This window comes from Embleya sp. NPDC020886, from assembly GCF_044333915.1.
In the GTDB taxonomy this organism is placed as follows: Bacteria; Actinomycetota; Actinomycetes; order Streptomycetales; family Streptomycetaceae; genus Embleya.
The window spans coordinates 1,016,118-1,062,805 of record NZ_JBIRRX010000001.1; the positions used below are offsets into that span (position 1 = coordinate 1,016,118).

Consider the following 46,688-nt stretch of genomic DNA (forward strand, 5'->3'; position numbering starts at 1 on the left):
TGCCGGGGTCGGAGCGCAGGATCAGGGCCAGCCCCCGACGTACGAGCGGTTGATCATCCGCGAGCAGCACGGTGATCGGGGATGCGTCCACGCTCATCTGGGTTCCGGTCCTCTCCTGGTTCCATCGGCGGCAGCGGCACGAGCGCGACCACGCGGTACCCGCCGCCGGGTCGCCTGCCCGCCTCCAGCGTGCCGCCATGTACGGCGACGCGCTCGCGCATACCCAGGAGACCGTACCCGCCGCCGGGCATCGTCGGCCCACCGCCGTCGCCGTCGTCGCAGATCTCCACCACGACCCGGTCCGATCCGTACTCCAGCCGCACGAAGGCGCGCGCGTCGCCCGCGTGTTTGCGCGCGTTGGTCAGCGCCTCCTGCACGATCCGGTACAACGTGAGCGCGGTGGCCGGCGACAGCGCCCGCGGCTCGCCGAGTTCCTCGTACTCGACGGGCAGACCGGCCGCGCGCGACTCGGTGATCAACCGGTCGATCTGTTCGATGCCGGGCTGCGGCTCCGCGGGCGCCTCCTCGGCGACGTCCGTGCCGCGCAGCACGCACAACAACTGGCGCATCTCGTGCAGCGCCGTGCGGCCGGACGACTCCAGCGTGACCAGCGCACCCCGGGCGGTCTGCGGATCGTGGGCCAGGGTGGCCCGCGCGCCGCCGGACAGCAGATACATCGTGGTGATGTGGTGCGCCACGATGTCGTGCAGTTCGCGGGCGATCCGCCGGCGCTCCTCGGTCACCGCCCGGTCCGCCAACAGTTGTCGGTTCTGCTCCAGCTGGTCCCGCCACCGGCGCACGCCGATGCCGGCCGCGCTCGCGACACAGATCGCGAGCAGGTAGGTGAGCATCGCCGTCGGCAGCGACCAGCCGATCCGAACGCTGCCCGCCACCTGACTCGCCCACGTCGCCGCACCGGCGACGGCGACCACCCGCGGGGGTCGGTAGCGGGCCACCGAGTACAGCCCGACCGTGATGGACAGGCCGAAGTTGTACGTGGTCGGCGGGACCGTGACGACCAGCGCCAGGTACGACGCGGCCACCGCGAGCAGCACCTGCACCGGATACCGGCGGCGCCCGATCGTCGCCGCGCCGCCCGCCACGAGCAGCAGCAGCGCGAGCACGATCGCCCGCGGCCCGCGGTCGTGATCGGCCGCCAGGAACGAGGCGACGTCGGCCGCGGCGCAGCCGAGCGCGATCAGCAGGTCGTCGCGCCGCCGCGGGAAGACCCGGCGCCCGTCCGCCGCACCGCGATGGTCGACGCCCATCCGCAGACCTCCTTCGTGGTTCCGCATGGTTCGTATCGACCCATTCCATCCTCTGCGCCCCCTTTCCTGAACCTCATCGAAGACGATCCCCGGCCCCGGACCCCAGTCCTGGTTGCGCGGTACTCCCGGACCGAGGTCCCGGTCCACAGCCGTTCCCGCGGTCGATGTCCGCAGGGGGGTGCGCGTGATGACCTTGAGTCAATCCGGAGTTCCCGTATCGAGCTCCCGCGTTTCGACCCGTCGGCGGAGAAGGAAAATGATCCGTAGAACAACCGCGTTCGCCACTCGTCATCGATGGATGACCATTATCGTCTGGGCGGTATTCGGTCTCGCCCTGACCGCCGTCGGGCAACCATTGATGAACAGCGTCACCGATTCTTCGACCGGCGACTTCCTGCCGAAGAAATACGACTCGGCAGCGGCTCTCCAGATCGCCGAGAAGAAGTTCGACGAAAAGCCGGACCCGAATATGGTGACCGTGCTGGTGGCCCGTGCGGACGGCGCCAAGATCGGCCCGGCGGACCAGAAGAAGGTCGCCGACACCGCGGCGGCGCTGGCCGGGAAGAAGATCGAGGCGGAGCCGGAGCAGTTCGCCAAGGACTTCTCGCAGACCCCGCGCTACACCCCCGGGGTGGTGGCTCCGGACGGGACGTTCCAGCTCGTCTCGATGTCCTTGAGCGGCAATATGAACGACGTCGGTCTCCAGGACGTCTATCGGGATGCCCGTGATCTGGCGAAGACCGATTACGAGGCCGCCGGATTCCGGATCGGATTCACCGGTGGTCTCGCGACCACGATCGACAACATGGACGAGACGGAGGACACCGAGGCCCTCGTCGGCATGTTGACGATGGGTCTGATCATCCTGCTGAACGTGGTGGTCTTCCGCAGTGTCCTGGCCGCTCTGTTGCCGCTGCTCGCGGTGACGATGATCGGCGGTGTGGCCACCGGCGCGGTGGCCGGCAGCGCGAAGCTGTTGGACATCAAGCTGGACCCGTCCGTGCCGTCGCTGATCACCGTGGTGCTCCTGGGTATCGGCATCGACTACTTCCTGTTCCTGATGTTCCGCTTCCGCGAGCAACTGCGCGCCAACCCCGATCAGGACAAGCGCGAGGCCGCCAGGATCACCGCCGGCAAGGTGGGCAACGCGATCACCTGCGCGGCGCTGACCATCGTGGCGGCGTTCGCCACCCTGGGCATCGCCAGCTTCGGTCAGTTCAAGGTGCTCGGCCCGGCCATCGCGGTCTCGGTGCTGGTGGCCCTGCTCGGCAGCCTGACCCTGATGCCCGCGCTGCTCGCGGTCACCGGTCGTGGGATGTTCTGGCCGGCCCGGGCCTGGAAGAAGGAGCGCCCGGCGGGCTTCGCCGCCCGACTGGGTGAGCAGGTCAGCGCCCGTCCGGTGCGCTGCCTGGTCGGCAGCCTGGTCCTGCTGGGCGCGCTCGGCGCCGGTGTGGTCGGCGTCAAGATGAGCTACGACCAGGAGGGGCAGCCCACCACCAACGCGACCAGGACCGCCGACGAGATCTCCCGCTCGCTCCCGGCGGGCGTGTCCGACCCGCACACCGTCTACGTGCAGACCAAGGCCGGCGGCAAGCTCGACGCCCGCTCGCTGACCGGGCTGACCGGTGCGCTGGGCAAGGTCGAGGGTGTCGGCCAGGTCGCCAAGCCGATCCTCAACCCGGACGGTTCGGCCGCTCGGATCGATGTGTTCCTGGCCGCGAAGGCCGACTCGCAGAAGGCGCGTGACCTGATCACCGGCCCGGTCCGGGGCACCATCGCGAAGAACACCCCGGCCGGCGCCGAGGCGCACATCACCGGAACGGCGGCGATCTTCGCCGACGTGTCGGCCTCGGTGAACAAGGACCTCAAGCTGGTCTTCCCGGTGGCTGCGATCCTGATCGCGCTGATCCTGTTCCTGTTGCTGCGCTCGCTGCTGGCGCCGCTCGTGCTGATGCTCGCGGTCGGATTGGGCTTCGTGGCCACCCTGGGCGCCGGCACGCTGGTCTTCCAGCACATGATCGGCCGGCCCGGTGTCTCCTTCACCCTGCCGCTGGTGTTGTTCCTGTTCGTGGTCGCGCTGGGCACCGACTACAACATCCTGATGAGCGACCGGCTCCGTGAGGAGATGGACAAGCCCATCCCGGCCCGCAAGGCGGTGGCCAAGGCGGTCGAGCACACCGCGCCCGCGATCGCCACGGCCGGACTCGTCCTGGCCGGCTCGTTCGCCAGCCTGGCGGCCAGCCCCGCGACCGCCGAGATCGGCTTCGCCACCGCGGTGGGCATCCTGCTCTCCTCGATGTTGCTCTCCGTCGTCCTGGTGCCCTCGATCGCCGCGATCCTGGGCCGGGGCCTGTGGTGGCCGCGCCGAGGCGGCAAGAACAAAGGGCACGGCGGCGGGACGGGCACGCCCGAGGCGTACGACCACCAGGACCGCACGCTGGTGACCGAGCCGCAGATGGCCGGCGGCTACGGGCCCACGCCGTACCAGGGACAGCAGAACTACCAGGCGCAGCAGCCCTACCCCGGGCAGCAGCCGTACCCGGGACAGCAGCCCTACCCCGGGCAGCCGTACCCGCAGCACTACCGCCCGGACCAGCCGCACGGCTGACCGAGCCGCGGGCTCGCCCCCGCAACGCGACACCCGACCCGAAGGGGGCGGCGCCGGTGACCCGGCACCGCCCCCTTCGGGCGTACACGTCCCGCGATGCGGGGCGAAGGAACGATCGAGCCGATCAGCTCGCCGCCGTCCAGCCCGCCCAGTCCATCGACCAACCGCTCCAGCCGTTGTCGGCGGCGATCACCTTGTCGGGCGAGTTGACCACCTCGACCACGTCGCCGATCAGGGATTCCTTGTAGAACCACGCGGCGGCCATGTTCGGGTCGCCGCCGCCCTTGACGTCCTGCAGGCTCACGCAGCCGTGGCTGGTGTTCTCCTTGCCGAACGGTGGCGGGTCACGCCAGTAGTTGCCGTGCACGTAGGTGCCGCTGACGCTCAGCCGCATGCCGTGCGGCACGTCCTTGATGTCGTACACGCCCTTGCCCAGGCCCACCGTCTGGGAGTCCATGTGCACGGTGGCTTCCTTGGACATGATGGTCATCTTGCCGTTGTACGTGGTGTTCTCCGGGTCGCCCAGGCTGGCCGGCAGCTTCTTGAGCAGCGCGCCGTCCCGGGTGACGGTCAGCGTGTGCGCGCTGTTGTCGGCGACGCTGGTCTGCGCCCGGCCGACGGTGAAGGAGACCTCCTTCTTCTGCTTGCCGTAGACGCCCGGCGAGGTCTGCTTGCCGTCCAGGTCCAGGTGCAGGGTCACCTTCGTGCCGGGCTTCCAGTACTGCTCCGGGCGGAAGTCCAGCCGCTGGTTGCCGAACCAGTGCCCCTTGACCTCGACCGCGGGCTCCGCTGTGACGGTGACGGACCGGTTCACCACCGCCTTGTCCTTGACCGGCTTGGTGAACTCCAGCGAGACGATCATTCCGACGCCGTACGTCTCGTTCGCGTCGATGTTGAACACGCCGTAGTTGGTGTTCTCCGGGGTCAACGTGGTGAACGAGGACTGCAGCGCGGAGACCAGCCCGGCGGCGTCGGTCGCGGTCGCGGACACCGCGTACTTGGTGCCGGTCTGCAGCGCCGCCGAAGGCGCCCAACTGCTCCCGTCCGGCGAGATGACGCCCTCGACCGGCTTGCCGCCCTCGGAGCCGGTCACGGTGACGGCGGTCAGCTTGCCGGCGCCGACACTCACCTTCAGCACGCCGTCGGTGGCCACCGCGGTCGCGCCGTCCTTGGGGACGATGGTCACCACGGCCTGAGAGGTCTTCGGCGCGCCGTCACCGGTGGGCGCCTTGGTCTGGGCGACCGACTCGACTTTGTCGTCCTTCTTGTCCTTCTTCGCGTCCCCGCCGCCGCACGCCCCCGCGCCCAGAAGCGCGACACACACCGCGAGCGCCGGCAGGGCCCTGCGTATCCGTCGTCGCGAGCGAGGTCTCCGTGCACCCGAACCGGATGTCGCCCCTGCTGCCGTGCTGGGCATCGATCTCCCTAAGTCGCCGCTTTACCAGAGGAGATGACGATATTTCCCACCCCCGCCGTTACGAGCCGGCGGTATGAGCTGGATCACCCTCCCCGGTGCGAAACCGTACCCGCGAATCGACCGTCCACGAGTCGACCGTCCGCGAGCCGGATCCCGACGAGCGGACTCGGCGCGCGGATGCCCCGGCCCCCGCCTCACCGCGCCCACGGCCCTGTGACGCGCCTCGGGCCCCGTCGTCCCGAAGGACGGCGGGGCCCGAGGGCGTGGTCACCGCGTCAGCGCAGCGGCATGCCCTCCGGGAAGCCCTCGCTCTCCGGCGGTGCCGCGATCAGGCCGAGTTCGGCCGGGCTCGCGAGCAGCGCGTGGGTCGGCATCACCCGGACGGTGTAGCCGAACGGGCCGGTGCGATCCAGGGCCAGGGAGCCCTCGTAGAACCAGCGGCCGTGCTCGTCCCGTCGACCCGCCTTCAGCGGCGCGACCGTCGCCTCCACGATCCGGTCCGAGTCGTCGACCCGACCGTGCACGACCTGGACCTCGACGTCGACGGGCGCGAGTTCGCCCAGCGAGACGAAGACCCGCAGGTTCAGCGTGTTGCCGACCTCGGGGGCGTCCCCTATCCCGCCCGACTCCACGTGATCGACCCGTACGCCGGCCCAGGACCGCCGCACGTGTGCCTTCCACTCGGCCAACTCCCGCGCGGCCGACCCGATGATCGCCCGACCGGCGGACGCCGCCGGCGCGTACAGCACGTCGACGTAGTCCTTGACCATCCTGTCCGCGAGCACCTTCGGGCCGAGCGTGGACAGCGTGTGCCGGACCATTTCCAGCCATCGGGTCGGCAGGCCCTCGGGCCCCCGATCGTAGAACCGGGCCGCGACCGAGTTCTCGATCAGGTCGTACAGCGCCGCCGCCTCCAGGTCGTCCCGACGGTCGACGTCGGTGATCCCGTCGGCGGTCGGGATCGCCCACCCGTTCGAGCCGTCGTACCACTCGTCCCACCACCCGTCCAGGATGGACAGGTTCAGGCAGCCGTTCAGAGCGGCCTTCATCCCGGAGGTGCCGCACGCCTCCAGCGGGCGCAGCGGGTTGTTCAGCCACACGTCGCACCCGGGGTACAGGTGCTGGGCCATCGCGATGTCGTAGTCCGGCAGGAACACGATCCGGTGCCGCACGTCCTCGCGGTCGGCGAACCGCACCAGCTCCTGGATCAGCCGTTTGCCACCCTCGTCGGCCGGGTGCGCCTTGCCCGCGATCACGATCTGCACCGGCCGCTCGGGGTGCAGCAACATCCCGCGCAGTCTGGCCGGATCCCGCAACATCAGGGTGAGTCGTTTGTACGACGGCACCCGCCGGGCGAACCCGATGGTCAGCACGTCCGGATCGAGCACCTGCTCGATCCAGCCCAATTCCGCGTCGCCCGCGCCACGTTGCTTCCAGGACGCGTGCAGCCGCAGGCGGGCCTCGGTGACCAGCTTCGCGCGCAGCGCCCGGCGCAGCTCCCAGAGCGAGCCCGGCGACAACCGGTCGATCGCCGCCCAGGCCGAGGGATCCTCGGTGAGTTCGACGCCGGTTTCGCGGGCCGCCAGGTCGAGCACGTCGGCATCCACCCACGTGGGCGCGTGTACGCCGTTCGTGATCGAGGTAATCGGTACCTCGGTGGTGTCGAAGCCCGGCCACAGGCCGTCGAACATGCCCCGGCTGACCCGTCCGTGCAACTTGCTCACGCCATTGGCCCGTTGGGCGAGCCGCAGCCCCATCACGGCCATGTTGAACACGCCCGGGTCGCCGTCCGGGTAGGTCTCCGCGCCCAGCGCGAGGACCCGGTCCACCGGAACCCCCGGACAAGCGAGGTCGCCGCCGAAATGTCGCTGGATCTGGTCGCGTCCGAACCGGTCGATGCCGGCCGGAACGGGCGTGTGCGTGGTGAACACCGTGCCCGCCCGGACGGCTTCCAGGGCCGCGTCGAAATCCGACCCCTCGGCCTGGGTGAACTCGCGGATCCGCTCGATGCCCAGGAAGCCGGCGTGGCCCTCGTTGGTGTGGAAGACCTCGGGTGCCGGATGACCGGTGATCTCGCAAAAAGCCCGCAAAGCCCGCACCCCGCCGATGCCCAGCAGCATCTCCTGATGCAAGCGATGTTCGCTCGTGCCGCCGTACAGCCGGTCGGTCACCTCGCGTTCGGCGGGCTCGTTCTCCTCGATGTCCGAGTCCAACAGGAGCAGTGGCACCCGACCGACCTGGGCCTTCCAGATCCGCGCGTGCAACTCACCCGTCGGGAGTCCGATAACCACCCGTGCGGGTGCACCGTCGGCACCCCGAAGGAGGGTCAGTGGCAACTCGTTGGGGTCCAGCAGGGGATAGCGCTCCTGCTGCCAACCGTCCCGGGAGAGGGACTGCCGGAAGTACCCGTGGCGGTACATCAGGCCGACACCCACGATCGGCACACCCAGGTCGCTGGCGGCCTTGAGGTGGTCTCCCGCGAGGATGCCCAAACCGCCGCTGTACTGCGGAAGTGCCGCGGTGATGCCGTACTCCGGCGAGAAGTACGCGATCGCCGCCGGCGGCGCATCCGCACTTGTACCGGGCTCCGACAGGGTTTGGTACCAACGAGGTCCGGTCAGGTATTCGTGCAGGTCTTCGGCCGCCACCCGCAGTCGGGCGAGGAAGCGGCGGTCGTCGGCGAGGGCGCCGAGTTTGTCGTTCGGCACGGTGCCGAGCAGGCGGACGGGGTCTCGGCCGACCGAGGCCCAGGTGTCCGGATCGATCGACTCGAACAGGTCGCGGGTCTCCGCATGCCAGGACCAGCGGAGGTTCATCGCCAGTTCACCCAGTGGCTCCAGCGGAGCGGGCAGAACCGTACGCACGGTGAATCTGCGGATTGCTCTCACGCTGCGACCCTAGCCGGAAGGCGGCAGAACTTGCGACAGTGGATGCAGTGCGCTTGCAAAGCCGGCAAGATCTTGCGGATGGGTCTGGGGGCGTTTTTACACCATATGGACCGTGCCCCGAGCGACTCGATGATCGTTGAACAGCCGGGTCCTTCCGTCCCGCCGTACCGCGGACACACCAGACATCCACCGTCCACGGTCGCGGGCCGGGCCCCACCCGGTCCCCGCCTGGTGGTCGCGTCACGAGCAATGGCCGCCGCGCAGCGGTGAGAGGTGGACCCGAGCGATCCCACCGGTCGCCGCCGGGTCGGTTTTCCGCCACTCCCGGGTCCGGCAATCGGGGAATCGAGTGGGTTTCCGTACGGGTGTATCGCGCGCGATGCGCACGGGATGCCCGTCCGTGGGTACAGGAGTTCGGCATGACCAGTTCGGCTGAGAAGGACCCCGGGGGCGCCCGCGCACCCCGGGCGGGACAGGTCGCGGCCGGCAAGGCCGCGGCACGGAAGACGACCGCCGGGAAGCCGCGGGCCGCCGGGCCCGCGACCACGCCGGCCGCCACATCGGCCGCCCGAACACCGGCGGCCGGCCCGGCCACGACCGAGGCGGGCCCGGTGCGGCCGGAGCAGGCGAACCGCACCACCGCGACCACGGCCGGCACCAAGTCGGCGACGCGGGCCGGGAGATCGGCCAAACCGGTGACGCCGCGCATCGGGCGCATCCCGATCCTCGACGTCGAACCGGCCGTCGACGGCGGCACCCGACCGGCCCGGGCGGTCCCGGGCGAGACGTTCCACGTGGGCGCCACGGTCTTTCGCGAGGGGCACGACGCGGTGGCCGCGAACGTCGTCCTGCGCGACCCGCGCGGGCGGCCGGGCCCGCTCACCCCGATGCTCCCGGGCGCGCCCGGGACCGACCGGGTGCACGCGAGCGTCACGCCGACCACCGAGGGCCTGTGGTCCTACGCGGTCGAGGCGTGGGGCGACCCGATCGCCACGTGGCGGCATGCGGCCGGCATCAAGGTCCCGGCCGGCCTGGAGGTCGAGCTGATGCTGGAGGAGGGCGCGCAGTTGCTGGAGCGGGCCGCCGCCGGCGTGCCCAAGAAGGACGGCCTGCGGGCGATCGTGCTGGCCGCGGTGGACGCGGTCCGAGACGACACGCGCAGCCCCGCCGCGCGGTTGGCCGCGGCCCGTTCCGCCGCGCTGGACGAGGTGTTGGGCAGTCATCCGCTGCGCGAGTTGCTCACCACGTCGGCCCGCTATCCGCTGCGTGTCGAGCGCGAGCGCGCGCTGTACGGCGCGTGGTACGAGTTCTTCCCGCGCTCCGAGGGCGCGGTGGTGGACCCGACCGGCAAGCACCCGCCGCGCAGCGGCACCTTCCGGACCGCGATGGAACGCCTGCCGCAGATCGCCGCAATGGGCTTCGACGTGGTCTACCTGCCACCGATTCACCCGATCGGGGACGCGTTCCGCAAGGGGCCCAACAACACGCTCGACGCCGGTGAGCACGATCCCGGCTCGCCGTGGGCGATCGGCTCGCCCGCGGGCGGTCACGACGCGATCCACCCCGAACTGGGCACGATCGAGGACTTCGACGCGTTCGTGGCCCGGGCCGGCGAACTGCGGATGGAGGTCGCGCTGGACTTCGCGCTCCAGGTCTCCCCCGACCACCCGTGGGTCGCCAAGCACCCGGAGTGGTTCCGGCACCGCGCCGACGGCACCATCGCCTACGCGGAGAACCCGCCCAAGAAGTACCAGGACATCTACCCGATCGACTTCGACACCGACTTCGAGGGTCTGGTCGCCGAGACGTTGCGGGTGTTGCGGCACTGGATGGCGCACGGCGTGCGGATCTTCCGGGTGGACAACCCGCACACCAAGCCGGTGGCGTTCTGGGAACAGGTGATCGCCACGATCAACGCGAGCGATCCGGACGTGCTCTTCCTGGCCGAGGCGTTCACCCGACCGGCGATGATGCGCACCCTGGCCAAGGTCGGCTTCCAGCAGTCCTACACGTACTTCACCTGGCGCAACGGCAAGGACGAACTTCAGGAGTACCTCACCGAGTTGACCACCGGCGAGGCGTCCGCCTACATGCGGCCGAACTTCTTCGTGAACACGCCCGACATCCTGCACGCCTACCTTCAGTACGGCGGGCCGGCCGCGTTTCGGATCCGGGCCCTGCTGGCCGCCACGCTGTCCCCTTCGTGGGGGGTCTATTCGGGCTTCGAGTTGTACGAGGACCTGGCGGTCAAGGCCGGCAGCGAGGAGTACCACGACTCGGAGAAGTACCAGTTGCGCCCGCGCGACTGGGCCGGCGCCGAACGCGAGGGCCGCTCGCTGGCGCCGTACCTGACCACGCTGAACCGGATGCGCCGACGCCACCCGAGTCTGCAACATCTGCGAAACCTAACCTTCCATCATGTGGACGACGATGCGGTCATGGCCTACTCCAAGCGCACCCGTGTGGGTGACGTCGACGACCTGGTCCTGGTCGTGGTGAACCTGGATCCGCACCACACGCACGAGGCGACCGTCGCGCTGGACCTGCCCGCCCTGGGGCTGGACTGGCAGGACACCTTCGCGGTGCAGGACGAGTTCACCGGAGCCGGTTATCGCTGGGGTCGGCACAACTACGTGCGGCTGGATCCCGCGCACGAGCCCGCGCATCTCTTCTCGGTCCGGAGGAACAGCCCGTGATCGTCAACGAACCCGTCCGCGACACCTTCGACGACACCCCGTCGCGGGATCGCGATCCCCTGTGGTTCAAGCGAGCCGTCTTCTACGAGGTTCTCGTGCGGTCCTTCCAGGACAGCAACGGGGACGGGGTGGGCGACCTGAAGGGCCTGACCCAGAAGCTGGACTACCTCCAGTGGCTGGGCGTCGACTGCCTGTGGTTGCCGCCGTTCTTCGCCTCGCCGCTGCGCGACGGCGGCTACGACGTGGCGGACTACACCGCGGTGCTGCCCGAGTTCGGCGACCTCGCGGACTTCGTCGAGTTCGTCGACTCGGCGCACAAGCGCGGCATGCGGGTGGTGATCGACTTCGTGATGAACCATACGAGCGATCAACACATGTGGTTCCAGGAGTCGCGGAACAACCCGGACGGGCCGTACGGCGACTACTACATGTGGGCCGACGACGACAAGGCGTACGGCGACGCCCGGATCATCTTCGTCGACACCGAGTCGTCCAACTGGACCTACGACCCGGTGCGCAAGCAGTACTTCTTCCACCGCTTCTTCGGCCACCAGCCCGATCTCAACTACGAGAACCCGCGGGTACAGGAGGAGATGCTCGCCGGGCTGCGGTTCTGGCTGGACCTGGGCATCGACGGGTTCCGGCTGGACGCGGTGCCGTACCTGTTCGCGCAGGAGGGCACCAACTGCGAGAACCTGCCCGCCACCCACGAGTTCCTCAAGCGGGTGCGCAAGGAGATCGACGACAAGTATCCGGACACCGTGCTCCTGGCCGAGGCCAACCAGTGGCCCGAGGACGTGGTGGACTACTTCGGCGACGGCGACGAATGCCACATGGCGTTCCACTTCCCGGTGATGCCGCGCATCTTCATGGCGGTGCGCCGCGAATCTCGCTACCCGGTCTCGGAGATCCTGGCCGGCACGCCGTCCATCCCGAACAACTGCCAATGGGGCATCTTCCTCCGCAACCACGACGAGCTCACCCTCGAAATGGTCACGGACGAGGAACGCGACTACATGTACAAGGAGTACGCGAAGGACCCGCGCATGCGGGCCAACGTGGGCATCCGCCGTCGGCTCGCGCCGTTGCTGGACAACGACCGCAACCAGATCGAGCTGTTCACGGCGCTGCTGCTGTCGCTGCCGGGCTCGCCCGTCCTGTACTACGGCGACGAGATCGGCATGGGGGACAACATCTGGCTCGGCGACCGCGACGGTGTGCGCACGCCGATGCAGTGGACCCCGGATCGCAACGCGGGCTTCTCCACGTGCGACCCGGGTCGGCTGTACCTGCCGAACATCATGGACCCGGTCTACGGCTACCAGGTCACCAACGTCGAGGCACAGATGTCCAACGCCTCGTCGCTGCTGCACTGGACCCGCCGGATGATCGAGGTCCGCAAGCAGAACCCGGCCTTCGGGCTCGGTGTGTACAACGAGCTGACCTCGTCCAATCCCAGCGTGCTGGCGTTCCTTCGCGAATACGAGGACGACATCGTGCTGTGTGTTCACAACTTCTCGCGCTTCGCCCAGCCCACCGAGTTGGACCTGCGGCAGTTCGAGACGTACGAACCGGTCGAGCTGCTCGGGGGGGTGACGTTCCCGGCGATCGGTGAGCTGCCGTATCTGCTCACCCTCGCGGGGCACGGTTTCTATTGGTTCCGCCTCACCCGTGGAGAAATGACGCTGTGACGGATTCCACCCGACCCCACGATCCGACTGCCTCCGCCGTGATCGCTCTGCTGCGCGACTGGCTGCCGCAGCAGAGATGGTTCGCCGGCAAGGGCCGGCCTCTTCGTGGGGCCGGCGTGGTCCACAGCCTCGAAGTGGTCTCCGGCGATCCCGCGCTGCACCACATGTTGCTGCGGGTCGACCACGGCGGCACGCCCGAGCACTACCAACTCCTGCTGGGGGTCCGCGAGACCCTGCCGGGCCGACTCACGCACGCGGTGATCGGCCGGCTGCCCAACGGCAACAGCCTCTACGACGCGGTGCACGACGCGGAACTGACCCGGTGGTTGCCGGAACGGTTCGTCGCGGCGGACACCGCAGGCCCACTGGGCTTCCACCGCCCCGGCGCGCAGGCCCCCGACCCCGAGCACGTCGGGCTGGTGATCGGCGCCGAGCAGTCGAACACGTCGATCATCTTCGGCGACGACGTGATCCTCAAGCTGTTCCGCCGCGTGGTGCCCGGGGTCAACCCGGACCTGGAGGTCTCGCTCGCGCTGGCGGGCGCGGGTTCGCGGCGGATCCCCGCGCCGATCGCGTGGTTCGACATGCCGTTCCCGGACGCGGACGCCGAGCCGACCACGCTCGGCCTGCTCCAGGAATACCTGCGCACCGGCACCGACGGATGGGAGCTGGCCAAGACCTCGGTACGCGACCTGTACGCCGGCCAGGAGGTGCGCGGCGCCGGTCCGCACGCACACGAGACCGGTGGCGACTTCGCCGGCGAGTCCTTCCGGCTCGGCGCGGCCACCGCCGAGGTGCACGCCGACCTGGCCCGCTCGCTGCCCACGGCGGTGGCGGGCGAGGCGGAGCTGGCCGCGATCGCCCGGGACATGGAGCGCCGGTTGCACGCGGCGGCCGAGGCGGTGCCGGAGCTGGCGCCGTTCACCGACCGGCTGCGCGAGGCGTACCGGGATCTGGAGACGCTGGGCCGGGACGGGCATCCGGTCCCGTTGCAGCGCATCCACGGCGACTTCCACCTCGGCCAGGTGATGCGCACCGCCACCCGGTGGGTGTTGCTCGACTTCGAGGGCGAACCGGCCCGGCCGTTGAGCGAACGGCGCTCGCTGCACTCGCCGCTGCGCGACATCGCGGCGATGTTGCGCTCGTTCGACTACGCGGCCCGGCATCTGCTGGCCGGTGGCAACGGGTTCTGGGGGCGCGGGGCGCCCGCGCCGCACCTGGTGCACCGTGCGGAGGAATGGGCCACCCGCAACCGGGAAGCCTTCTGTGCGGGGTACGCCGACGCGGGCTCGCTCGACCCCCATTCCGAGCCCGTGCTGTTGCGGGCCTTCGAGACCGACAAGGCCGTGTACGAGGTCATGTACGAGTCGGGCAACCGACCCTCGTGGCTACCGGTTCCGATGTCGGCGATCCGGCGCCTGGCCGAGCGTGCGCCGCAGCCGCACTGACGAACCGTCGATTCCCGTTCAGCACCAACGTCTCAGGAGGTCCCATCCGTGACGGCCCGTCAGGACTTCAGCGCGTCACCCGAGGGCGGCGGGGTCACCGGCCGCCCCACCCGGAGTCGGGACAAGCGCCCCCGATCCCGCCCGACCGGCACCCCCGTCGTACCGCCGACCGCCGGCGAGGAGTTGCGCCGCCTGGTGGACGGCGCTCACCACGATCCGCACGCACTGCTCGGCCCGCACCCGAACGTGCCCGGCGTCGACGGCGTGGTGGTGCGGGTGCTGCGGCCGTGGGCCCGCGAGGTGTTCGTGGTCACCGGCGAGCGCCGGGTCGAGCTGACCCACGAGGCGGAGGGCCTGTTCAGCGGCGTCGTGCCGGGTGATCAGGTGCCCGACTATCGGCTGGAGATCCGTTACGAGGGCACCGAACTGCACACGGACGATCCGTACCGGTTCCTGCCCACCCTGGGCGAGTTCGACATACACCTCATCTCCGAGGGCCGGCACGAGCGGCTGTGGGAGGTGCTCGGCGCGCACGTGCGCTCGTACGAGACCCCGAACGGGCCCGTCGCCGGCACCTCGTTCGCGGTCTGGGCCCCGAACGCGCAGGGCGTGCGGGTGGTGGGCGACTTCAACTACTGGGACGGCATCGGGCACCCGATGCGTTCGCTCGGCTCGTCCGGGGTGTGGGAGTTGTTCGTCCCCGACGTCGGCGACGGCACCAAGTACAAGTACGAGATCCTCGGTCGGGACGGGGTGTCCCGGCAAAAGGCCGACCCGCTGGCCTTCGCGACCGAACTGCCGCCCTCGACCGCGTCGGTCGTGCACACCTCGGCCTACTCGTGGTCGGACAAGGAGTGGTTGGAAAAGCGGGCCGGGGTCACCCACCACACCTCGGCGATGAGTGTGTACGAGATCCATCTCGGCTCGTGGCGGCCGGGCCTGAGTTACCTGCAACTCGCCGAGCAGTTGCCCGCCTACGTCACCGAGATGGGCTTCACGCACGTCGAACTGCTGCCGGTGGCCGAACACCCGTACGGGCCGTCCTGGGGCTACCAGGTGTCCTCGTACTACGCGCCCACGTCGCGGTTCGGCAGTCCCGACGAGTTCCGTCACCTGATCGACGCGCTGCACCGCGCGGGCATCGGCGTGCTGGTGGACTGGGTGCCGGCGCACTTCCCCAAGGACGACTGGGCGCTGGCCCGGTTCGACGGGACGCCGCTGTACGAGCACCCTGATCCGCGTCGGGGCGAACATCCCGACTGGGGCACGCTGGTCTTCGACTACGGCCGCAACGAGGTGCGCAACTTCCTGGTCGCCAACGCGGTCTACTGGTGCGAGGAGTTCCACATCGACGGGCTGCGGGTGGACGCGGTCGCCTCGATGCTCTACCTGGACTACTCGCGCGAACACGGCCAGTGGGCGCCCAACCAACACGGCGGCCGGGAGAACCTGGACGCGGTGGCCTTCCTCCAGGAGATGAACGCGACGCTGTACCGGCGGGTGCCGGGCGTGCTCACCATCGCCGAGGAGTCCACCGCGTGGGACGGGGTGACCCGCTCCACCGACGGCGGCGGGCTCGGCTTCGGCTTCAAGTGGAACATGGGCTGGATGCACGACTCGCTGGAGTACATCCAGAAGGAGCCGATCCACCGGCAACATCACCACAACGAGATCACCTTCTCGCTGATGTACGCGTGGAGCGAGAACTACATCCTGCCGATCAGCCACGACGAGGTGGTGCACGGCAAACGCTCGCTGGTGGACAAGATGCCGGGCGACCGCTGGCAGCAGATGGCGAACGTGCGCGCCTACCTGGCCTTCATGTGGGCCCATCCGGGCAAGCAGTTGTTGTTCATGGGCTCGGAATTCGGCCACGGCGCCGAGTGGTCGGAGGCACGCGGCCTGGACTGGTGGTTGCTGGACCACGAGGAGCACCGGGGCATCCAGCGGCTGGTCCGCGACCTCAACACCACGTATCGGGGCAGGTCCGCGCTGTGGACGCAGGACACCCGCCCGGAGGGCTTCTCCTGGATCGACGGCGGGGACGCGGCGTCCAATGTGTTGTCCTTCATCCGACTCGGTGCGGCCGGTGAGCAGTTGCTCTGTGTGTGCAATTTCTCCCCGGTGGTCCGGGAGGACTTCCGGGTGGGTCTGCCGCACGCGGGTCGCTGGCGTGAGGTGCTCAACACCGATGCCGACGGCTACGGCGGCGCGAACGTGGGCAATCAAGGCGAGATCCTGGCCGTCGACGGGGAATGGCAGGGTCGACCGGCCTCCGCGACGATGACGCTGCCCCCACTGGCCACCGTCTGGTTTGTCCCCGAATAACATGTGAAGTACCTTCCGGGGGCCGACGTTCGATCCGGAACGTCGACCCCCGGAAACGTGACACTCCGGCGAATCGTGAATTAGTGTCTTGCCTTCATGCCCCCGGAAGACGTCCTGTCCGGAACCTGCCGGGGACCGTGCGACAGCCAGAGAGACACGGAACACGGGGGTGTTCTCACATGACGGCGGACGCGGGTACGGGATACAAGGCCCTTCCCTCGGACTTCAAGACGGCGGGCAAGGCTTTCACGGACGCGGGAAGGCGCGTCGGTGAGATACGGGCGACGCTCAAGACGTCCATCGAGGGTCTCGGCGAATGCTGGGGCGACGACGATCTCGGCAACGGGTTCGCGAAGGAGTACAAGCCGGCCCGGGACAAGGTGCTCGAAGCGCTCGAAGCACTCGCCAAGGGTCTCGGCGAGATCGGCAAGGGCTTGGACACGTCCGCCGGCAACTACCAGAAGACCGAGGACCACAACCGCGAGAGCTTCGGTGGCAAGGCCTGATGGCGGTCGAAGCGGGGGAAATCGTCGAGAAGGTCCTCGAACTGCTGGTCGGTGTCGACTGGCCGGAGGGCGACGAGGACAAGTGTGAGGCGCTGGGCAACGCGTGGGAACACGCCGCCGGCGAACTCGCCAAGGTCGCGGGGGACCTGGCCGCGGCGGTCAACAAGCTCAACGCCGCCAACGAGGGCAAGGGCATGGAAGCCTTCCTTCGGATGTGGGACAAGCTGAGCAAGGGCGAGAAGGCGTTCTTCCCGGCCCTGGAAGGGGCTTCCAAGGCACTCGGCGGCGCGGCGGACGACACGAGTGACACGATCTACGCCACCAAGATCGAGTTCGTCACGATGGCGACCATCCAGGGCGCGGCCATCCTGGCCCAGATCGCGGCGGCTCCGATCACCCTGGGCATCACCGCCGGAACCGCCGCGGCCTCGACCGCCGCGCTGCGCTTCTCGTTCATGCAGGTGCTGCGCCGGATGCTGGGGCGGATCGAGGCGTCCATGGTGCGCCGACTGCTCAAGAACGTCGCCCTCGAGGCACTCTCCGAGGTGCGCGACGACATCATCTCCCAGTTCATCCACATGACCTGGGGCTCGCAGGACGGCTACTCGATCAAGCAGACCGCGCTGGCCGCGGGCGGCGGCGCGGCCGGCGGCCTGGCCGCGATCGGCGTGAACGGCCTCGGCAAGAAGGTCTTCGGCGAGGGCGCCGACGTGGGCATCAAGGGCGTCACCACCTCGCTGACCTCCAATGTGAGCGCCGAGGTCGCCGGCACGCTGGCCACCGGCGGTCCGGTGAACTGGGAGACCTTCGCCAGTGGTGGCCTGGGCGGTGCGACCGACCACGGCGCGTCCAAGCTCGGCGACCGGGTCAGCGGCGCGTTCAACACCCCCGGCCTCGACCCTTCGGGCCTCGGCGGGCCGAACCTGGGCGGCAACAACGGGCCGGTGACCGGCGGCAACAGAATCGATTCGACGCTCAACCCGGACGGCGGGGGCGGCGGGAACTCCGGGAACGGCGGCGGGGGCGGCGGGTCGAACGGCTCGGGCGGGTCCAACGGAGGCGGCGGCGGGAACGGCGGCGGGTCCAACGGCTCGTCGGGCGGATCGAACGGGGGCGGGGGCGGCAACGGCGGGTCGACCGGGAACGGTGGCCAGAACGGCGGGTCGCACCATTCGTCCGGGAACTCGGGAGACTCCGGGAACTCGGGTGGGAATTCCGGGGGGAACTCCGGGGGGAACTCCGGGAATTCCGGGGGGAACTCGGGCGGGAACTCGGGGAACTCCGGTCAGCACGGGAACTCGGGTGGCAACTCCGGTAGCTCCGGCGGGAATTCCGGCAACTCCGGTGGCGGTGGCGGCAACACGGGCGGGGACTACCGGCCCTCGCACACCCCCGTCGCGACCCAGAACGCCTCGGCCGCGGCGCCGCCGGTGACGGACGCGCCGGCGGGAGTGACCGGCCACAGCGGCGACGCGCCGCGCGGCGTACCGGGCCACGACGGCGGCTCCTCGCAGAACAACTCGTATGTACAGGCGCCGCCGAGCGGCGGTCAGCAGCCGGGTGGCATGCCCGCCGGCGGTACGCCGGGCGGTGGCAACGCGTCGCCGATGGGCGGCTCGGCGACCGTGACCGGCTCCGCCGCCCCGAGTGGTGGTTCGCCGTCCATGGGCGGCGGGCCGACGGGCGGCAGCCCGACCGGCGGCGGGCCTTCCGGCGGCGGCGTGCAGACCACGACGGCGTCCACGAGCACCGCGTCCACCTCGAGCGGTTCGTCCTCGATCGGCTCGCCGTCCTCGTCCACGACGCCGTCGACGTCCGGTCCGAGCACGACGACCAACGTGTCGACGACGAGCACGACGGCTGCGACGACCGCAGCGGCGAGCACAGGTGCGACCACGGCCACAAGTGCGGGCACCGGGACGGGTACCAACCCGGGTACCGGTGCCGGTACGACGTCCAACTCCGGTGCCAACAACGGCACTTCGGCCACCACGAACTCCACCGGTACGCCGACCGCGACCCGACCGACGGGCGCCGCGACGCCGACCACCGGCGGCCCGACCGGCCCGACGCCCGGCTCGACCACTCCGAACTCGGCTTCCTCGAACGGTACTTCGCCGACCACCGGGACGACACCGAGCAACACCTCGCCGGACACGAGCCGCATTCCCGGCCAACGCCAGGACGGCTCGGCCGGCAACACCCCCAACCACGCGACCGACCCGAACGGGAGCACGCCGGACCGGACGCCGGGATCGACGACGGACCCGAACACGGACCCGACGCCGGACCACGACGCGAACCCGACGCCGGAAGGCCACACGGATCCGAACCGGGACGCCCGACCGGACCCGACCGCCGACCCGAAGTCCGACCCGACGCCGGAGAACCGGTCGGACCCGACGCCCGACGCGACCCCGGAGACCCGGCCGGAATCGCGGCCCGAGTCGACGCCCGACCCGACGTCGGACCCGACGACCGACCGGACCTCCGACCCGACGCCCGAGCCCACCTCGGACGCCCGACAGGACCCGACCGGCGACACCACGCCGGAACACCGACAGGATGCCGAGCCGGACCCGGCCGCGGACCCGACGCCGGACACCCGCCAGGATCCGAACCACGACCCGAATCAGGATCCGAACCAGGATCCGAACCGGGACACCAACCTCACCGCCGAGCCGACGATCGCCGGCCCCACCACCGACCCCGCGCGGGACTCCGCGCCGCGTTCGGAGCAGGACGGCACACCGACCCGGGACGGCGGCGGTGTCGGCATCCTGAACCTGACACCGGCCGGCAACCCGACGGGCCCCCGCCCCGGCACACCGGGCAACCCGGATCCGAGCGGTCGGGTCGACAACGCGGTGGGCGGACTCGGCGACCGGATCCGCAACCTCTTCGGCCGAGGCCCGAACACCTCGCCGACCGTCGATCCGAGCACCCGACCGGAGCCGAACACCACCTACGACTCGACTCCGTACGCGAACTCGCCGGCCACGACCGACGCGAACCCGCGGCCCGACCGGCCGGACGCACCACGGAATCCGACCAGTCCGATCGCCGATCGTCCGCAGCTCAACGACGGCCGCCCGCTGTACGAGCCCGGCGGCCTGATGCCGCCGAGCGTGAGCGACCAGTCCGTGCTGAACGTCGCCGTGCCACGCAACGCCGACGGTACGCCGCAGGTGCACCCGGACCCGCGCGACGGCCACTGGTTCGGGCTCCAGAACGACGGCGGCACCCAGGTGCCCGGCCGCGACAACAACTGCGTCGACGCCGTACTGGCCTTCGGCAACACCTGGTTCGGCCGACCGGAGGTGGCCGCGCCGCGCATCCCCGGTGAAACGACCGGCGAGGTCGGCGCCCCGGAGCGGGCCCAGCGCGAGCTCGGCACGAACTGGACCCCGCTCGCCCGGCGCCCGGACGGCAGCACCGACACCGCCGGCGCGTACGGCGACATCGAGGCACGGCTGCGTGACGCGGGGCCGGGCGCGATGACGTACATCGTCACGTCCAGGCCGACCGAGCCGAGGGTGAATCCGGACGGCACCATCGAGACCGGCCAGGTCTCGCACGCGTGGGCCGCGATCAACGTGGACGGCGAAGTCCTGTGGGTCGACCCGCAGTCGGGCGAGGTCATGCCCGAGCCGTATCCGGACCAGAATCGGGTCTGGGCGATCGCGGTGGACGCGAACGCGCAGCCGATCGACATGTCGCTGCCGCCGACCACGCAGTCCGCCGACCCGACCGCGCAACCTGCCCCGCAGTCGAACTCGCAGCAGCCGGAGACCGATTCGGCGCCGCAAACGACGCCCGACCGGGACGCCGGCACGCCCGACACGACCGCCGACCCGACGACCGACCCGGCAGCCGAGCCGACCACCGACCGGGCGACCGAGCCGACCGCCGACTCGCACCGGGACCCGGCCGGCGACACCACGTCGGACGCCACTCCCGACCCGACGTCGGACCCGACGTCGGACCCGGCGCCGGAGACGACACCGCGCACCGACCCGAATGCCGCCGCGGACCCGACGCCGGATCCGACCTCGGATTCCGACCTCGACCCCGCCCGGGACCCGGCTCCGGACCAGGACGCGAGCCCGACGCCGGATGGGCGCACCGATGCCACGCCGGACCCGACGCACCCGGACACCACCCCCGACCAAACGGTCGACCGGACGCCGGAGCAGACCGCCGACCCGACGCCGGACGGACACACCGATCCGACCTCGGACCAGGACACCTCCCCGAACCCCGACCCGGCCTCGGACCAGGACACCTCCCCCAACCCCGCCCCCGCCGGGCAGCCGGACCTGGCCTCGCATCCGACCCCGGACGCGACACCCACCCCGGCTCGGGACGGCAACGGCGACACCACCGTCGACCCGACCCCGCAGCCGGGCGGACCGGTCACCACGACGACGCCCGGCGCGGCGGTGCGGCCGAATCAGGCCGGCCCGTTCCGCAACACGATCCAGCGTCTCGGCGACCGGATGCGCGGCCTGGTCGGTCGCGGCCCGAACGTCCCGACCGGCCCGAACCACACCGGTCCGACGGCTCCCCCGCCGCACCAGCCCGGCCCGTACAACCAGAACCACAACGGGCCGTCCCCCTACAACGGGACGCCGTACGGCAACGCGCCGGTCGCGAACAACCCGTACGCGCAGCCGATGCCGCACCACGCCCCACCGGCCGCCCCGGCCAGTCCGATCGCGAACCGCCCACCGCTGTCCGCGGGGCGACCGTTCAACCAGCCCGGCGGCCTGCTTCCGCCCAACTGGAGCGACGCCGCAGCGCTGAACAACGCGGTGCCGCGCAACCCGGACGGCACCCCGGTCGTGCACCCGGACCCGCGCAACGGTCGGTGGTTCCGGCTGCAGAACGACGGCGGGATCCAGGTGCCCGGCCGCAACATCAACTGCCTGGACGGTGTCCTGGCGTTCGGCCGCACCTGGTTCGGGCGACCGGAGGTGTCCGCGGCCCGCATGCCGGGCGAGAACACCGGTGAAACCGACGGCATGGCGCGCGCTGGGCAGGAGACGAACGCGCCGTGGAGCCGACTGGGCGTCAACCCGGACGGCTCGAACAACCCGGCCGCCGGTTTCGCCGAGTTGGAGGCGGCGTTGCGGGCCTCGGGCCCCGGCTCGATCTCCTACATCGTCACCGAGTGGCCGGACCGCAACGAGGTCCAGCCGGACGGCTCGGTCAAGGTCGTGCGGAGTTCGCATGCCTGGGCCGCGGTCAACATCGGCGGCCACGTCCTCTACGTCGACCCGCAGACGGGCCAGACCAGCGACTTCCCGCAGCCGAACGCGACCAGCGTCTACGCCATCACGCTGGACCCGAACGCCCAGCCGATCTCGATGACGGCCCCGCCGGTCACTCAGCCCGTCGCTCCGCCACCTCCGCCGGCACCGCCGCTGCCGCACCACCAGCAGCAGCAACCCCCGGTCAACCCGTACAACCAGCACCCGGTGCAGCCCAACCCGTACCAGCAGCAGCCCCCGGTCCAGCCGAGCCCGTACACCCAGCAGCAGCCGGGCCCGTACGCACAACCGCACCACCAGCAGCCGGTCCAAACGAACCCCTACAACCAGCAGCCGGTGCAGCCGACCCCGTACACCCAGCACCAGCAGCAACAACCGGGGCCGTACAACCAGCAACCGCCGCACCAGCCCGCTCCCCACCAGCAGACACCGGTACAGCCAAACCCGTACAACCAGCAGCAACAGCCGGGCCCGTATGCACAACCGCACCACCAGCAGCCGGTCCAAACGAACCCGTACAACCAGCAACCGGTGCAGCCGACTCCGTACAACCAGCCGCACCAGCCCGCTCCCCACCACCAGGCCCCGGTACAGCCGAACCCGTACAACCAGCCGCCCCAGCAACCGGGGCCCTACAACCAACCCGGCCCGCACCAGCAGCAGCCGGTCCAGAACAACCCGTACAACCAGCAACCGGTCCACCCGGCCCCGCACAACCCACCACCGGTGCAGCCCGCGCCGCACCAGCAACAACCGTTCCAGACCGGCCCGGTCCACCCGGCCCCGCACAACCCACCGCCGGTCCAGCCCGCGCCGCACCAGCAACAGCCCTTCCAGACCGGCCCGGTCCACCCCGCGCCCGGCGATCTGCCGACGAACGTCACGGGGCCGATGCCGGGTTCGCTGCCGAACCCGACCGGGCCCGGCAACAACCCGAATCCGGCGACGAACCCGGCCGCGACGCCGGCCACCCCGCCGCCGCCGAGGCACGCCCAGAACAACCCGCCGGCTCCGATCGACACCACGCCACCGCTGGTGTCGCCGATGCGCCCCAACCCGAGGCCGCTCGGCGAGCCCGCGACCACGGCGAGCCCGACCGGCGACCGGCCGACCACGCACGACGGTCGGCGCGACGACATCGAGCGCGAGGTCGCGGCCTTCATGGCGACCCGGCCGGCGGCGGAGAGCTTCGACCCCAACGCCGCGGCGAACCCCAACCCCACACCGGCTCCGAGCAACGGCACGCCCCCGAGCAATCCGAACCCGCCGAAGCCCGACGACGTCCGCGGCGGCCAGTCGCCGTACGACCTCGCCGCCCCGCGCGATCCGTCCTTCATGGCGGACCGCGCGGACCTGACCTGGGACACCCATCGTGGTGACGCCGAGTTCGAGATGCCGCAGAGCGTGCGCTCGGACAACCCGCACCCGGACACCGGCGCACCGCCGCGGACCAACCTCAACCGGGCCAAGCTCCTGCGCATGTTCGACGGCAACGGCATCGACGCGTTGGTCAACCACCCGACGCCCGAGGACCTCACCAGTGCCGAGCGGCAGGCCCGGGACGAGTTCGACCGACTGTTGCGCGGGGACAACGGGGAGCTGCTGACCGGAGCCGACCTGGACGCGCGCCGTGCCGAGTTGGCGACGCGTGGCCGGGTCATGACCGGCGCACCTCGCTACCCGATCAACTCGGGGTACGCGGGCCAGATCGTGCACTTCGCAAGCCCGACGCTGGCCAACCACTTCCCCGACGGCGTCTATATCAATCTCCAGGGTTATCCGGACTTCACCCCCTACGCGGTGCGCACGATCAATCTTCCGCACACCGTCGTCACTCCGCCCGAGCGCAGCAGTTTCCCGCCCGGCCCGGACGGCACCAAGAAATTCAAGGAAGCCCGCGCGGAAGCGAACGACGAACAGCGCAAGCTGGATATTCGCCAGGGCAATGCGGAGTTCCGGAACGATCCGATGTGGAACGGCGTGCGATCCGGCCGCACCGCGCCGGGTTACGTCTGGCACCACGTCGAGGGCACACGAACCATGATGCTCATACCGTTCGCAGTACACTACGCGGTGAAACATCACGGCGGGATCGCCAGTGCCATGGCCCCCACCCCCTCGACCAATACCTCGACCGGCAACCCTGGAGCACAACCGTGACCGTCGAATTGACGCCGCGAGGAACACTCTCGGAAGAAGCCCTGCGCGAACTCGAAGCAAAACTCGGGTTCGCCCTGCCGGCCGAGTATCGGGCCTGGCTGGCCGCGACCAACGGCGCCGATTTCCCGGTCGCCGCCCAGCTCATGCCGCGCGGCCTGGACCCCGAGGACGATCTCTACGGCTATCGGACCGGCGGTGACCCGCACACCGAGTTGCTCTATGCGCACGGCTATTGCCGGGACGTACTCACCCTGGATTATCTGCCGGTCACCCGACTCACCACCGGAATGGTGGCGATCAAGGTCACCGAGCCGGAATCCGGCTCCCTCTGGTATTGGAGCGAATCGACGCTCGACACCGACGAGGAATACACCCCGGAATACATCTCGGCCAACAATCTGCGCAAGGTGGCCGATACGTTCGCCCAATTCCTGGAGCTGTGGGAGATCGATCCGACCTCCCCGTTCCTGGATCCCGAATTCTGAGGTGGGAGCGATGACACCCGACCCCGCCTCGACGGAATACCGGACGGACACGAAGGAGAGGACCGCGGCATGACCGACACCGGCACCGAGCACGGCGGCTCTCCGGCCGCCGAATTCGCGGGTTCGATCGTCGATTTCGGCCGCACGTCGCGCAGCCGGGTATACCCGGACGGTATCTTCGTCGACCTGTACGGATTCCCGGACTTCCTGCCGTACGCGCGAGCGGTGATCGAGACCGGCCCGGTACCGCCGGGCCTGGGCATCGACGAGGCCCGGGTCACCGACGTGATCGCCGCCAATCTCGCGACGGCCGGCGCCGGCGACCCGCTGTACGCCGACCTGGTCGAGACCGCGACCCCGCGCGGGTGGACCTGGCACCACGCGCCGCACACACGCCGGCTCCACCTGGTCCCGGTCGACGTCGCGAACGCGATCCTGCACCACGGCGGCGTGGCCACGATGACCGTGGACCGGGAACGCACCGGCCTGTGGAGCCCGGTCGAGCAGGCCCAGGTGCCGGCCCGCCTCCGGGTGGGTCGGCCGCTCACCGACGGCGACCTGAGCCACCTGGAGCACAAGTACCTCAAGTACCGACTCCCCGATGCCTACCGGGCGTTGCTGATCGACAACGGCGGCGGCCCGCCGGCGCGGCCGGCCGTGCACCTGCGCCACGGGTTCGTGCTGGACCAGCAGTTCCTCAACCTCTACGGCGAATACGACCCCTACGACCTGCTCGACGTCGCGGCCCGATTCACCGATCGGCTGACCGCCGATTTCCTGGCCGTCGCGTGGGTCCAGGGCGGTGCCCTGGTGCTCAAGACGCAAGGGGAGGACGCCGGTTCGGTCTGGTACTGGGACAACGACGACCGGTACGCCCGGCAGGGCGACACCCCGGAGGCGACCGTCGCCCTGATGTCCCGACTGGCCGGCGACCTCACCACGCTGCTGGCCGACGAACTGGTGCAAGTGCCCGACGAACTCGACGAGATCGCCCGCACGGCGGTCGCGGGCGGGCACTACCGACCGGTCGTCGACAACCGAGCGGGCACGGGTCTGCCCGCCGACCTGCGTCCCTGACGCGGCATCACGAAGGGAACGGACGAAGACCGATGTTCGACAATCTGCTGCCTCCCGGCGTCGGTGCGGCGTTGCAACGCCCCGGCCTGGAACCGATGACGGCGGTGAGCGCACACACCACGATCGTGGACCTGCACCCGGCCGTGGCCGCGCTGCTCGACCGCACCGAACCCGCGATGCGCTCGGTGTTCCACGGGCGTTGCCCCGACGCCCTGTTGTTGTCCCAGGTCGCGGTCGAGGCGGAAGCCTCGTTGGCCGCCGAGGGCAGCCACGATCCCGATCACGAGGTCGTGCTCGACCGGATGCGCCGGCTGCTCGACGGCGCGGCGCTGGCCGCGATCCTGCTGCGCGAGCCGAACGACCCCGCGCACGAACGGCCGATCCCGCCCTGCTCGTCCTGCGCACCGGCGCTGGCGGACCTGGGGGTCACCATCCTGGAGGTGCCCGCGTCATGAGCGATCGTTTTCCCGAGGCCGTGGTCCAGGCCCTCACGGCCACCGGTTGGCAACCCGGCATCCACATCCCGGAAGAGGAACTGCTGCGCTGGTACCGCGCGTTGGGCACGGCCGGGATCGACGTCCCGCCGAGCGCGATCAAGGCGCTGTGGGAGTTCGGCGGGATGACGGTGCATCAGTACGGCCCCGGCGTGGACATGTCCCGGATGCCGTTCCGGATCGACCCGCTGGTCGGGCTGTACGCGGGCGACCTGCTCGCCGCGTACGGCGCGGCGCTGGGCCGCCCGCTCACCCCGGTCGGCGAATACGACCTGGGTCGCGGTCGGTTGGCGATGGATCCGCGCGGCGCGGTGTACCTGTGGTGGGGCGATCTGTGGCACGTCGCCGACACCTTCGACGGCGCGCTGATCGCGTTGATCGAGGGCCGCCGGCCGACCCGGCTGAACCTGACACCGGCCGACGCACCGCTGCCGCCGCGGCCGATCGACGAGCGCGAGGCCCGGGACAAGGCCCGCCGGCACGTGGTCGGCGGCGGTCCGAACGCGCCGAGTGACTTCGTGATGACCGAGTTCGAGTACGGCTGGCTGGTCCAGGCGATCTACCCGAACCCGGACCCGATGGCCAACGTCGGCGCCGGCCAGTGGATCGTGGACCGCCGCAACGGCCGCGTGACCCTGTGGCCGAGCCTGCCGACCGCCAACGTGCTGGCCATGTTCCGCGAACGCTACGTGGACGCGTAGCGCCGCCCGAACGGGCCACCGAACGTGAACGCGCCCCGGAACCGCGTGGGTTCCGGGGCGCATCGGCCCGACGGGTCGGCTACTTCACGTTGGTCTTGTTGATCCCGTAGCCGGGGATGTGCAACTTGCCGCCCAATTGGGCGTACATCGCGCTCTCGACGTTCGTGAAGAACACGATCGGAACGTTGATCGGCGGCGGACTCTCGGGCGTGAACGTGATCGGGATGATCCCGAAGATGTTGCCCTTGAGGTACTTCACGTACATCGTCGTCGGAATGTCCGCGTCCATCCAGGACTTGCTGCCCTCGTCGGACGAGATGACGACGTCCTTGCCGCCCGCCTCCTTCACCGTCATCGACATGTTCCAGATGTCGATGCCCTTGGACACGGTGAACTTGAGCGCGTTCTCCTCACCGCCCGCGAGGGTCTCGACCTTCACCACGCCCTCGTAGTTCAGGCCGGCCATCGCCAACAGGCTGGACTTCAGCACCAACGGGTCGACCGCGACCGGCGGGAGTCCCCCGCCGCTCTTGGCGTTCACGGGTCCCTGCACCGGGCACGGAAAGGGTGTCCTGCCGTCCTTCGGCACCGCCGAGGACGACGTGGCCGACGGTTTGGCCGACGTCGTCGAGGGCTTCGCCGACGGTTTGCCGGATGTCGTCGCGGGAGGCGTCGACGCCGGCGCCGAGGAGGTGCGACCGGCCGCGGCCGCCGGCGGTGCCGCCGATGCCGGGGCCGCCGGCGGTGCCGACGCCGGAACGGGCGGCGCCGTCGAGGGCCGGTCGGCCCCCGGCAGTCCGAGCCCGGGCAGGCCGGGCAACTTCAGTTCCGGCAGCTTGAGTTCCGGCAGCTTCAGCTCGGGCAGCCGAAACTCGGGCGCCTTGCTCGTCGGCGCCGTAGTCTGCGCCGCCGTGCCCTGTGGTGCCTTCGGCGCCACCACCCGACCGTCGGCCGCCGCAGTCGGGTCCGTCGAGGGTCGGCTGCCCGCCTTGCCGGCGGCGGTCGAACCCGCCGACTTGGTGGCCGTCGTGCTCGGCGCCGCGCTCGACGTGCTCGGCGCGGCCGAGGCGCTCGACGAGGTCGTGGGACTCGCCGAGACGCAGGGGCCGTCCGAGTACGGGTTGTCGGGCAACGGATCGCTGGGCGACGCGTGCGCGATCCCGACGACGCCCACCACCCCGACCATCGCCGCCGCGATCACCGTGAGCGCCGTCCGCGGCGAGACACTCCCTCGGGCACTGTCACCGGGTCGGTTCGTCACCGACCCGGTCGGTGCTTCCCCCGAGGCATCGGCGTCCTTCCCGTTCATTGCCTGGACCAGGAAACCGTCCTCCACGAGCGTGTCGTCCGGCGCACCCCGATCCCCGTCGCCGCCCTCGTCGTCGTCGACGTGCTCGTCGTCCGGCGCGTCCGGTGGCAGATAGACCCAGGAGACCGCGAGCGTGCCGCCGATCAGGCCGAACAACATGCCGACGCCGAATCCGCCGAACGTGGCGACGATGAACGACACGAGCGACACCAGGATCACGAAGACCCCGAGGTAGACCCGGGCTTGCGGGTTGAACCAGATCGCGATGCCGCACATGATCAGGATGGCGCCGATGAACAGCGCCGAGACCCCGCCGAACTGCTGGAGTTGCACGGTCACGTCACCGGCGTTGAGTGCCGCGTAGGGCGCGTACAGAATCGGCCCGGCGGCCAGGATGCTGAATACTCCGGCCCAGAACGGACGGGCTCGCCGCCAGGTCCGAAACGCCTGCCACCCGCGCCCGATCGCGTTCGGGTGCGGCTGTTCTTCGGTCACGAATTACTCCCTGGAGTGGTGCTCCGCGTTGGCCGAACGGCCGCGGGCGGGAAGCCCGCCTGCGGCCGACGACAGGTCAGAAGCACTCCTTGCTGCCGCCCCCGACCGTGAGATGCAGGTCCTTCAGGTAGAACTGACCGGCCTGGACCAGCCACGCGGTCTGCTTGACCTTGGTGAACTTCGCGTGGTCGGCCTGCTGGCCGAACATCGTCGGTGCGCCGTTGCCGCCCACCTTGGGGCCCTTGGCCCAGTCGGACGAACCCTGGGCCATCGTCGAGGCGTCGACACCGATGTCGATGTTGGTGAACTCGGCGTCACCGTCGAGTCCGTCCATCGACAGCCGCATGTCCTTCGCCGTGGCGGGCGTACCGTTGCCGCCGGCCTCGATGCGCAGCACGACGCCGAACGCGTTCACCGACTGACACAGCTTGGTGATCTTGGCGTCGCCGATCGCCGCGGTGGCCACCGGCACGATCCTGCCGTTCTTGGTCTCGTAGTGCCCGCCGTACTGGGAGAACTGGTTGGCGTCCAGTTCGTCGGCGGAGACCTTGAAGCTGCCGCCGGAGACGGTGATGTTGACCGGGACGGCACCGCTGGCGACGCCCGCGAACATGCCGACGGTGAGCGCCGCGACCGGGATGAGGGTGATACCGAACCGCTTCCAGCGGGTCTTGCCGCTACCCGCCTGAACCTTCTTGTCCATGGTCCTCCTCGGGACAGAGTCCCCGCCTCATGCGGACCAGGGCCGCACGTGGCGGGGCATGGAGGGAGGGCCTGCCTGTCCTGGGACGGACCGGCACGGCCTGGATGGGGAGGTCCGCGTCCGAACCACCGACCGGCTGCCGGAGCTGAGGGGACACGGATCGAGCGGCCCGATCATCTTTCACGACCGGGTCGGCACACAAGAGGTTCGTTACCGGCGAGTAACGCCGCCCTTCGGACGGCACCCGCCACCGCATCACAGCGCGACGTCGACACCCTCGCCAAGTGCTCCGTTTTTCCCGGATATGTCCGTTAAAGAATCACTCGGAGGTCACCAAATGCCACGCAGGGCCAGGGAAATGGCCCTTGGTCAAAGATGCGTAAAGACGAAGCCCCGGCCGCTCTCGGAAACGAGAACGACCGGGGCTTCGTCGACAGGATCAGCGCCTGACGCAGGATCAGAAGAGCACGCCCGCAAGCGCCATCCGCGCCTTGGGCACCCTCGGGTCGTCCGCGCCGACGATCTCGAACAGGTCCAGCAGGTGCAGTCGCGCGGTGTTCCGGTCCTCGCCCGAGGTGCGCCGCACGGTCTCCACGAGTCGAGCGAACGCCTCGTCCGCCCGGCCGTCCAGGATGTCCAGGTCGGCCGCGAGCGTCTGCGCCGCGACGTCGTCCGCCCGCTCGGCGGCATCCGCGCGCGCCTTGTCCGCGTCCACGCCCTGCGTGCGCAGCAGGAGTTCGGTGTTGATCAGGCCCAGCTTGGCCTCGGCGTGTGCCGGGTGGTCGGAGAGCACGTTGCGGAACGCCTGGGCCGCACCGTCCAGATCGCCGGTCTCCAGCGCCTCGTCGGCGGCCGCGAGCAGCGGGTCGCCGGCGGGCTCCTCGTCCTCGTCCTCGATCGGGGCGGCCGGTTCGCCGTCGACCACGACGCCGGTCAGACCGAAGCGCTCCTCGCCGAGCTGGACGAGCTGGTCCAGCACCTGCCGAGCCTGCTGCTCGGGCACCACGCCCTGGAACAGCGGCGCGAGTTGACCGCCCAGGACGGCCATCACGGCGGGGATGCCCTGGATGCCGAACTCCTGGGCGAGACGCGGGTTGGCGTCGACATCGATCTTGGCGAGCACGAACCGGCCGGCGTATTCCTCGGCCAGGCGCTCCAGCAGCGGGCTGAGCTGTTTGCACGGCTGGCACCACTCGGCCCAGAAGTCGATCACGACGGGGGCCTGTTGGGAGAGCGCGAGTACTTCGGTCTCGAAGGTGGCCTCGGTGACGTCGATGACGACCCGTTGGCCACCGGACGCGGCGGCGGGCTTCCCGGCCGGCGCGGCCGCACGTTTGGCGGCGTTGTCGGCGGCGGCCTTGACCGCACCGAGGTCGACTACTCCGCGCATGGACATGTTCCGTGGCTGCATGTAGACATCTTCCCCCGAGAGCAAGCCGAACGATGCACGGGGCGAACCACCGGCGCACGTTCTCGAAGCCTCGTCGCGTCCCGGTCCCCGCAGGATGCGGGCCCCGGGACGGACGACGACCCTTGACGGGCCGTCAGTCGCGATCGTGTGCTCGAATCCCCATCCAGGCACCGCGATTCGCTACGGCTCGTAGCGTAAGGGGCCCGCCCGGGGGAATGCGACCGTAGGATCCGCAATGACGGATGTGAGTTGCACCACCGCCGGGCACCATACCTGCCGGTAACATGACCGCCCGTGTACGACGAATCGGCGGAAGACGGTGCGGACGGCCCACCCATACAGCGCAAGGGACGCCCGCGCAGCGCCAGCGCGGACGACGCGATCCTGGACGCGGCCCGCTCGTTGCTGGCCGACGGCGGATGGGCCGGGCTGACCATGGGCGACGTCGCCGCGCGGGCGGGCGTGGCCAAGACCACGCTCTACCGCCGGTGGCACTCCAAGCACGACCTGGCCATCGCCGCGGTCGCCGAGATGCTCGGCACGCTCCGACTGTCCGATCGGGGCCCGGATCTACGCGCGGACATCGAAGACGTGGTCCGCCGCTTCGCCGCACTCCTGGGCCGCCCGGAGATGCGCACGGCCCTGATGGGCCTGGTCGCCGACTCCACCAGCGACCCGGCCCTACGCCGACGCATCCGCGAAGAGGTCGTCGACCCGCAAAAACGCCTCGTCGTCGAAGGCCGCGCCCGAGCCCACGCCCGCGGCGAAATCACCACCCCGGCCGCCCTCGACGTCGACCTGATCTTCGACATCATCGCCGGCACGGTCGTCCACCACATCCTGCTGACCGCCGAACCCGCCACGGACACCTGGGTCCAACACTTCACCACCTTCGTCGTAACCGGCCTACTCCCCCACCCACCCACCCCCACAGGCACCTGAGACAAATCAGCCCCACCGGCGCATGAGGCAAATCAGCCCCGCCGGCGCATGAGGCGAATCAGCCCCGCCGGCGCTTGAGGCGAACCCAGCCCGGCCGGCGCATGAGGCCAAATCAGCCCCGCCGGCGCATGAGGCGAATCAGCCTCGCCGGCGCTTGAGGCGAACCCAGCGCAGGACCTCAGAACCGCGCCGGCTCCGTGTACGTACCCCACTCTTCCCGAAGGACATCGCAGATCTCCCCGAGCGTCGCCTCCACCCGAGCCGCCGCCAACATCGGCGGCACCAGATTCACCGCCCCCCGCGCAGCAACCCGCATCTCCGCCAACGCCGCGGCAACGGCCGCCCCGTCCCGCCCCTCCCGCCGCCCCGCAAGCACCTTCACCTGGTCCCGCTCGACCTCGTGGCTGACCCGCATGATCTCCAGATCACCCGTCACCGAGCCCTCGTGGCAGTTGACCCCCACCACCCGCTTGTCGCCCTTCTCCACCGCCCGCTGATAGCGGAACGCCGACTCGGCGATCTCCCCGGTGAACCACCCGTCCTCGATGCCGCGCAGGATGCCCGACGTCATCGGCCCGATCGGGTGTGGCGACGTCTCGCCCAGCTCGCGGATCCGCGCGAACGTGGCCTCCGCCTCGGCCTCCAGCCGATCCGTGAGCGCCTCGACGTACCAGGACCCGCCCAGCGGGTCGGCCACCGCCGCGACCCCGGTCTCCTCCATCAGCACCTGCTGGGTGCGCAGCGCGATCTCCGCGGCCTGCGCACTGGGCAGCGCCAACGTCTCGTCCAGCGCGTTCGTGTGCAGCGAGTTGGTCCCGCCGAGCACCGCCGCGAGCGCCTCGACCGCCGTGCGCACCACGTTGTTGTACGGCTGCTGCGCGGTCAGCGAGACGCCGGCCGTCTGGGTGTGGAAGCGCAACCACTGCGCCTTCGCGGTCTTGGCGCCGTACACGTCGCGCATCCACCGGGCCCAGATCCGCCGCGCCGCGCGGAACTTGGCGATCTCCTCGAAGAAGTCCACGTGCGCGTCGAAGAAGAACGACAACCCCGGCGCGAACACGTCCACGTCCATGCCGCGCGACAGCCCCAGCTCGACGTACCCGAAGCCGTTGGCCAGCGTGTAGGCCAGCTCCTGCGCGGCCGTCGACCCGGCCTCGCGGATGTGGTAGCCGGAGACCGAGAGCGGCTTGTACGCCGGGATTTCCGCGGCGCAGTACTCCATCAGGTCGCCGATCAGCCGCAGATGCGGCTCGGGAGCGAACAGCCACTCCTTCTGGGCGATGTACTCCTTGAAGATGTCGGTCTGCAGCGTGCCGTTGAGCGTGCCGATGTCCACGCCCTGCCGCTCGGCCGCGACCAGGTACATGCAGAACGCCGGCACCGCCGGGCCCGAGATGGTCATCGACGTGGTCACGTCGCCGAGCGGGATGTCGCGGAAGAGCACGTCCATGTCGGCCGCCGAGTCCACCGCGACGCCGCAGTGCCCGACCTCGCCGAGCGAGCGTTCGTCGTCGCTGTCGCGGCCCATCAGCGTCGGCATGTCGAACGCGACCGACAGGCCGCCGCCGCCGTTGGCCAGGATCATCCGGTAGCGCTCGTTGGTCTGCTCGGCGTTGCCGAACCCGGCGAACTGCCGGATGGTCCAGGCCCGGCCGCGATAGCCGGTCGGGTACAGCCCGCGGGTGTAGGGAAATTCGCCCGGCCAGCCGATCCGCTCGAAGCCCTCGTAGGGCTGATCGGCGGGCGGCCCGTAGACCGGCTCCACCTCGAGTTCGGACAGGGTGGTGCGTCGCATGCCCTCGTTGCGGACCTTGTCGTACCGGTCCTGCCAGCGTTGCCGACCCGCTTCGATGTCCTCGGTGTTCACGTGGCTCCTGTCCGCTGCCGTCGTCGTAGGACCCATTCCCGCGCGGCACAAGAAAATTACTAGGACGTCCTAGTAAATGTCCACGATCGCTCCCCCGACACCGACCGGGAACAGGTCCGGAAAACGCCGAAGCCCCCGACCACACGTCGGAGGCTTCGCAAACACGAACGACCGGGACACCGGGCCCGGCGGCGCAAACCGCTCAGGCGGCGGCCGGCGCGGCGGTCGGCTCGACCAGCTTGTGCTTCATCTTGTAGTCGAAGACGAACGGGCCGAACGGCGGAATCGCCGCGACGAAGGCGAGCAGCGTGGTCTTGTTGTCCCACGACAGCTTGGTGCGCACGTCCAGCATGGCCAGCAGGTACAGGATGAACATGACCGCGTGCAGCAGGCCCAGCGGCATGACCAGGTTGATGTCCGAGATCCGGCTCAGCAGCGAGCCGAAGACGAGCAGCAGCAGGAACGAACAGCCCTCGGCGATCGAGATCACCTTGAAGCGGCCGACAGCGGTGGAAAGCATGGGGGATCCTCGGGGGAAGCGGAGAGGGAACGGGCGGACTGCGAGCCGATGACTCAGGCGGTGGCGGCGGCCGTTTCCGGACCGCGCTCGCGGACCGCCTCGACGGCCTTGCGCTCGGCGAAGAACGACGCGAGCGGGATCGTGCCGGCGACCATCATCAGCAGCATGCGCTCGAACTTCCACTTCATCTTGCTGCTGAGGTCGAAGGTGACGACCAGGTAGATCATGAAGAACAGGCCGTGTGCCTGGCTGACGTAGAGCGTCGCCTTCTCGCCGGTGTCGAACCCGTACTTGAGGACCATGCACAGGGACAGGACCAGGAGCATGCACCCGGTGATCCAGGCCATCACCCGGTAGCGGGTCAATACGACAGGCTTCACGGCGGCACCTTCGGTAACGGCGGCTTCTTCGACGACCTCGTCGACCGCTTTTCACAATGGCGCATGCAGCTTACGTCGCCACCACCGGGGTCCCCGAATCCACCCCCTCGTCACCGTTATGTGCCGGCGCCGGCACCGCCGCCTCCTCCTCGATCCGGAAGTCGCCCGCGTCCACCCGCAGCACCCGCAGCAGGTCGAACAGTTGCGCGCACTGCTCCGGGGTGTACGCGCCGAGCCCGAACTCGCGCGCGGTCAGATCCCGGGTGGCCCGCTCGGTGACGTCGCGGCCCTTGTCGGTGATCACCGCGAGCACCCCCCGCCCGTCGCGCGGGTTCGGCCGGCGGGCGACCAGCTCGGCCTGCTCCAGCCGGTCGATCGTGTTGGTCACACTCGTCGGGTGGACCATCAGCCGCTCGCCGATCCGGGACAGCGGCAACGAGCCGGTCCGGCTGAAGGTGAGCAGTACCAGTGCCTCGTAGCGGGCGAAGGTCAGCCCGTACGGCTTGAGCACCGCGTCGGCGCCCGCGAGCAGGATCTGCTGGGCGCGCATGATCGAGGTGATGGCGACCATCGGCGGGCACTCCCCCCAGTGCTCTCGCCAGTGCTCGTCGGCACGCGTGATCGGATCGAAGGGGAGATTCAGTGGCTTCGGCACGGGCCGAGCGTAGTGGAGGTTACCGAGCGGTCACGTGGCCGTCTCACTCCTCGCGCATACCCCCGCACGTATGCCGGACGGCCGCCGCGACGGAGGGCGCCGGGCGCGCCGGCGGCCCGACATGACCAATAGGTCATTCAAGCTTCAACTATTTTCGGTATTCTGTGGTACATGACGGAAGCCGAGCCCAGGTGGCTGAGCGATGAAGACCAGTGCGTCTGGCGCCAGATCATCGCCGTGATCAACATGCTGCCGCCCCGACTGGAGCGCGAACTCCAGCGCGCGCACGGGTTGTCCCTGCACGACTACCAGATCCTGGTCCAGCTCTCCGAGCATCCGGATCGGGAGGTACGGCTGAGCGATCTGGCCGAGGCGACCCAGCAGTCCAAGAGCCGACTCTCGCACCAGATGACCCGGATGGAGAACGCCGGTCTGGTGGCCCGCCGCAACTGTCCCACCGATCGGCGCGGTGCCTACGCGGTGCTTACCGAGGAGGGTTGGCGAGTGCTGGAGGCCGCGGCGCCCACGCATGTGGAAAGCGTGCGCGAGCACCTGATGGACGTGATGACGCCGGCCCAGAAGCAGGTCGTCGGCGCGGCCTTCGGCGCGGTGGCCGACAAACTCCGCCCGGCCGCCCGCAGCACGGTCTGCCCCTCCCTGAAGCAGCCCGTCGACCCGTCCGGCGTCTGACGACGAACCGAAGTCGGCCCACCCACGACCGGGCAGGCCGACTCGGGCCGACTCCTAGGCCCCCGAGGCCCCGAGCCCGGCGATCAGCTCGTCCGCGGCCGTGTACGGATCCAGATCGCCCGTGAGCACCCGCTCGGCCAGCGCGTCGAGCCGCCGGCCGCCACGCAGGTCGCCGATCCGGGCACGCAGCGCGGTGACCGCGATCGCCTCGACCTCATCGGCCACCCGGCGCCGGCGTCGCCGGGTCAGCTCGCCGCCGGCCTCCATCCAGGCCCGGTGCTTCTCCAGCGCCTCGACCACCTCGTCGACACCCTCGCCGCGCGAGGCCACCGTCTTGACGATCGGCGGACGCCAGTCCCCCGGCCCGCGCGCCTCGCCCAGCGAGAGCATGTGCCCCAGCTCGCGCGCGGTGGTCGCCGCGCCGTCCCGGTCCGCCTTGTTGACCACGTACAGGTCGCCGATCTCCAGGATCCCGGCCTTGGCCGCCTGGATCCCGTCGCCCATCCCGGGCGCGAGCAGCACCACCGTGCTGTCCGCCATCGAGGCGATCTCCACCTCGGACTGACCCACCCCGACCGTCTCCACGATCACCACGTCGCAGCCCGCCGCGTCCAACACCCGCAACGCCTGCGGAGTGGACCAGGACAGCCCGCCCAGATGCCCGCGCGAGGCCATCGAGCGGATGTACACCCCGGGGTCGGTCGCGTGGTCCTGCATCCGCACCCGGTCACCGAGCAGCGCGCCGCCGGAGAACGGCGAGGACGGGTCCACCGCGAGCACGCCCACCCGTCGGCCCAGCCTGCGATAGGCGCTCACCAGCGCGGTGGTGGACGTCGACTTGCCCACGCCGGGCGATCCGGTCAGCCCGATCACGTACGCGTTGCCGGCCAACGGCGCGAGCGCGGCCATCACCTCGCGCAACTTCGGCGACGCGTCCTCGACCAGTGAGATCAACCGGGCGACCGCCCGGGGCCGACCCTCCCGGGCCTGGGCCACCAACGTCGCGACATCCATCCCCGACCTCATGCGCCACCGCTTCCCTGCTCGGATATGCCGAAACGACCCCGGAGCCGGCGCGGCCGCACACCGCTGTGTGTGCCGCGCGACTCCGAGATCGTTTCAGGTGGGTGTATCACCCGGGAACCGCCCGGTCGGCGACGCCCGCCGGGCCCGTGCCCGAGCCCGTGCGCGTCGCGGCGACCGGTCGGCTCAGTTGCCCGGGACGGTGATGATCAGCGCGTCGCCCTGGCCACCGCCGCCGCACAGCGCCGCCGCGCCGGTGCCGCCGCCGCGCCGCTTGAGTTCGAGCGCCAGGTGCAGCACCACGCGGGCGCCGGACATCCCGATCGGGTGACCCAGCGCGATCGCGCCGCCGTTGACGTTGACCTTGTCGGTGCCCACTCCCAGGTCGCGCATCGACTGCACGGCCACGGCGGCGAACGCCTCGTTGATCTCGATCAGGTCCAGGTCCTCGACGCCCAGGCCCTGCTTGCCCAGCGCGTGCTTGATCGCGTTCGAGGGCTGCGACTGGAGCGAGTTGTCCGGGCCCGCGACGTTGCCGTGCGCACCGATCTCGGCCAGCCACTCCAGGCCCAGCTCCTGCGCCTTGGCCTTGCTCATCACCACGACGGCGGCGGCGCCGTCGGAGATCTGCGAGGCCGACCCCGCGGTGATCGTGCCGTCCTTGGTGAACGCCGGGCGCAACTTGCCCAGCGACTCCGCGGTGGTGTCCGCACGCACGCCCTCGTCGGTCGCGAACACGACCGGCTCGCCGCGTCGCTGCGGAATCTGCACCGGCACGATCTCGGCGTCGAAGACACCGTTCTTCGCCGCGGCGGCGGCCCGCTGGTGGGACAGCGCCGCCACCTCGTCCTGCTCCGCGCGCGAGATGTTCAGCTTGCCGTTGTGGTGCTCGGTCGACTCGCCCATCGGGATGTTCTCGAACGCGTCGGTCAGACCGTCGTAGGCCATTGCGTCGAGCATCTCCACCGCGCCGTATTTGAAGCCCTCACGGGACTTCGGCAGCAGGTGCGGGGCGTTGGTCATGGACTCCATGCCGCCCGCGACCACGATGTCGAACTCGCCCGCGCGGATCAGTTGGTCGGCCAGCGCGATCGCGTCCAGGCCGGAGAGACAGACCTTGTTGATGGTCAGCGAGGGCACGTTCATCGGGATGCCGGCCTTGACCGACGCCTGACGCGCGGGCATCTGCCCGGCGCCGGCCTGGAGCACCTGGCCCATGATCACGTACTGGACCTGGTCCCCGGTGATGCCCGCGCGCTCCAGCGCGGACTTGATCGCGATGGCGCCCAGGTCGGTGCCGGAGAAGCCCTTGAGGGATCCGAGCAGCCGACCCATGGGCGTACGGGCCCCGGCGACGATGACAGAACCGGCCATGAGGGTGGCCTCCACAACTTGAGGGTCGGGGTGCCATCGCCAGGCGGCCCGGGCGACGTGCGGCATCCCCGCGACGGACGTGAAGTTGTTCCGGAACCTACCCGGAAGGGCCGCGACCGTGGCAGGGGGCTCCGATGTGACGGAACCCACCATCTCGGGCCACCCCTACCGAGTGTGCTCTCACCCATAGTCTCGTTTCGACGGACCGGGTATCTACTCGCAGGTAACCCGGGTACTCCCCAGAGGCCCTTTGGAGGCCATGGTGCTCACGCGGATCGACCACATCGGCATCGCCTGCCACGACCTCGACGCGACGGTGGCGTTCTACACGACGACCTACGGCTTCGAGGTATTCCACACCGAGGTCAACGAGGAGCAGGGCGTCCGCGAGGCGATGCTCAAGATCAACGAGACCTCGGACGGCGGCGCCTCCTACCTCCAGCTCCTGGAGCCCATCCGGGAGGACTCCACCGTCGCGAAGTGGCTGGCCAAGAACGGCGAGGGCGTGCACCACATCGCGTTCGGCACCGCCGACGTCGATGCGGACTCGGCCGCGATCAAGGACAAGGGCGTGCGGGTGCTCTACGAGGAGCCGCGTCGTGGTTCCATGGGCTCGCGCATCACTTTCCTGCACCCCAAGGACTGTCACGGTGTGCTCACCGAGCTGGTGACCTCGGCCGCGAACCCCGACGCGGAGCACTGAGCCGAGCGCTCGGCTCGCGCCGACGCCCGGCATCTCCGGCGACCGCCCGCGACATCTCGCGGCGCGGCGCCGGCTTCGATCGCGCCTCGCGCACCCGACAACCCGTCAAGCGAGCGGCGCAGTTCCTGCGACTCCGCCTCTTGTCGGGTTTGTGCCGACCGCCTAGCGTTACCAGCGGGTAAGTTCAGCGAAGTTCAACGCGAAGTTCGCAAACCCTCATTGCTCTCCCATGCTTCAACCGCCGACCCATGGAGGCCGACGATGAAGGAGATCCTCGACGCCATCCTCGCGGGGGACACCCCCAAGGAGGCGTACGCAGCGCTCCCGCTTCCCGACTCGTACCGCGCCGTCACCGTCCACAAGGACGAGGAGACGATGTTCGAGGGCATGGAATCGCGGGACAAGGATCCGCGTCAGTCGCTGCACGTCGAAGACGTGCCGCTGCCCGAACTCGGCCCCGGCGAAGCCCTCGTCGCCGTGATGGCCAGTGCGATCAACTACAACACCGTGTGGACCTCGCTCTTCGAGCCGGTCTCCACCTTCCGTTTCCTGGAGAAGTACGGCCGCAACTCGGAACTGACCAAGCGGCACGACCTGCCCTACCACGTGGTCGGCTCCGACCTCGCGGGCGTCGTCCTGCGCACCGGTGCGGGCGTGAACGCCTGGAAGCCCGGCGACGAGGTGGTCGCGCACTGCCTCTCCGTCGAGTTGGAGAGCGCGGACGGACACTCGGACACGATGCTCGACCCCGAGCAGCGCATCTGGGGCTTCGAGACCAACTTCGGCGGTCTCGCGCACATCGCCCTGGTCAAGAGCAACCAGCTCATGCCCAAGCCGGCACACCTGTCGTGGGAAGAGGCCGCCTCGCCGGGCCTGGTCAACTCGACGGCGTACCGCCAACTCGTCTCGCGCAACGGCGCCGGCATGAAGCAGGGCGACAACGTGCTGATCTGGGGCGCCTCCGGCGGCCTGGGCTCGTACGCGACGCAGTTCGCCCTCGCGGGCGGCGCCACGCCGATCTGCGTGGTGTCCTCCGAGGACAAGGCGCAACTGTGCCGGGACATGGGCGCCGAGCTGGTGATCGACCGGCGGGCCGAGGACTTCCGCTTCTGGAAGGACGAGCACACCCAGGACCCGCGCGAGTGGAACCGGTTCGGCCGGCGCATCCGCGAACTCACCGGCGGCGAGGACGTGGACATCGTCTTCGAGCACCCGGGCCGGGAGACCTTCGGCGCGTCGGTGTACGTCACCCGCAAGGGCGGCACCATCGTGACCTGTGCGTCGACTTCGGGTTACATGCACGAGTACGACAACCGTTATCTGTGGATGAGCCTGAAGCGCATCGTCGGTTCGCACTTCGCCAACTACCGCGAGGCGTGGGAGGCGAATCGTCTGGTGGCGAAGGGTAGGATTCACCCGACGTTGTCGCGCACCTACGCTCTGGAAGAGACCGGCCAGGCGGCCCGGGACGTCCACCGGAACCTGCACCAGGGCAAGGTGGGCGTACTGTGTCTCGCACCGGAGGAGGGCCTGGGGGTTCGGGACGCCGAGATGCGAGCGCGGCATATCGACGCCATCAACCGCTTTCGTAACGTCTGACGGCGGTCCCTGGATCTGAGACCATTCTCCCTGGTAGTCAATGCGGTACGGGCGGTTCCGGATGTACAAACGGGAACGCATCGTCACCAACCGGCCGGAAACGGCCGACTTGCAGTACTGAAACGTACGCGGCCAGGGGATGGAGTGGGACCCCACAGTGCGGGGCTACGACCGCTACCAAGTTGACGAGCACCTCGAACTGCTCGACGACGAGATAAAGCGGCTGAAGACGGAGCGCGACGACACCGTCGCACACGCGGAGGACCTCGGCTATCAGGTCGAGGTTCTCCGCGCGAAGCTGCATGATCTTCGCCGCCAACTCGCCACACCCCGATTCGACAGCATCGGCGGCCAGGCCGAGCAGATGTTGCGCAACGCCCAGTTGCAGGCCGATCAGGTCCGCGCGGACGCCGAGCGCGAGTTGCAGGAGTCGCGCGCGACCACGCAGCGCCTGCTCCAGGAGGCCGCCGCGCGGTCCGCCCGGCTGGAGGCCGACTGGCAGGCCGAGGTGATGGAGCGCCGCCGTCGCCTGGACGAGGAACTGGCCCAGGCCCGCCAGGCCACCGAGACCCGCGTCAACGAGAACGTCACGTGGGCCGAGCAGTTGCGTGCCCAGGCCGAGGAACGTTCGCGCCAGCTCCTGGACAACGCCCGCGCCGAGGCCGAGCGGATCGCCGCCGCCGCGCGCGAGCAGGCCGTCGGCACCAGCGAGAGCACCCGCGCCGAGGTCGAGTCGCTGCTCTCGCGCGCCCAGGGCGACGCGGACCGGGTGATCGCCGAGGCCAAGGCCCGGGCGAGCGTGGCCGTGGACCAGTCCGAGCAGTTGCGCACCGAGACCCGCACCCGGGCGGAGAGCCTGGTCGGCGACGCCCGGGTCGAGGCCGCCCGGATCATCGGCGAGGCACGATCCGAGGCCGAGCGGGTCACCGGCGAGGCCGGCGCCCGCGCCCAGGGCGCTTCGGAGAACACCGCCAAACTGCTCGAATCCGCCCAATTGGAGATCGAGCGGCTGCGCGCCGAGGCGGCCGGCGAGGCGGACCGCCGCCAGGCCGAGGCCCAGCGCCTGCTCCAGGGCGCCGAGGTCGAGGCGAGCGAGACGCTCGGCAAGGCCGCCGGCGACGCCGAGGCGTATCTGGCCAAGGCCCGCGCGGAGGCGGACAAGCTCACCTCCGAGGCCCGCGCCGCGGCCGAGCGGCTGCGCGCCGAGGCGCTCGGCGAGGCCGACCGACTGCGCGACGAGGCCCGCACCGAGGCCGAGGCGCTGCGTACGGACACCCGCGCCGAGTTGGACATCGCCCGCGAGGAAACCCTGGCCCGGGTCGACGAGTTGGAGGCCGGGGCCCGCGCGGAGATCGAGCGTCGTCGGCAGGAGGTCGACCGACTGCGCGCCGAGGCTCAGCAGTTGCTCACCAACGCCGAGGCCGGCGCCGCCGACCGCCTGGAGACCGCCGCCCGGGCCGCGGACGACCTGATGGCCAAGTCCCGCTCCGAGGCGGAACGGGTGCAAAGCGAAGCGCGCACCGAGGCGGACGAGTTGCGTGCCCGGGCACAGGCCGACGCCGAGGCGGTCGAGACGCGCACCCGCGAGTCGAGCGACCACCTGGCGAACGAGGCCCGCGAGTACGCGGACCAGGTGCGTGCCAAGGCCGCCGAGAGCGCCGAGGAACTGCTGGAGACGGCCCGGGCCGAGACCGGCAAGCTGCGCGAGAAGGCGGTCGCCGACACGCACCGGCTGCGCGAGCTCACGCAGCGCCAACAGGCGGAGGCCGTCGAGGAGTTGCAGCGCGCCCGGGACGAGGCGCAGCGCCTGGGCAAGGAGGCCGCCCAGGCCGCCGAGCAACTGCGCGAGGAGTCGGCCGCACAGGCCGCCGAGCGGGTCGAGGCGGCTCGGGCCGAGGCGGAGCGGGTGCGCACCGAGGCGGCCGAGAACGCCGGCCGTTCGCACGCCGAGGCCGAGACGCTGGTGGCCGAGGCCCGGACCGAGGCACACAAGGCCGCGACCGACGCGTCGCGGGCGGCGGAGGAGTTGGTCCGCTCCGCCGAGCAGGCCGCGAACGAACTGCGCGAGCAGGCGGTGGCGCAGGCCGAGGCGGTCCGCACGCAGGCCGAGCGGCAGGCGGCCGAGCTGCGTACCCGGGCCGAGGAACTGCGCGCCCGGGCCGAGCAGTCCGCCGGCGAGGCCGAGGACACGCTGGACCGGGCCCGGGCGGACGCCCAGGCCACCATGGAGCAGGCCCGCGCCGACGCCGGCGCGCGCACCCAGTCGGCCGCGGTCAAGGCGGACGAGCTGATCGGCAAGGCCCGCGAGGAGGCCGAGAAGGTCCTCACCGACTCCCGTGCGGAGGCGGACGGCATGCGCTCGGCCGCCCGCCGGGACGCCGCCTCGATGCGCGAGGAGGCGGAGACCGAGGCGCGCACGTTGCGCGAGGAGACCGAGAGCACCGCGCGGGCGGTGCGCGAGGCCGCCGAGAGCACGGCGCTGACGCTGCGCGAGGAGAGCACCGAGCAGGCCCGCACGCTGCTGGCGGGGGCGGACGCGGACGCGACCCGGATGCGGACCGAGGCCGAGAGCGCCGCGCAGGCGCTGCGCGAGAAGACCACGGACACGGCCCGTTCGGTGCTGGAGCAGGCCGACGCGGAGGCCGAGCGCATGCGCACGCAGGCCGAGACGGCCGCCCGCACACTGCGCGAGGAGACCACCGAGACCGCGCGTTCGGTGCTGGAACAGGCCCACGCCGAGGCCGAGCGCATGCGGACCGAAGCCGAGGACGCCGCCCGCACGCTGCGTACCGAGACGGCGGCGACCGTGCGTGCCGCGCTGGACAAGGCCGAATCGGACGCCGCGCGAGTGCGCGCGGAGGGCGAGGAGACCGCGCTCGGCATCCTGGAGCAGGCCGACGGCGAGGCCCGTGCGCTGCGCCAGGAGGCGACCGCGGCACTGGCCGCGGCCAAGGCGGACGCGGACGCGGCACGGACGCAGGGCGAGACGGACGCGGATCGGGCCAGGTCCGAGGCGCAAAGCGCGGCCCGGGCGCTGCTGGAGCGGGCCGAACGCGACGCCGAGCAGGTGCGCACCGACGCCGAGACCGCGGCCCGCACCCTGCGGCAGGAGGCCGCCGCCGCGTTGGAGGCCGCGCGCACCGAGGCCGAGCGGCTGCACGCCGAGGCGACCGCGACGCGGGCCGCGGCCGACCACGACGCGAGCACCCTGCGCGAGGAGGCCGCCGCGGCGCTCGACGAGGCGACGGCGGAGTCGGAACGGCTGCGCGGCGAGGCCGAGACGGCCGCGCTGACCCAGTTGGAGCAGGCCGACACCGACTCCGCCCGGATGCGCGAGGAGGCCGAGGCCGAGGCGATCCGGCTGCGTACCCAGGGTGCGCAGGCGCTGGAGGAGGCCCGCGACGAGGCGGCCGAGCTGCGCGACCGCACCAAGGCGCGGGCCCGCGAGTTGCTGGAGAAGGCCGAGGCGCGCGGTACCGACCTGTTGGAGAGTGCGACCACCCAGGCCCGGTCGGCCAAGGAGGACGCGGCGCGCGCGGTGGCCGAGGCACAGGCCGAGGCCGAGGCCGTACGTGCCGCGGTGGTGGGTATCGAGGACGCCGCCCGCGAGGAGTCGGACCGGCTCACCGCGCTCGCCGAACGCGACCTGACCAAGGCCCGCGACGACGCCGAGACCACGCTGGTCCGGGCCCGCGCGGAGGCGGACGCCACGGTCACCGCGGCCCGCAAGCACGCCGAGCGGATGAAGTCCGATTCCGACCGGGAGGCCGAGAAGACCCGAACGGCCGGACGGGAAGCGGCGAACAAGGAACTGCGCGAGGCCGAGGAGGCCGCGACCACGCTGCGCGATCAGGCCCGGGCGGAGCTGGAGCAGGCCGCCAACGAGGCCGAGGATCTGTTGATTCGCGCGAAGGGTCGGGCCACCGAGATCGTCGGCACCGCCGAGCGCAAGGCCGAACAACACGTGAACGAGGCGAACGAGGCGGCGAACCGACTGATCGCCGAGGCCGAGGCGGAGGACGAACGGCTGCGCACCGAGGCAACGGCGGTGATAGAGAAGGCGCGCAAGGACTCGGACGCGATGATCAGCGAGACGCGCCGGGACACCACCGCCACCCGCGAGCGTTCCGACAAGGAGGCCGAGCAGGCCGTCGAACGTGCCCGCCGGCAGGCCGCGGAGGGCCTGAAGCAGGCCGGCAAGCGGGTGGACGACCTGGTCGCCGCCGCCGAGGAACAGGTGAGCGAGGCCCGCGTGGACGCCGAGAAGATGAAGGTGACCGCGGCGGAGGAAGCCGAGCGAATTCGTGACAAGGCCGGTTCCGAGGCGGATAGGGTACGGATTGCCGCGGTGAAGAAGGCCGAGGCGTTGCTCTCGGAAGCGGAACAGCGCCTCGCCGACGCCCAGAAGGGCGCGGACGACCTGCGGGCGAAGGTGGCCGAACAAGTGGCCGCCGCCCAGCGGGAGGCGCAGGCGGTCCGTCGCAAGACCGCCGCGGACGCCGAGAAGGTTCTCGACGAGGCGCGGAAGGAGGCGGAGCGACTGCGCACCGAGGCGCGCAAGGACGCGGACCGTCATCGTGCCGACGGACAGCGCAAACTCGACGAGTTGAACCGCAGACGCAAGGACATCACCGCCGAGATGTCGCGCGTGCAGGGTGTCCTGGACGCGCTCGCCGCTCCTGCGGGTCTGGGCGCCGGCAAGGGCAACTCCTCGTCGGGCAAGGGCCCCGGGGCGAAGGGTGCCGGTTCGTCGTCATCCGATTGAGCGATGCCGGCCGGTTCTTATCCCCCGGTCAGGTCGATGCTCCGCCCGATTCGTGCCAGGATTCCACCCGTCACCTCATTCACCGCACCCGTCATACGACAGGAACCCCATGAGCGACACTAACTCTCCGCACGGCTTCGACATCGTCCGCCGTGGGTACGAGCGTTCGCAGGTCGACGACCGCATCACGAAGCTCGTGTCGGACCGTGACAGCGCGCTCGCGAGGATCTCGGCGCTGGAGAAGCGAATCGAGGAACTTCACCTCGAAAGCCAGAACGCGCAGGCCCAACTCGCCGACGCCGAACCGTCCTACGCGGGTCTCGGCGCTCGGGTGGAGAAGATCCTCCGCCTCGCCGAGGAAGAGGCCAAGGACCTGCGCGAGGAGGCTCGCCGCGCCGCCGATCAGCACCGCGAGTTGGCCGAGGCGGCCGCCCAGCAGGTGCGTTCCGATGCCGAGCAGTACGGCAAGGAGCGCAAGGCCAAGGCCGAGGACGAGGGTTCGCGGATCCTCGACAAGGCGAAGAGCGACGCCACGCAGCTTCGTGGCGAGGCGGCCAAGGACGCGTCGGCCAAGCGCGAGGAGGCCGAGGCCCTCTTCGAGGAGACCCGGGCCAAGGCCGCCCAGGCCGCCGCCGACTTCGAGACCAACCTGGCCAAGCGCCGCGAGCAGTCCGAGCGCGACCTGGCGGCCCGTCAGGCCAAGGCCGAAAAGCGCCTGTCCGAGGTCGAGCACCGGGCCGAACAACTGCGTCTGGAGGCCGAGAAGCTCCGCACCGACGCCGAGCGTCGCTCGCGTCAGACGATCGAGACGGCACAGCGCCAGGCCGACGACATCGTCGCCGACGCACGGGCCAAGGCCGACCGGATCCGCTCGGAGTCCGAGCGCGAGCTGGCCGCGCTGACCCACCGTCGCGACAGCATCAACGCGCAGCTCACCAACGTGCGCGAGATGCTGGCGACGCTCACCGGCGCGGCCGTCGCCGCCGCGGGTGTGAGCATCGATGACGACGACGACAAGATGCCGGGTGTGCCGGCGCAGCAGAGCCGCTGACACTCCCGCGCGGAGTCTCGACCCGGATTCCGGTGCCGTACGCGGCACCGGTGGCCGGTTTCGGCGGCCGGGGGGGGGGGGGGGGGGCAGGGGGCCCCCCCCCCCCCCGCGCGCCAGATTATTAAGACAAAAACGGGCGCCGGGGCGGGAACCGGGGGGTT

The 46,688-nt window shown here is 70.5% G+C and carries 30 protein-coding genes (1 of these 30 only partly in view); 17 read left to right on the top strand and 13 right to left on the bottom strand.

Features of this window, described 5'->3' with window-relative positions:
• On the bottom strand, positions 1-97 hold the 5' end (the start) of the coding sequence (locus ACH4U8_RS04245) for a response regulator transcription factor (RefSeq protein ID WP_360317262.1). Its footprint begins 584 nt before the window's first position; only the first 97 of its 681 coding nucleotides appear in the window; it begins with the start codon at positions 95-97; its stop codon lies beyond the left edge, outside the window.
• Positions 54-1,268 carry a sensor histidine kinase gene (locus ACH4U8_RS04250; RefSeq protein ID WP_395775785.1) on the bottom strand — a complete coding sequence of 405 codons (1,215 nt, stop codon included), beginning with the start codon at positions 1,266-1,268 and terminating at the stop codon, positions 54-56. The genes ACH4U8_RS04245 and ACH4U8_RS04250 overlap by 44 nt, the downstream gene beginning before the upstream one ends.
• A 298-nt stretch (positions 1,269-1,566) precedes the next feature.
• Here ACH4U8_RS04250 and ACH4U8_RS04255 point away from each other — a divergent pair, with 298 nt between their 5' ends.
• Entirely contained in the window at positions 1,567-3,876 is a 2,310-nt protein-coding gene (locus ACH4U8_RS04255; RefSeq protein WP_395775786.1) for an MMPL family transporter, read from the top strand.
• 124 nt (positions 3,877-4,000) lie between these two features.
• On the opposite strand, the gene ACH4U8_RS04260 is transcribed toward ACH4U8_RS04255, so the two are convergent.
• The gene (locus ACH4U8_RS04260; RefSeq protein WP_395775787.1) at positions 4,001-5,200 is read right to left on the bottom strand and encodes an Ig-like domain-containing protein; all 1,200 of its coding nucleotides are present in this window, start codon (positions 5,198-5,200) and stop codon (positions 4,001-4,003) included.
• 368 nt (positions 5,201-5,568) lie between these two features.
• Entirely contained in the window at positions 5,569-8,181 is a 2,613-nt protein-coding gene (glgP, locus tag ACH4U8_RS04265) for an alpha-glucan family phosphorylase (RefSeq protein WP_360317253.1), read from the bottom strand.
• A 419-nt stretch (positions 8,182-8,600) separates the two neighbouring features.
• Here glgP and ACH4U8_RS04270 point away from each other — a divergent pair, with 419 nt between their 5' ends.
• The 10 genes from ACH4U8_RS04270 (at position 8,601) to ACH4U8_RS04315 (ending at position 27,040) form a co-directional block, all read left to right on the top strand.
• Positions 8,601-10,877, top strand: a complete 2,277-nt coding sequence (locus ACH4U8_RS04270) for an alpha-1,4-glucan--maltose-1-phosphate maltosyltransferase (protein ID WP_395775788.1) — start codon at positions 8,601-8,603, stop codon at positions 10,875-10,877.
• Entirely contained in the window at positions 10,874-12,568 is a 1,695-nt protein-coding gene (treS, locus tag ACH4U8_RS04275; RefSeq protein ID WP_360317247.1) for a maltose alpha-D-glucosyltransferase, read from the top strand. Before ACH4U8_RS04270 ends, treS begins: the two co-directional genes overlap by 4 nt.
• A 38-nt stretch (positions 12,569-12,606) precedes the next feature.
• Positions 12,607-14,016, top strand: a complete 1,410-nt coding sequence (locus tag ACH4U8_RS04280; RefSeq protein WP_360317244.1) for a maltokinase — start codon at positions 12,607-12,609, stop codon at positions 14,014-14,016.
• Positions 14,017-14,064: 48 nt separating this feature from the next.
• Positions 14,065-16,344: a 1,4-alpha-glucan branching protein GlgB gene (gene glgB, locus ACH4U8_RS04285; protein WP_395775789.1), complete on the top strand. Its 2,280-nt coding sequence runs from the start codon at positions 14,065-14,067 to the stop codon at positions 16,342-16,344.
• Between the two features lie 179 nt (positions 16,345-16,523).
• Entirely contained in the window at positions 16,524-16,850 is a 327-nt protein-coding gene (locus tag ACH4U8_RS04290) for a hypothetical protein (protein ID WP_360317238.1), read from the top strand.
• A complete protein-coding gene (locus tag ACH4U8_RS04295) occupies positions 16,850-24,283 on the top strand; it encodes a toxin glutamine deamidase domain-containing protein (protein ID WP_395775790.1) in 7,434 nt (2,477 codons plus the stop codon). Before ACH4U8_RS04290 ends, ACH4U8_RS04295 begins: the two co-directional genes overlap by 1 nt.
• The gene (locus tag ACH4U8_RS04300) at positions 24,280-24,768 is read left to right on the top strand and encodes an SMI1/KNR4 family protein (RefSeq protein WP_360317234.1); all 489 of its coding nucleotides are present in this window, start codon (positions 24,280-24,282) and stop codon (positions 24,766-24,768) included. Before ACH4U8_RS04295 ends, ACH4U8_RS04300 begins: the two co-directional genes overlap by 4 nt.
• Positions 24,769-24,837: 69 nt before the next feature.
• Entirely contained in the window at positions 24,838-25,845 is a 1,008-nt protein-coding gene (locus ACH4U8_RS04305; protein WP_395775791.1) for an SMI1/KNR4 family protein, read from the top strand.
• A gap of 32 nt (positions 25,846-25,877) precedes the next feature.
• Complete coding sequence (locus ACH4U8_RS04310; protein WP_360317228.1) at positions 25,878-26,300, top strand: YwqJ-related putative deaminase; 423 nt, start codon at positions 25,878-25,880, stop codon at positions 26,298-26,300.
• Positions 26,297-27,040 carry an SUKH-3 domain-containing protein gene (locus tag ACH4U8_RS04315; protein WP_360317226.1) on the top strand — a complete coding sequence of 248 codons (744 nt, stop codon included), beginning with the start codon at positions 26,297-26,299 and terminating at the stop codon, positions 27,038-27,040. Before ACH4U8_RS04310 ends, ACH4U8_RS04315 begins: the two co-directional genes overlap by 4 nt.
• Before the next feature lie 79 nt (positions 27,041-27,119).
• On the opposite strand, the gene ACH4U8_RS04320 is transcribed toward ACH4U8_RS04315, so the two are convergent.
• From ACH4U8_RS04320 to ACH4U8_RS04330, 3 genes are all read right to left on the bottom strand, one after another.
• Complete coding sequence (locus ACH4U8_RS04320) at positions 27,120-28,844, bottom strand: DUF6114 domain-containing protein (RefSeq protein ID WP_395775792.1); 1,725 nt, start codon at positions 28,842-28,844, stop codon at positions 27,120-27,122.
• A gap of 76 nt (positions 28,845-28,920) precedes the next feature.
• A complete protein-coding gene (locus tag ACH4U8_RS04325) occupies positions 28,921-29,547 on the bottom strand; it encodes a DUF6230 family protein (RefSeq protein WP_360317220.1) in 627 nt (208 codons plus the stop codon).
• Positions 29,548-30,004: 457 nt separating this feature from the next.
• Positions 30,005-30,958: a tetratricopeptide repeat protein gene (locus ACH4U8_RS04330; protein ID WP_395775793.1), complete on the bottom strand. Its 954-nt coding sequence runs from the start codon at positions 30,956-30,958 to the stop codon at positions 30,005-30,007.
• Between the two features lie 294 nt (positions 30,959-31,252).
• Between ACH4U8_RS04330 and ACH4U8_RS04335 the strand changes: the two genes are divergently transcribed.
• Positions 31,253-31,900 carry a TetR/AcrR family transcriptional regulator gene (locus tag ACH4U8_RS04335; protein ID WP_395775794.1) on the top strand — a complete coding sequence of 216 codons (648 nt, stop codon included), beginning with the start codon at positions 31,253-31,255 and terminating at the stop codon, positions 31,898-31,900.
• 178 nt (positions 31,901-32,078) lie between these two features.
• Here ACH4U8_RS04335 and ACH4U8_RS04340 read toward each other — a convergent pair whose 3' ends face one another.
• The 4 genes from ACH4U8_RS04340 to ACH4U8_RS04355 form a co-directional block, all read right to left on the bottom strand.
• A complete protein-coding gene (locus ACH4U8_RS04340; RefSeq protein WP_380020545.1) occupies positions 32,079-33,695 on the bottom strand; it encodes a methylmalonyl-CoA mutase in 1,617 nt (538 codons plus the stop codon).
• 274 nt (positions 33,696-33,969) lie between these two features.
• Positions 33,970-34,287 carry a DUF3817 domain-containing protein gene (locus tag ACH4U8_RS04345; RefSeq protein WP_360317211.1) on the bottom strand — a complete coding sequence of 106 codons (318 nt, stop codon included), beginning with the start codon at positions 34,285-34,287 and terminating at the stop codon, positions 33,970-33,972.
• Positions 34,288-34,340: 53 nt separating this feature from the next.
• On the bottom strand, positions 34,341-34,667 hold the full coding sequence (locus ACH4U8_RS04350; RefSeq protein ID WP_395775795.1) for a DUF3817 domain-containing protein: 327 nt from the start codon (positions 34,665-34,667) through the stop codon (positions 34,341-34,343).
• Between the two features lie 70 nt (positions 34,668-34,737).
• Entirely contained in the window at positions 34,738-35,322 is a 585-nt protein-coding gene (locus ACH4U8_RS04355; protein ID WP_360317205.1) for a MarR family transcriptional regulator, read from the bottom strand.
• A gap of 171 nt (positions 35,323-35,493) precedes the next feature.
• Here ACH4U8_RS04355 and ACH4U8_RS04360 point away from each other — a divergent pair, with 171 nt between their 5' ends.
• Positions 35,494-36,012 (top strand): MarR family transcriptional regulator, encoded by a 519-nt coding sequence (locus ACH4U8_RS04360; RefSeq protein ID WP_360317203.1) that lies wholly within the window; start codon positions 35,494-35,496, stop codon positions 36,010-36,012.
• A gap of 54 nt (positions 36,013-36,066) precedes the next feature.
• Here the strand turns inward: ACH4U8_RS04360 and meaB are convergent, their stop codons facing one another.
• Together meaB and ACH4U8_RS04370 are read right to left on the bottom strand one after the other, a co-directional pair.
• Positions 36,067-37,026, bottom strand: coding sequence for a methylmalonyl Co-A mutase-associated GTPase MeaB (gene meaB, locus ACH4U8_RS04365; RefSeq protein WP_360317201.1), 960 nt, complete (start codon positions 37,024-37,026; stop codon positions 36,067-36,069).
• Between the two features lie 195 nt (positions 37,027-37,221).
• Positions 37,222-38,409 carry an acetyl-CoA C-acetyltransferase gene (locus ACH4U8_RS04370; RefSeq protein ID WP_360317199.1) on the bottom strand — a complete coding sequence of 396 codons (1,188 nt, stop codon included), beginning with the start codon at positions 38,407-38,409 and terminating at the stop codon, positions 37,222-37,224.
• Positions 38,410-38,671: 262 nt separating this feature from the next.
• Here ACH4U8_RS04370 and mce point away from each other — a divergent pair, with 262 nt between their 5' ends.
• From mce to ACH4U8_RS04390, 4 genes are all read left to right on the top strand, one after another.
• Positions 38,672-39,112 (top strand): methylmalonyl-CoA epimerase, encoded by a 441-nt coding sequence (gene mce, locus ACH4U8_RS04375; protein WP_360317356.1) that lies wholly within the window; start codon positions 38,672-38,674, stop codon positions 39,110-39,112.
• A 261-nt stretch (positions 39,113-39,373) separates the two neighbouring features.
• Entirely contained in the window at positions 39,374-40,711 is a 1,338-nt protein-coding gene (gene ccrA, locus ACH4U8_RS04380) for a crotonyl-CoA carboxylase/reductase (RefSeq protein WP_360317197.1), read from the top strand.
• Positions 40,712-40,868: 157 nt separating this feature from the next.
• Positions 40,869-45,476, top strand: a complete 4,608-nt coding sequence (locus ACH4U8_RS04385) for a hypothetical protein (RefSeq protein ID WP_395775796.1) — start codon at positions 40,869-40,871, stop codon at positions 45,474-45,476.
• A gap of 109 nt (positions 45,477-45,585) precedes the next feature.
• Positions 45,586-46,527, top strand: a complete 942-nt coding sequence (locus ACH4U8_RS04390) for a cellulose-binding protein (protein WP_360317193.1) — start codon at positions 45,586-45,588, stop codon at positions 46,525-46,527.
• Positions 46,528-46,688: the final 161 nt, after the last annotated feature.

Bases quoted from the DNA above. Each gene is read 5' to 3' on its own strand.
- ACH4U8_RS04250 (WP_395775785.1), bottom strand. From the start codon at position 1,268: ATGGGCGTCGACCATCGCGGTGCGGCGGACGGGCGCCGGGTCTTCCCG.
- ACH4U8_RS04255 (WP_395775786.1), top strand. From the start codon at position 1,567: ATGACCATTATCGTCTGGGCGGTATTCGGTCTCGCCCTGACCGCCGTC.
- ACH4U8_RS04270 (WP_395775788.1), top strand. From the start codon at position 8,601: ATGACCAGTTCGGCTGAGAAGGACCCCGGGGGCGCCCGCGCACCCCGG.
- ACH4U8_RS04290 (WP_360317238.1), top strand. From the start codon at position 16,524: ATGACGGCGGACGCGGGTACGGGATACAAGGCCCTTCCCTCGGACTTC.
- ACH4U8_RS04295 (WP_395775790.1), top strand. From the start codon at position 16,850: ATGGCGGTCGAAGCGGGGGAAATCGTCGAGAAGGTCCTCGAACTGCTG.
- ACH4U8_RS04305 (WP_395775791.1), top strand. From the start codon at position 24,838: ATGACCGACACCGGCACCGAGCACGGCGGCTCTCCGGCCGCCGAATTC.
- ACH4U8_RS04310 (WP_360317228.1), top strand. From the start codon at position 25,878: ATGTTCGACAATCTGCTGCCTCCCGGCGTCGGTGCGGCGTTGCAACGC.
- ACH4U8_RS04315 (WP_360317226.1), top strand. From the start codon at position 26,297: ATGAGCGATCGTTTTCCCGAGGCCGTGGTCCAGGCCCTCACGGCCACC.
- ACH4U8_RS04325 (WP_360317220.1), bottom strand. From the start codon at position 29,547: ATGGACAAGAAGGTTCAGGCGGGTAGCGGCAAGACCCGCTGGAAGCGG.
- ACH4U8_RS04330 (WP_395775793.1), bottom strand. From the start codon at position 30,958: ATGCAGCCACGGAACATGTCCATGCGCGGAGTAGTCGACCTCGGTGCG.
- ACH4U8_RS04340 (WP_380020545.1), bottom strand. From the start codon at position 33,695: ATGCGACGCACCACCCTGTCCGAACTCGAGGTGGAGCCGGTCTACGGG.
- ACH4U8_RS04345 (WP_360317211.1), bottom strand. From the start codon at position 34,287: ATGCTTTCCACCGCTGTCGGCCGCTTCAAGGTGATCTCGATCGCCGAG.
- ACH4U8_RS04360 (WP_360317203.1), top strand. From the start codon at position 35,494: ATGACGGAAGCCGAGCCCAGGTGGCTGAGCGATGAAGACCAGTGCGTC.
- meaB (WP_360317201.1), bottom strand. From the start codon at position 37,026: ATGGATGTCGCGACGTTGGTGGCCCAGGCCCGGGAGGGTCGGCCCCGG.
- ACH4U8_RS04370 (WP_360317199.1), bottom strand. From the start codon at position 38,409: ATGGCCGGTTCTGTCATCGTCGCCGGGGCCCGTACGCCCATGGGTCGG.
- ccrA (WP_360317197.1), top strand. From the start codon at position 39,374: ATGAAGGAGATCCTCGACGCCATCCTCGCGGGGGACACCCCCAAGGAG.
- ACH4U8_RS04390 (WP_360317193.1), top strand. From the start codon at position 45,586: ATGAGCGACACTAACTCTCCGCACGGCTTCGACATCGTCCGCCGTGGG.